33 protein-coding genes, 1 tRNA gene and 1 pseudogene (1 of these 35 running past the window's edge) are annotated in these 57,671 nt (G+C 68.6%); 22 read left to right on the forward strand and 13 right to left on the reverse strand.

Translation table 11 applies throughout. The features are described 5' to 3' along the window. From AAF481_14520 to AAF481_14560, 9 genes are all read left to right on the forward strand, one after another. On the forward strand, positions 1 to 2,471 hold a 2,471-nt coding region (locus AAF481_14520; GenBank protein MEM7482388.1), incomplete at its 5' end, for a condensation domain-containing protein. Further along, complete coding sequence (locus AAF481_14525; GenBank protein MEM7482389.1) at positions 2,468 to 3,508, forward strand: TauD/TfdA family dioxygenase; 1,041 nt, start codon at positions 2,468 to 2,470, stop codon at positions 3,506 to 3,508. The genes AAF481_14520 and AAF481_14525, both read left to right, overlap by 4 nt. Continuing rightward, positions 3,505 to 8,388, forward strand: coding sequence for an amino acid adenylation domain-containing protein (locus tag AAF481_14530; protein ID MEM7482390.1), 4,884 nt, complete (start codon positions 3,505 to 3,507; stop codon positions 8,386 to 8,388). Before AAF481_14525 ends, AAF481_14530 begins: the two co-directional genes overlap by 4 nt. Next, positions 8,385 to 12,419, forward strand: coding sequence for an amino acid adenylation domain-containing protein (locus AAF481_14535; GenBank protein ID MEM7482391.1), 4,035 nt, complete (start codon positions 8,385 to 8,387; stop codon positions 12,417 to 12,419). The genes AAF481_14530 and AAF481_14535 overlap by 4 nt, the downstream gene beginning before the upstream one ends. Continuing rightward, positions 12,416 to 14,905, forward strand: a complete 2,490-nt coding sequence (locus AAF481_14540; protein ID MEM7482392.1) for a penicillin acylase family protein — start codon at positions 12,416 to 12,418, stop codon at positions 14,903 to 14,905. The genes AAF481_14535 and AAF481_14540 overlap by 4 nt, the downstream gene beginning before the upstream one ends. 12 nt (positions 14,906 to 14,917) lie before the next feature. Further along, positions 14,918 to 17,263, forward strand: a complete 2,346-nt coding sequence (locus tag AAF481_14545; GenBank protein ID MEM7482393.1) for a TonB-dependent siderophore receptor — start codon at positions 14,918 to 14,920, stop codon at positions 17,261 to 17,263. A 5-nt stretch (positions 17,264 to 17,268) separates the two neighbouring features. Then, complete coding sequence (locus AAF481_14550; protein ID MEM7482394.1) at positions 17,269 to 18,537, forward strand: ABC transporter substrate-binding protein; 1,269 nt, start codon at positions 17,269 to 17,271, stop codon at positions 18,535 to 18,537. Beyond that, on the forward strand, positions 18,534 to 19,622 hold the full coding sequence (locus tag AAF481_14555) for an iron ABC transporter permease (protein ID MEM7482395.1): 1,089 nt from the start codon (positions 18,534 to 18,536) through the stop codon (positions 19,620 to 19,622). Before AAF481_14550 ends, AAF481_14555 begins: the two co-directional genes overlap by 4 nt. Continuing rightward, positions 19,619 to 20,671 carry an ABC transporter ATP-binding protein gene (locus AAF481_14560; protein MEM7482396.1) on the forward strand — a complete coding sequence of 351 codons (1,053 nt, stop codon included), beginning with the start codon at positions 19,619 to 19,621 and terminating at the stop codon, positions 20,669 to 20,671. The genes AAF481_14555 and AAF481_14560 overlap by 4 nt, the downstream gene beginning before the upstream one ends. Positions 20,672 to 20,706: 35 nt before the next feature. Here the strand turns inward: AAF481_14560 and AAF481_14565 are convergent, their stop codons facing one another. Further along, positions 20,707 to 21,522, reverse strand: coding sequence for a methyltransferase domain-containing protein (locus tag AAF481_14565; GenBank protein MEM7482397.1), 816 nt, complete (start codon positions 21,520 to 21,522; stop codon positions 20,707 to 20,709). A gap of 110 nt (positions 21,523 to 21,632) precedes the next feature. Here AAF481_14565 and AAF481_14570 point away from each other — a divergent pair, with 110 nt between their 5' ends. After that, positions 21,633 to 24,068, forward strand: a complete 2,436-nt coding sequence (locus tag AAF481_14570; protein ID MEM7482398.1) for an ABC transporter permease — start codon at positions 21,633 to 21,635, stop codon at positions 24,066 to 24,068. A 44-nt stretch (positions 24,069 to 24,112) separates the two neighbouring features. Next, positions 24,113 to 24,307: pseudogene (locus tag AAF481_14575) on the forward strand (MbtH family protein). Positions 24,308 to 24,316: 9 nt separating this feature from the next. Here AAF481_14575 and AAF481_14580 read toward each other — a convergent pair. From AAF481_14580 to AAF481_14590, 3 genes are all read right to left on the reverse strand, one after another. After that, complete coding sequence (locus AAF481_14580) at positions 24,317 to 25,069, reverse strand: peptidoglycan recognition family protein (protein ID MEM7482399.1); 753 nt, start codon at positions 25,067 to 25,069, stop codon at positions 24,317 to 24,319. Between the two features lie 232 nt (positions 25,070 to 25,301). Beyond that, entirely contained in the window at positions 25,302 to 26,669 is a 1,368-nt protein-coding gene (locus tag AAF481_14585; protein MEM7482400.1) for a hypothetical protein, read from the reverse strand. Further along, complete coding sequence (locus AAF481_14590; GenBank protein ID MEM7482401.1) at positions 26,659 to 30,084, reverse strand: glycosyltransferase; 3,426 nt, start codon at positions 30,082 to 30,084, stop codon at positions 26,659 to 26,661. The genes AAF481_14585 and AAF481_14590 overlap by 11 nt, the downstream gene beginning before the upstream one ends. 234 nt (positions 30,085 to 30,318) lie before the next feature. Here AAF481_14590 and AAF481_14595 point away from each other — a divergent pair, with 234 nt between their 5' ends. Next, the gene (locus tag AAF481_14595) at positions 30,319 to 32,148 is read left to right on the forward strand and encodes a sulfatase (protein MEM7482402.1); all 1,830 of its coding nucleotides are present in this window, start codon (positions 30,319 to 30,321) and stop codon (positions 32,146 to 32,148) included. A 37-nt stretch (positions 32,149 to 32,185) separates the two neighbouring features. On the opposite strand, the gene AAF481_14600 is transcribed toward AAF481_14595, so the two are convergent. Together AAF481_14600 and AAF481_14605 are read right to left on the reverse strand one after the other, a co-directional pair. Continuing rightward, on the reverse strand, positions 32,186 to 34,021 hold the full coding sequence (locus tag AAF481_14600; GenBank protein MEM7482403.1) for a class I SAM-dependent methyltransferase: 1,836 nt from the start codon (positions 34,019 to 34,021) through the stop codon (positions 32,186 to 32,188). 220 nt (positions 34,022 to 34,241) lie between these two features. Further along, positions 34,242 to 34,316: transfer RNA gene (locus AAF481_14605), tRNA-Glu, on the reverse strand. 246 nt (positions 34,317 to 34,562) lie between these two features. On the opposite strand from AAF481_14605, the gene AAF481_14610 reads away from it, so the two are divergent. Beyond that, positions 34,563 to 35,249 carry a methyltransferase domain-containing protein gene (locus AAF481_14610; GenBank protein MEM7482404.1) on the forward strand — a complete coding sequence of 229 codons (687 nt, stop codon included), beginning with the start codon at positions 34,563 to 34,565 and terminating at the stop codon, positions 35,247 to 35,249. A 14-nt stretch (positions 35,250 to 35,263) separates the two neighbouring features. On the opposite strand, the gene AAF481_14615 is transcribed toward AAF481_14610, so the two are convergent. Beyond that, complete coding sequence (locus tag AAF481_14615) at positions 35,264 to 36,697, reverse strand: RtcB family protein (GenBank protein MEM7482405.1); 1,434 nt, start codon at positions 36,695 to 36,697, stop codon at positions 35,264 to 35,266. Between the two features lie 166 nt (positions 36,698 to 36,863). Between AAF481_14615 and AAF481_14620 the strand changes: the two genes are divergently transcribed. Continuing rightward, positions 36,864 to 38,489, forward strand: a complete 1,626-nt coding sequence (locus tag AAF481_14620; GenBank protein MEM7482406.1) for a hypothetical protein — start codon at positions 36,864 to 36,866, stop codon at positions 38,487 to 38,489. Here AAF481_14620 and AAF481_14625 read toward each other — a convergent pair. Together AAF481_14625 and AAF481_14630 are read right to left on the reverse strand one after the other, a co-directional pair. Then, complete coding sequence (locus AAF481_14625; protein ID MEM7482407.1) at positions 38,486 to 41,128, reverse strand: serine/threonine-protein kinase; 2,643 nt, start codon at positions 41,126 to 41,128, stop codon at positions 38,486 to 38,488. The two genes, AAF481_14620 and AAF481_14625, sit on opposite strands and share 4 nt — an antisense overlap. Then, positions 41,125 to 41,763: a sigma-70 family RNA polymerase sigma factor gene (locus AAF481_14630; protein ID MEM7482408.1), complete on the reverse strand. Its 639-nt coding sequence runs from the start codon at positions 41,761 to 41,763 to the stop codon at positions 41,125 to 41,127. Before AAF481_14630 ends, AAF481_14625 begins: the two co-directional genes overlap by 4 nt. A 244-nt stretch (positions 41,764 to 42,007) precedes the next feature. Here AAF481_14630 and AAF481_14635 point away from each other — a divergent pair, with 244 nt between their 5' ends. The 3 genes from AAF481_14635 (at position 42,008) to AAF481_14645 (ending at position 46,823) form a co-directional block, all read left to right on the forward strand. Next, complete coding sequence (locus AAF481_14635) at positions 42,008 to 42,817, forward strand: hypothetical protein (protein ID MEM7482409.1); 810 nt, start codon at positions 42,008 to 42,010, stop codon at positions 42,815 to 42,817. After that, the gene (locus AAF481_14640) at positions 42,814 to 46,095 is read left to right on the forward strand and encodes an Ig-like domain-containing protein (protein MEM7482410.1); all 3,282 of its coding nucleotides are present in this window, start codon (positions 42,814 to 42,816) and stop codon (positions 46,093 to 46,095) included. Before AAF481_14635 ends, AAF481_14640 begins: the two co-directional genes overlap by 4 nt. Positions 46,096 to 46,241: 146 nt before the next feature. Beyond that, the gene (locus tag AAF481_14645) at positions 46,242 to 46,823 is read left to right on the forward strand and encodes a cysteine dioxygenase family protein (protein ID MEM7482411.1); all 582 of its coding nucleotides are present in this window, start codon (positions 46,242 to 46,244) and stop codon (positions 46,821 to 46,823) included. A gap of 356 nt (positions 46,824 to 47,179) precedes the next feature. On the opposite strand, the gene AAF481_14650 is transcribed toward AAF481_14645, so the two are convergent. Both AAF481_14650 and AAF481_14655 read right to left on the reverse strand, forming a co-directional pair. Further along, the gene (locus AAF481_14650) at positions 47,180 to 48,604 is read right to left on the reverse strand and encodes a tetratricopeptide repeat protein (protein MEM7482412.1); all 1,425 of its coding nucleotides are present in this window, start codon (positions 48,602 to 48,604) and stop codon (positions 47,180 to 47,182) included. 63 nt (positions 48,605 to 48,667) lie between these two features. Continuing rightward, complete coding sequence (locus tag AAF481_14655; protein ID MEM7482413.1) at positions 48,668 to 49,009, reverse strand: hypothetical protein; 342 nt, start codon at positions 49,007 to 49,009, stop codon at positions 48,668 to 48,670. Between the two features lie 241 nt (positions 49,010 to 49,250). Here AAF481_14655 and AAF481_14660 point away from each other — a divergent pair, with 241 nt between their 5' ends. The 5 genes from AAF481_14660 to AAF481_14680 are packed head-to-tail and all read left to right on the forward strand — an operon-like array spanning position 49,251 to position 56,821. Next, the gene (locus tag AAF481_14660; GenBank protein ID MEM7482414.1) at positions 49,251 to 50,615 is read left to right on the forward strand and encodes a hypothetical protein; all 1,365 of its coding nucleotides are present in this window, start codon (positions 49,251 to 49,253) and stop codon (positions 50,613 to 50,615) included. 26 nt (positions 50,616 to 50,641) lie between these two features. Next, positions 50,642 to 51,310, forward strand: a complete 669-nt coding sequence (locus AAF481_14665) for a hypothetical protein (protein MEM7482415.1) — start codon at positions 50,642 to 50,644, stop codon at positions 51,308 to 51,310. A gap of 37 nt (positions 51,311 to 51,347) precedes the next feature. Further along, positions 51,348 to 53,915: a protein kinase gene (locus tag AAF481_14670; protein ID MEM7482416.1), complete on the forward strand. Its 2,568-nt coding sequence runs from the start codon at positions 51,348 to 51,350 to the stop codon at positions 53,913 to 53,915. Positions 53,916 to 53,928: 13 nt separating this feature from the next. Then, the gene (locus AAF481_14675; protein ID MEM7482417.1) at positions 53,929 to 55,176 is read left to right on the forward strand and encodes an HD domain-containing phosphohydrolase; all 1,248 of its coding nucleotides are present in this window, start codon (positions 53,929 to 53,931) and stop codon (positions 55,174 to 55,176) included. Positions 55,177 to 55,180: 4 nt separating this feature from the next. Beyond that, positions 55,181 to 56,821: an adenylate/guanylate cyclase domain-containing protein gene (locus tag AAF481_14680; protein MEM7482418.1), complete on the forward strand. Its 1,641-nt coding sequence runs from the start codon at positions 55,181 to 55,183 to the stop codon at positions 56,819 to 56,821. On the opposite strand, the gene AAF481_14685 is transcribed toward AAF481_14680, so the two are convergent. Together AAF481_14685 and speB are read right to left on the reverse strand one after the other, a co-directional pair. Next, positions 56,748 to 57,230, reverse strand: coding sequence for a tRNA (cytidine(34)-2'-O)-methyltransferase (locus AAF481_14685; GenBank protein MEM7482419.1), 483 nt, complete (start codon positions 57,228 to 57,230; stop codon positions 56,748 to 56,750). The two genes, AAF481_14680 and AAF481_14685, sit on opposite strands and share 74 nt — an antisense overlap. Further along, a protein-coding gene (gene speB / locus AAF481_14690) for an agmatinase (GenBank protein MEM7482420.1) crosses the window boundary here: on the reverse strand, positions 57,230 to 57,671 show its final stretch. The gene runs 455 nt beyond the window's last position; 442 of the gene's 897 nt are visible here — the last part of the coding sequence; the start codon falls outside the window, past its right edge; the stop codon is at positions 57,230 to 57,232. The genes AAF481_14685 and speB overlap by 1 nt, the downstream gene beginning before the upstream one ends.

The following is a 57,671-nucleotide window of genomic DNA, read 5'->3' on the forward strand; positions in this document are numbered from 1 at the left end:
CGGCCCTCGGCGAGGCGCTCGAACGCTGGCGCGAGGTGGTGCCGCCGGAAGTTCGGCTGATCAATGTCTACGGCCCGACGGAGACCACGATCTCGGTCACCTCCGCCGATCTCTCGGGCGACTCCTCTGCGCCCGGCCGAGTCTCGATCGGTCGGCCGATGCCCGGTGTCCGGGTCTACGTCCTCGATCGCCGTGGCGAGCCGGCCTTGGTGGGTGCGGCGGGCGAGCTGGCGATCGGCGGCGGCACCCTGGCCCGTGGCTACCTCGACGCGCCCGGCGCCACCGCCGACGCCTTTCGTCCCGACCCCTTCTGCGGGCAACCCGGCGCCCGCCTCTACCGCAGCGGCGATCGGGCGCGCTTCGCTTCGAACGGGCAGCTCGAAGTGCTCGGCAGGCTCGATCGTCAGATCAAGCTGCGCGGGTTCCGCATCGAGCCCGGCGAGGTCGAGGCGGTGCTGGCGGCCTGCCCGGGGGTGCGTGCGGCGGTGGTCATGGCGCGGCAGACAGCCGCCGGTCCGGCGCTCGCTGCCTGGGTGGCGAGCGCGCGGCCGATCGAGGAGGTGGTCGCCGCCGCGGCGGAGCGATTGCCGAAACCGCTGCGCCCTTCCCTCTGGGCCGCCGTCGACCGCTTCGAGACGACGACCTCCGGCAAGGTCGATCTGCGCCAGCTGCCGTCGCCCGCACCGCTCGCCTCCACGACAGGCCGCGGCGGGGAGCGATCGGTCGAGGAGGAGACCCTGGCGGTCCTCTGGCAGCAGGTGCTGGGCGGCGAGGAGCCAGGACCCGACGACGACTTCTTCGCCCTCGGGGGGCACTCGCTGCTGGCGGCGCGACTGATCCCGCGGGTGCGCGAGGCCTTCGGGGTCGAAATGCCCCTGTCGGACCTGTTCGAAGCGCCGACGCTGCGAGCGCAAGCGATCCGGCTCACCGAACGGCTGCGACAGCCGCTCCGCCCATCGCCACCGCCGCTCGCTCCCGCCACCGACCGCCGCCGGCTGTCCGCCGGTCAGCGGGCGCTCTGGTTCGTCGACCGGCTCGATCCGGGAAGCCCCGCCTACGGCATCTCGTCGGCGATTCGGCTCGAGGGCGACCTCGACCCGCTCGCCCTGCGCACTGCCTGGAGTGCTCTCGCCGAGCGCCACGAGGTTTTGCGGACGCGCTTCCCGGAGGAGGACGGCGAGCCCGTGGCCCGGCCGCTGGCGCCGCCTTCCCCGGAAAGCTGGCCGCTGATCGACCTCGGTGCGCTGGCTTCGCCGGCGGCGGACCGGGAGGCGCGCCGCCTCGCCGGCGCCGAGTCGCGATTCCGCTTCGACCTCGCCGGCGCGGGACCGCTGCGGGTGCTCTTGCTGCGGCACGGGGACCGGCGCTGGGACCTGCTGGTCAATGTCCATCACATCGCGACGGACGGAACGTCGATGACGATCTTGTTCGCCGATCTGCAGCGCCTCTACGGTGATCTCGCCGCCGGCCGCCGGCCGACGCTCGAGCCGCTACCGCTCCAGTACGGCGACTACGCGGCCTGGGAAAAGCGCTGGCTCGACCGGCCGGACGTCGCCGGGCCGCTGCTCGAGAGCTGGCGCGCCCGCCTCGGGGGCGAGCTGCCGAAGCTCGCCTTACCGGTCGATCGTCCCGCCGGCAGCGATGCCACGCCGGGCGTTGCCGAATCGGGCGATACCGGCGCCTCCCGATCGCGCGGTGGGGTGGTGCCGCTGGCGGTCTCGCGGGAGCAGCTCTCGCCGGTGCTCGCCGCTGCGGCCGAACGCGGCGCAACGCCGTTCGTCGCTTTTCTCGCCGCCTGGAAACTCTACCTCGCTCAGCTCACCGGCGAGCGCGATCTGCGGGTCGGCACGCCGGTGTCGGTGCGTCCGGCGCGGGTCCTCGAGCAGGTGGTCGGGCTGTTCGCCAACACCTTGGTTCTGCGCACCTCCTTGGACGACGATCCGACCTTTCTCGCCGCTGTCGACCGCGTGCGAGGCACCGCGATCGCCGCCTGGGCCGCCCGCGAGCTGCCCTACGAGCGGCTGGTGGCGGCGCTGCGCCCGGACCGTGCCGCCGGCGCGGCGCCGCTCTATGAGGTCTGGTTCGTGCTTCAGGACGAGCCGCCGCGACTCGCCATTCCCGGGCTGTCGGCAGAGCTGCTGGTCACCGACGTGGCGCCGCCGGCGAAGTTCGACCTCGCCCTCAACCTGACCCTGCACGACGGCGCGCTGCGCGGTTTCGTCGAGCACGACCCGGCGCGAATCTCCGAGACCACCGCCCGCCGGTTGGCCGCCGGCTATGTCGACTTGCTGTCGGCCATCGCTGCCGACCCGGCCCGGCCGCTGTCCGAACTCGCCGCCCAGATCTCCGAGGAGGAGCGCTCTACCCGGGCGGCGCGCCGACGCGGTTTCGAAAGCGCGCTGCGCTCCGGCCTCGCCACGCGCCGCGCGGTCGTCATCACGAATTCCACTCCAGAGGAGCCCGAGTCATGACCAATCCCCGTTCCGTTCCACCTCCCACCCTGCCTGGCATCGGCGCCGTCCGTCGGCGCGCCGTGGCCTCCCCTTCCGCCGCCGTCACCTGCGAGCCCCTTGCCGGCGGTTCACCGGTGGTGGTCACCCCCGCCGCTGGTGCCGACCTCGACCTCGAAGCCTGGGCGGCGGGAGAACGGGAGAGCGTCGATCGCTGGTTCGCCGAGCACCGAGCCCTGCTCTTCCGCGGCTTTCGGGTGGACGGCCTGGAGGCCTTCCGCAGCTTCGCCGGGGCCACCGCCGACGGCGATCCGCTCGACTACCGTGACCGGTCGACGCCGCGGCCGGAGCTCGGCCGGGGCGTCTACGTCTCGACCGTCTACCCGCCGGCGCGCTCGATCGATCTCCACAACGAGGGCACCTACTGGGTTCGCTTCCCACTCAAGATCTACTTCGGATCGCTGATCGTCGCAGACGAAGGCGGCGAGACGCCGATTGCCGATGTCCGTCGGGTGCTCGCCCGCTTGCCCGAGACGGTGCGTGAGCGCTTTCGGCGTCTGGGCGTTCTCTACGTCCGCAACTACAACGACGGCTTCGGCCTGCCGTGGCAGGAGGTTTTCCAGACGGAAAGCCGCGAGGAGGTCGAGGACTACTGCCGCGGCAACGCGATCGAGCTCGAGTGGAAAGCGGGCGATCGCCTCCGGACTCGACAACATCGACCGGCGATACGCCGCCATCCGGTGACCGACGAAGAGATCTGGTTCAACCACGCCCTCTTCTTTCATACCTCGTCGCTCGATTCCGAGATGCGGCGGACCCTGCTCGCCGACCTGGGCGAGGAGGGGCTTCCCTACGCCACCTACTACGGCGACGGCTCGCCGATCGAGCCCGAGGTGACGGCGGCGATTCGACAAGCCTACGAGCAGGAAACCATCGCTTTCCCTTGGCAAACGGGCGACGTTCTGATGCTGGACAACCTCTGCTTCGCGCACGGCCGGCGGCCGTACCGCGGTGAGCGCCAGGTGGTGGTGGCGATGATGGAGCCGGTGGCCGGATGAGCGAAGCGGCTTTTCGTGCGTCGCCGCAGCAGCGCCGTGCCTGGACGTTGCGCCGCCACGGCGGTTCGTCGGCTCGGCCCTTCGGTGCTCACCTCGCCTTCTCCGCCGCGCCCGGATTGCCATCCGGAATCGAGGCGGCGCTGCGGCGGGCGGTGGTGGCGGCGACCGCTCGGCACGAAGTGCTGCGCACCCGGCTGGAGCAGCCGCCCGGGCACTCCGTACCGGTGCAGCGGATTGCGCCGCAGGCGGGAGCCCCGCCTGCGGTGGTCGATCTCTCTCATCTCGGAGAGCGGGCCTGGCGCGAGACCGCACACCGGTTGGCGGCCGGTGCGCCGCTCGGTTCCGACCTCGGCGCTTCCCCCTTCGGCGCCCTCCTGCTGCGCCTCCCCGGCGGCGAGTCGGCGGTTTTGCTCTCGCTGGCGAGCGCTGCCGGAGACGCCGCCTCGGTGGCCGCCTTGGCCGCCGAGATCGCCTCCGAAGCCAATGGCTCCGAGGCGCCGGAGCCCGCCCTGCAGTACCCGGACGCGGCCGAGTGGCAGCTCTCTCTGCTGGAAGGTGATGCAGCGGCCGAAGGGCGCGACTTCTGGCACCGCCGGCGGAACCGCGAGAGTGCAGGTGCTGGGGTCGATGAAGCCGTACCTCTGGCGACCGCGGGCGACGGTCCGTTTCGGCCGCAGGAGCTCCGTCGGTCGGTCTCGGCGGGCACACGGTCGGCGGTGGAGGCGATCGCCGCCGATGCCGGCTGCGATCCTTCCACGGTCTGGCTGGTCGCCTGGGCTTGGCTACTCGCCCGCCTCGCCGATCGTCCGCGGGTCACCGTCGGGGCTCTCGCCGACGGTCGCCGCCTCGACGAGCTGCGTTCCGCCCAAGGTCCGTTCGCCCGCTACTTGCCGCTGGTCTTGGAGCCCGACCCGCGACGTCCGCTGGTCGAGGCGGCTCGTCGCGTGGCCGAAGCGCTGGAAGAGGCGATGGGCTGGCAGGAGGCCCTGGCTCCCGACGAGATTCCGGCCCCCGAGCTGCTCTTCGAGTTGGCTCCGCCGGTCGTGCTCGACGAACCGTTCCGGGTGGTGGGTCGCCACGCGATGAGCGAGCCCTTCCTTCTCCGTCTGGCGCTCGACCACTTCGCCGTGGGGGAAGAGGGGGGCGAGGCCGGCGCGACGACGCTGATTCTCGGTCGCGACGCCTCGCGCATCGACTCCGCCGTGGCCGAAGAGTGGCTGGCAGCGTTGGTCGCACTGATCGAATCGGCCGCCGAGAATCTCGCTGCGCCGCTCGCTTCGCTGCCGTTGGCGATTCCGTCCGACGCGGTTCGATCTTCCGCCCCCGTGCCGGCGTCCGCAGGGCCCGCGACCCTGAGCGGCGAGGCCCCCGATGTGGTCGAGGTCATCGCTCGACGGGCCGCGGAGCAGCCCGAAGCGACCGCCGTCCTCGACGCCTCCGGCGCCGCGTCCTACGGCGAGATCGCTGCCGACGCGGCGCGCCTCGCCGACCGCCTCACGGCGCTGGGAATCGGCGCCGACGACGTGGTCGCCATCCACCTGCCGCGGGACCGCCGTTTCGTCGCGGCGGTGCTCGGCACGATGGCCTCCGGCGCCGCGTACCTGCCGCTCGATCCCGGCTACCCGCGGCCGCGGCTCCTCGGCGCCATCGCGGACGCCGGTGCCCGCATCCTGGTGACCGGCGAGCCCGAGGGAGAGGCGGAAACTCTCACCGAGGAGTTCGCCGAGGGCGGCGGCACGGTGCTCCGACCGGACACCCTCGATGGCGGGACGCCGTCGCTGATCCCGCGGCCGGTGTCGCCCGCGGTCGCCGCCTATGTGCTGTTCACCTCGGGCTCGACCGGCAGGCCCAAAGGGGTGGTGGTTTCACGGGGCGCTCTCGCCGCCTCGACCGCCGCCCGCGGCGTCCACTACCGCGAGCCCGTCGGCGTTTACCTTCTGCTGTCCTCGTTTTCCTTCGACAGCAGCGTTGCGGGGCTCTTCTGGGCCCTCGCCGACGGCGGCGCGCTGGCGCTGGCACCGGGCGGCTTCCAGTGGGACCTGCGGGGTCTGCTGGCTACCGCCGAAGGCTGGGGCGTGACCCATCTGCTGGCCCTACCCTCCCTGTGGTGGCTGCTGCTCGAAGAGAAGGCGGCTGCAGACCGGTTCCCCGAGCTCCGCTGCGTGATCGTTGCGGGAGAGGCGTGCCCGGCTTCCCTGGTCGAGCTCCACCGCCGGGTGACGCCGGAGGCCGAGCTGCACAACGAGTACGGTCCGACCGAGGGCACGGTGTGGGCGAGTGTCGCCGAGCTCCGCAGCGAGGCGCCGGGAGCAGCCGTGCCGATCGGGTGGGCCGCCCCCCACGCCCACCTGCACTTGCGCGACCGAAACTTCGGCGGCCCTCTCCCGGCCGGAGCGCCCGGCGAGCTGCTGATCGGCGGTGCCGGCGTGGCGCGCGGCTACATCGGACGGCCGGCAGAGACGGCGGCGCGCTTCGTGCCCGATCCCTGGTCTGGAGCCTCCGGCGCTCGCCTCTACCGCAGTGGCGACCGCGCCTGGCGGCGCGGTGATGGTGCGCTGGTGTTCCTCGGCCGCAGCGACCGCCAGGTGAAGGTGCGCGGGCATCGGATCGAACCGGCGGAGATCGAACGGCTGCTGGGCGAGCACCCGAAGGTGCGGGCTGCAGCGGTGGTCACCGCCGGTGCCGCGGAGGAGCTGCGCCTCGTCGCCTGGGTGGAGTCCGCCGAAGTCCCGAGCGGGCTGGTCGAGGAGCTACGAAGCTGGCTCGTCGCGCGCTTGCCGGAGGCGCTGGTGCCGTCGGTGATCACGGTCGCCGCCGCCCTGCCGCGGCTGCCCAACGGCAAGCTCGACCGCGCCGCGCTGGCGGAGCGCGAGCCGGAGCCGGCGCGGCCGCTCTATGTCGAGCCGGAGAGCGAGGCTGAGCGCGCTCTCGCCGCCATCTGGGGCGAGGTCCTCGGCGTCGAGGAGGTCGGTGCCGAGGACAACTTCTTCCGCCTCGGCGGCGACTCGATCTTGACCGTGCGGGTGCGCGCCGCGGCGGCGGCGCGCGGCCTCGAATTTTCGGTTCAGGAGGTCTTCAACCACCCGACGGTGCGGGAGCTGGCGGCGGTGGCCCGCCAAGAGTCGCCGGTGGCGGCCGCGGAGAGGCCGGTCGCGCAGGAGCGCTTCGCAGGTCTCTCGGACGTCGATCGGGCCCGGCTGCCGGCGGATGCCGAGGACGCCTTTCCGCTGCTCGCCCTCCAGGAGGGAATGCTGTTCGAGAACGCTCGCGACCCCGCGGCCGGGCACTACGTCGATGTCCTCTGCTTCGACCTCGCGATGCCCTTCGACGCGGCAGCCCTCCGGCGCGCCCTCGGCTGGCTCGCGGGCAGCCATCCGGTGCTGCGCACGTCGCTCCACCTGCACGGCTTCGAACAGCCCCTGCAGGTGGTCCACCGCTGGGCTGAGATTCCGCTCGAGGTCGGCACCGGGTCCGATCCCCCTTCGGCCGAGGCGCTGCTCGCAGCGGAGCGCGCCCGCGGCTTCGACCCCCAACAGGCCCCGCTGATTCGCCTCAAGGCGTACCGATTGGACGAGCGCCGAGTGCGCCTCGTCGTCTGTGAGCACCACGCCATTCTCGACGGCTGGAGCGCCGCTTCGTTCCTGACCGAGCTGCTGCGCCTCTACCACGACCTGGTTTCCGGTGCTCCGGCGAAGCCGCCCGAGGCACCGCCGGTGGGGATGCGGCGGGCGGTCGAGCTGGAGCGCGCGGCGCTGGCCGACACGGCGAGCGAGCAGTACTGGCAAGAGCGGCTCTCCGGCGCGCCGGCCGCGGCGCTGCCCCCAGCCTCCGCCGGATCGCCCGGCGGGCGGCGGGAGCTTCCGATCGAGCTGTCCGATTCGCTGGCCCGCGCGGTGCGCGAACTGGCGCGCGAGCTGGCGGTGCCGGTGCGCACGGTGCTGCTCACGGCTCACCTTCGCTGCCTCGCCGAGGCCGGCGGCGCAACCGAGGTGGTGACCGGGCTGGTGACCCACGGCCGGCCGGAGGAGGAGGGCGGCGAGCGGGCCCTCGGCCTGTTCCTCAACACGGTGCCCTTCCCCCTGCGCCTGCGCGCGGAGAGCTGGCGGGACCTGATAGCGCGCGTCCACGCCGCCGAGGGCGAGATGATCCCGCACCGGCGCTTCCCGCTCGCCGAGCTAGTCCGGCGGCGCGGCGGTCTGCTGTTCGACAACGCCTTCAACTTCGTTCACTTCCACGTTCAGCGCGAAGCCCGGGAAGTGGCCGGCTTCGAGGTGCTGGCGGTGGCGGGACAGGAGACCACCGAGCTGCCGCTGGTCGCGACCTTCCGCTCCCAGATCTCCGGCAGCGGGATTTCCGGTGAGCTGGCGGTCGACGGCAAGACGCTCGGTTCCCTCCAGGCAGAGACGCTGGCGGCGTTCTATCCACGGGTGCTGGCGGCGATGACCGACGACCCCGCCGGGCGTCACGACGGCTTCGAGAGCGGTACCGCACAGCTCTTCTCGGTTGGCGATGACTCGGTCGTTTCCTGGCGCGCTCGGCTCGACGCACCCGCCAGGGAGCGGTCCGAGGAGCCGGCGGTGGCGACGCGGCGGACTCCGCCGGCGAACGACAGCGAGCGTCGGGTGGCGGAGGTGTTCTCGGAGCTGTTGGGAGTAGCCGACGTTGCCGCCGAAGACGACTTCTTCCGGCTCGGCGGCCATTCGCTGCTCGCCGGCCGGGCGGCGGCGCTGCTGCGCGACCGGATGGGCGTGGACTTGACTCTGGGTGAGCTGCTTGCGAGCCCCACGGTCCGCGCCATCGCCCGCGCCGCTGACCGCCGCCGCGAGGAATCAGTGCCCGCCGGCGCCCAAGAAGAGGACTGGGAAGAGGTGGAAATTTGACCGCCGTCGAGCTGTTGGCGGAACTCGACCGGCTCGGTGCTCGGCTGCTCGCCGAGAACGGCCGTCTGCGCCTGCGGGCGCCGCGGGGCACGGTGAGCGCCGACCTGCGAGAACGCCTGCGGGTCGCTCGGGCCGACCTGTTGGCGGCGGTCGATCCGCCGGCCGGACCGGAGCCCGCGGCCCGCGGTTCCGATGCGCCCTTAACGGCGGCGCAACGCCGCCTCTGGCTCCACCAGCGGCGCGATCCGCAGTCGTCCGCTTACCACCTGGGTACCGCCCTACGAATTCGTGATGCAGCGCCGATCGAAGTGGTGGAGGCGGCGGTGGCGCTGGTGATCGCCCGCCACGAAGCGCTGCGCACGGTCTATCGCGAGGGCGAGGGCGGCCCGCGTCAGGTGGTGCTGCCGGTTCGTCGCCGGCGGTTGCCCTGCTGCGACCTCTCGGCGCTGTCGGCGGAAGCGGCCGAGGGCGAACAGCGGCGAGCGGCGTCCGCGGCGGTGGCGCGACCCTTCGATCTCGGAGCTCGTCCGCCGCTACGCCAAGTGCTGTTCCGCCGGCGCGGCGGCGACCCGGTGCTGGTGTGGACGCTCCACCACATCGCCGGCGATGGGCTTTCCCTCGATCGGCTGCTGGGCGAGCTCGAAGAGGCCCTGGCGGCCCTCGAGGGCGGGCAGCAGCCCGCGTTGCCCCCGGTGCCCTTGCAGTACGCGGACTTCGCGCTCTGGCAAGAGCGCCACGCGGCGAGCCCCGAGGTCGGCGAGCGGGTGCGGGCCTGGGTGCGTCAGCTCGCCGGCGCGCAGCCGCCGGAGCTTCCCTTTGACCGGCCGGCGACCGGTGACAGGGGCGCCGCTGCGGAAGTCACCTTGCCGCTGCCCGAAGGGCCGGCCCTGGCGGCCCTGGCGCGGCGCTCCGGGGCCACCCCCTTCGCCGCCGCTCTGGGGTTCATCTCGGTGCTGTTGGCGCGAGCCTCTGGCGCTGCCGAGGCGGTGATCGGAACGGCCGTCGCCGGCCGTCCCTTTCCTATCCTTGCCGGGGTGGTTGGAATGTTGGCCGATCTGGTGCCGTTGCGGGTGATCTTGGCGCCGGACCTCGACGCCGCCGGCGTGATCGCGGCGGCCCATCGGGCGACGGTAGCGGCCAACGCCCGAGCGGACCTGCCGGCGGACCTCTTGATCGAGGCGCTGAGGGACTCCGGAGAGTCGTCGCTGATCGGCGTGACCTTGAGCGAAGGCGGGAGCGACGGTGGCGGTCCCGAACCGAAGGTGACGAAGCGCCGGCTGGGCATCGAACCGATCACCGTCGTGGATCGGCGGGCTCGCTTCGATCTCGCGTTTGGCGCGGTTCTCGAGGGCGAGCGGCCGGAGATCTTCGTCGAGTTCGACCGGGCGCGCTTCGACGAAACCACCGTCCGGAGGCTGCTGCGCTCGCTCGGCGCCCTGGTCCGCGGGGCCCTCGCCGAACCCGGCCGCCGGTGGACGGACTGGGCGCTGCTGGTACCGGAGGAACGGCACGCCGTGCTCCACGAGTGGAGCGGGCGAGGGCGGTCCGACGAAGCCGAGTCGGTGGTGCAGCGCGCGCTCGTCGCCGCTCGTCGCAACCCGGAGACTCCGGCGGTCGTCGAGCCCGGTGGAACGGTCTGGACCTACGGCGAGCTGGCGGCCGCTGCCGGTGGTCTCGCCCATCGCCTGCGCATCGCCGGAATCGGGCCGGAGGCGCGGGTTGGAGTGATGCTCGGCCGCGGCGGTACGCAGGTCGCGGCGTGGCTCGGCGTGCTCCTCGCCGGCGGCGCCTGCTTGCCGCTCGATCCGGCGCACCCGCGGCGACGCACGGAGTCGTTGTTGCGCGACGGCGCAGCCCAGGCGTGGATCGCTTCCGCCGCCGTCGAGGGCGGGGAAGCGGCGGGCGGGGCTGTCCGCCTGGACCCACCGAGGCGGCGCAGCGCCGGGCCTTTGCCGGAAGCACCGTTCGATCCTCACCCGGCGGCGGCCGCCGCCCTGATCTACACCACGGGCTCGACCGGCCGGCCCAAAGGGGTGATCGTGACCCACGGCGGCCTCGCCGAGCTGGTCGACTGGCAGATCTCGGAGTGTCGCTTGGGCCCCGGGAGTCGGGTGACCTCGATCGCCGGGCTCACCTTCGACGCCATCGCTTGGGAGATCTGGACCGCCCTCGCCGCCGGAGCCACCGTGATCGTGCCGGCGGAGGAGGTCCGCACCGATCCACGCCGGCTGGCCGATTACTTGGCGAGCGAGAGACCGGCCTGGTGTTGGGTGCCGACCGCCCTCGCCGAAGAGCTGATGCGCGATGGTGGTCTGCCGCCCGACGGTCTCTGGACCGGCGGCGACCGGCTGCGCCTGCGGCCGGCGGCGACCGCGGCGCTGGTCAACTCCTACGGTCCGACGGAGGCGACGGTCACGGCCACCGCCGGCGCGGTGGCGCCGGAGCCGACGGTCGGGCAACTGGCGCCATCCCTGGGGCGGCCGGTCGCGAGTGTGCGGTCTTTCGTCCTCGATTGGCGGCTGTTCCCGCTGCCGCCCGGATTCGTCGGCGAGCTGTGCCTCGGCGGCCCGGGCCTCGCCCGTGGCTATCTCGGGCGTCCCGGAATGACGGCCGCCCGCTTCGTGCCGGATCCGGTGAGCGGCGTGCCCGGCGCTCGGCTGTACCGGACTGGGGACCGGGTTCGGCAGCTCGCCGACGGACGATTCCATTTCCTCGGTCGTTTCGACCACCAGATCGAGGTGCGCGGACACCGCATCGAACCCGGCGAGGTCGAGGCGGCGCTGCTGGCGCATGCGCAGGTGGGGCAGGCCGCCGTCGCCGCTCCGGAGATCGGCGGCGAGCCGGTGCTCACCGCCTATGTCACCGGAGACGCCGCTTCGGAGGAGCTCCGCTGCTGGCTAGGCGAGCGCCTGCCGCCGGCGCTGGTGCCGGCCGCCTGGGTCCATCTCGAGGCGCTGCCGTTCACTCCCAGCGGCAAGGTGGACCGCGGCCGTCTGCCGTCTCCGTCGATCTCCGCGAGCCCGGCGCGCGGTCTCGACGAGCAGGAGCTGGTGGCCCTGTGGAGTGACGTCCTCGGAGTCCGCGCCGGGCGCGATACGGACCTCTTCGCCGCCGGGGGTAGCTCACTGGTGGTGTTTCGGCTGGCGGCGCGGATTGCGGCGCTGCGCGGCCGGCGGGTGGAGGTGGAGACGGTGCTCTCGGCACCGACGCCGGCGGCGATGGTCGCGGAGCTCCGACGGGAGCCCGCAGCGGAGCCGCCCTGGATCGAACTGGCCGCAGGTGAGGGACCGCCTCTCTTGCTGGTACCGCCGCCCGGCGGTGGCGCGACGTCCTACCTGGAGGTGGCCGAGCGCCTGCGGGGCCGGCAGCCGGTGCGCGTCCTGAACCTGCCGCCGGCCGGCGGAGGCTCTGAGGCGACGGACTCGGTAGAGGGCTTGGTGGCCAAGGCGCGAGACGCCGCCGGTCAGGCGCCTTGCCTGCTGGGCGGCTGGTCAGCCGGCGGGCTGCTCGCCTTCGAGGTCGCGCGCCGGCTGAACGTGTCCGAGCCTAGGGTGATCGCGCTGGTGCTGCTCGACGCACCGCCGCCGGGGATCCTCCGTCGGCCGTCGCCGCGGGCCGCCCTCGAGGCCTTCGCCGATTTTCTGATCGAGAGCATCGGGGCGCCGGCGCCGGAGGGACGGCTCGCCGACTGGGACGAGCTGGTCGCGTGGGCGCAGGCGGTGGACCTGATCGGGGACCGCGGAACGGCGGAACTGCGGCGCTGGTTCGAGAGCTTTACGTCGACCGTCGCGGCGGCGGCGGCGGTGGAAGCGGAGCCGGCGGGGCCGCCGGCGATGCTGGTGGCCGCCCGCCGGGGTCCGATGGTCGCACGCGGTGGGATTGAAACCTGGCGCCGTTCGCTCGACGCCCTCGAGGTTTTCGATGTCGACGCCGATCACTACGGGGTCACCGGCGGTCCGGCTCTCGACGGTCTCGTGGCCGCCCTCGGCCGGATCGTTCCCGAGCCGCAGGAAGCAGGGCAGAGAGCATGAACGCGGCGCGCTCCAAAGATCCCCGCCGCCACAGCCGGTGGCGCTCCCTCGGCCGTTTCGCGGCGGCGATCCTTGTCCTTTTACTGCTTGCCTCGGTGGTTGCCGTGATCTGGGGTTCCCGAGCCTGGCGCTCCGGTCGCCCTCGGCTCGAAGGGGTCGTACCGGCGCCCGGTTTGCAGGGGCCTGCGACCATCGATCGGGACGTCATGGGGGTGCCCTCGATTCGCGCTGCGAGTCGCCTGGACGCCGCCTACGCCACCGGTTTCGTGCATGCCCAGGACCGCTTCTTCCAGATGGACTTGCTGCGCCGGCGGGCCGCCGGAGAGATCGCCGAGTTGATCGGGCCGCTGGCGGCGAAGGCCGATGTCGCGGTTCGACGGCACCGCTTCACTGCGCGGGTCGAGCGGCAGTGGGAGCGGGCGTCGATCGAGGAGCGCCGGCTGCTCAAAGCCTACGCCGCCGGTGTCGCCGCGGGTCTCGACGATCTCGGCAGCCCGCCCTTCGAACACGCGCTGCTCGGCGTCGAGCCGCGGCCCTGGCGGCCGGTGGACAGCTACCTGGTGGTGTTCGCGATGTACCTTGACCTGGACGATGCGGACGGCTGGCTCGACCGCGGCCGCGGCCGCATCCGCACCCTGCTCGCCGAGCCCCTCGCCGACTTCCTGCTCGCGCCAGGAGGGGTCGATTCGGCGGCCCTCGACGACAGCCTGCTGCCGGTGCCGCCGATTCCCGGCGCCGCGCCCTTCGAGGTCCGCCCGCAGGTTGAGCCGGAGGCAGCGGAGAGGGACCCCGAGGGCGCCCGGAGCGCGGCGAGCAATGCGATGGCCTTGGGCGGTGCGCACACCGCCGACGGGCGCGCCCTCGTCGCCGCCGACGTCCATCTCTCCCTGGGCCTACCCAATATCTGGTACCGCCTTGCGCTCCATTGGCCGGATGGGCCCGATGGAGAGCGGCGGCTGGTCGGGGCCACGCTGCCCGGCCTGCCGCTGGTGGTGTTGGGGAGCAACGGCCGCCTCGCCTGGGGCGTGACCAACGCCTATGCCGACACCACCGATGTGGTCCGCCTCGAACCGGGGTTCGAGCCCGGCAGCTATCTCACCGCTCGCGGTCTCGAGCGCTGGCGACGGGTGGTGGAGACGGTGCGTGTACGCGGCGGCCGCGACCGCGAGGTGGAGGTGCTCGAGACCTCCTGGGGACCGCTGCTCGATGGCGGTCCGGAGGGCGATCTGCTGGCGCTGCGCTGGGACGCTCACGCCCCCGGCGCCGCCGGTCTGGACTGGCGCCGGCTGGAGGAGGCCGGAGACGTGTCCACGGGTCTCGCGGCGGCGGCTGCCGCCGCCGGACCGGTGCTCAACGTGCTGCTGGCCGATGCCGCCGGGGCCGTCGGCTGGACCGTCTCGGGCCGATTGGAGAGCGGTGCCTCGGCGGAAGTGCCGGTCGACGGAGGGAAGCTCGCGCTGGCCGCCTGGGACCCTCTGCCGCCGCTGCGCAAACCGCGGTTCGCGCCCGGCCCGGAGGGCCGCCTGTGGAGCGCAAACCACCGCCACCTGGGCGGTGAAGGGCTCGAGCGCCTGGGCGACGGTGGCTACGCCTCGGGCACCCGAGCCGCGCAACTCCGCGACGGCCTACGGGCGCTGCCAGCGCCCGCCGCCGAGCAAGACCTCCTCGGACTGCTGCTCGACGATCGTGCCTGGCGCCTGGATCGCTGGCAGGCGCTGCTGGCGACCACCCTGGCCGCCTCTGGCGATCCGGTGCTCACCGCCGCCCACCGCCACGTCGCGGCCTGGGGAGGCCGCGCCGCGATCGACTCGGTCGGCTATCGGTTGGTACGGAACTTCCGGCGGCGCATCGCCATCGAGGTGCTCGACTCACTCCTCGGACCGGTCGTCGCCGAAGACCCGTACTTTCCGAGCGGCGGCGTCATTCCTCGCCACGAACAGCCCCTCTGGCGGGTCGTCTCCGAGCGCCCTGAGCACCTGGTACCCGTCGGCCGAGAGAGCTGGGAGGCGTACTTCGAGGGCGCTGCGAGAGCCACGGTCGACGAGCTGTCGCGCGGACCGCAGGGTCTCGACGGGGCCACCTGGGGTCGGCGCAATACGGTCCAGCTTCGTCATCCCCTGAGCGCGCTCTTGCCGCCGGCGCGGCGCTGGCTCGACTTGCCGCCGCGGCAGTTGCCCGGCGACAGCTTCGTGCCGCGCGTGCAGCACCCGACCTTCGGCTCCTCCCTGCGCATCGTGGTGGCACCCGGGCGCGAGGAGCGCGGCCTCTTCCACATGCCCGGTGGTGCCGGAGGCCACCCGGCGACGGCGTCCTACGGCGCCGGCCACGAGGCCTGGGAGCTGGGCCTGCCGACGCCCCTGCTGCCGGGGCCGGCGGTCCACCGAATCGAGCTGGTCCCTGATCCTGCGGAGTCCCCGCGGCCTGGCGCCGCGTCCGGCTCCGAGTCCAATCCGCCGGCGTCCGCCGGTGCTGTTTCCATCAACTGAGCGGAGATGTCCATGATGTCTAGAAGGAACCCTTCCCGTCTAATGACCTTCCTGTTGTTCTTCACCCTGATCGCTGGTCTCGGGCCAGCGGTCGTCGCCGAAGAGGCCATGCCCGTCGCCGGTAAGGTCGTCGATGCCACCGGTGGCGCCCTGCCCGGGGTTTGGGTGACCCTACGGCTCGCCGATGGCGGCGAGCGCACGGCGAGCACCGATCGGCGGGGCGCCTTCCGGTTCGACGCCGTGCCGAAGGGCGACCATCGCCTCGATTTCGAGCTCAGCGGCTTCTCGCCGACTGGGCAGGAGCTCCGTCACGGAGCGGAGGCCAGCGAGCTCGAGGTTGAGCTGTCGGTGACGGTGGCCGAGCAGATCACCGTTCGCGACGCGGTTCCCTATCGCTCTCTGCAAGCGGTCACCGCAACCCGCACTGAAACCCCCCTCCTCGAGGTTCCTCAGTCGATCGAGGTGCTGCCGATCGAAATTGGCGAAAGCCAGGGCGCCCTGACCGTCGGCGACATGCTGCGCAACGTCAGCGGCGCGGTGCCGGATACCGCTTTCCAGGGGACCCAGGACGGCTTCTTCCTGCGGGGTTTTTCGGTGCAGCCGGTGCTTCGTAACGGCTACCGTCGGACCAGTAACGTGGGACTGACCCCCCTCGCCAACGTCGATCGGTTGGAGGTGTTGAAGGGACCGGCGGCGGTGCTCTACGGCTCCGGCTCCTTGGGCGGGGTGATCAATGTGGTCACCGCCAAGCCCTTGCCGCAGGTGGCCCGCAGTGCCGCCCTCGAGATCGGCAGCTACGACCACTACGGCGCACGGGTGGATCTTAACGGGCCGTTCTCCGACGGCTCCGCCTGGCGCTATCGCCTCAATGCCTCCCACCAGGACTTCGAGAGCTGGCGAAGTCGGGTCGAGGGCGAGCGAACCTTGATCGCGCCGGTGGTGTCCTGGGAGCCGGACGAATCGACGCGCTTGATCATCGAAGGGGAGCAGTACGAGCAGTCGCTGCCGGTCTTCGCCACCGGCGTGTTGTTCACCGGTGACGGCCTGCTCGAGCTGCCGGTGGAGCGCAACCTGGCGGCGCCCTGGACCGAATTCGACCGCCGCAACCGCACCCTCGGCGTCCGCTTCGAACGCCTGCTCGGCAGCACCTTCGAGCTGCGGGCCGACCTTCAGACGGTGGACTACGAAGAATTCACCCTCGCTGATTACCTCACCGACCTCGGGCCGGACGGCCGCACAGCGGGGCGGGCGGTTTACTTGAACGACTTCGATGTCGTCGGCACGGACACCGGCCGCCTCGAGCTGCTGGCGGATACCGCCACCGGCTCGGTTCGCCATACGCTGCTGTTCGGGGTCGAGGTGGCGCGGGACAACTTCGGCGGCGACAGCTTCTTCAGCAGCGGCTCCGTGCCCCTCGACGTCCTCGACCCGACCTTCCCGGCGACGCCGCCGGATCAAGATGGCCCCTTCTTCTTCGAACAGGAGCAGGACTTCACCGGCGTCTACGTGCAGGATCAGATCGACTTCGGCCCGCGGGTCAAGGCCCTCGCCGGTGTGCGCTGGGACACCCTGGACACCAGCTTCCGGTTCGAGCGCAGCGCCGACTTCGATCCCGCCATGGAGGACGAGGCGGTGAGCCCGCGCTTCGGGCTGGTGGTGATGGCGCGGCCGGAGCTGTCGCTGTTCGCCGGCTACGCCCGGTCCTTCGAGCCCAATGGCCGCACCGATCTCCTCGGTAACTACCTCGACCCGGAACGCGGCGAGCAGATCGAGGCGGGCTTCAAGTGGCTGCCCAAGGACGGCCGCCTGTCGGTCAACGGCGCAGTGTTCGATCTGGTGCGCAGCGATGTCGCGACGCGCGATCCCTTCGATCCAAGGCTGCTGGTGGCGATCGGCGAGCAGAGCAGCCAGGGCGTCGAGATCGACCTCACCGGCCGGCTCAGCGACCGGCTGCGGGCGGTGGCCAGCGCCAGCTACCTGTGGGAGTCGGAGATCACCGAGGACGTTCTGCGTCCGGTCGGCTCGCGCTTCATCAACGTGCCGGAGGAAACGGCGAGCCTGTGGCTGAACTACGATCTACCGTCGGCGGCGTGGGGCGGCGTGAGCCTGGGAGGCGGTGCCTTCTACGTCGGCGACCGTCCCGGGGAGCTGGCGCTCGACCCCTTTTCCTTCGACGACTATCTGTTGGTGCATGCCGCCGTCGAGGTGCGGACCGAGATCGGCGGCCGCTCCTACGGGCTGGCGCTCAATGGCCGAAACCTTACCGATGAGCGCTATGTCGAGGCCGGCCAGGGGCCGTTCGCCAACTACTACGGAGCGCCGCGAACGGTGATGCTGACGCTGCGCGGCCGCTTTTAGTTGTGGTGGAAGGGTCTTGGGTCCGGGCCCTGTCGCTGGCCGCCGCGATTCCGATGGCGGCGGCCAGCGGCTGTGCCCCAGCCGTCCCCACTCCCCCTCATTCGGTCTGGCCGGCGGTACCTTTCGACGGCGTCGCCAACCTGGCCGGTGGCTGCGTCGACGATTTCGACCCGGCCGCCGACTACTTTCCGGACAAGGTCCGGTTCCGGCATTCGGAGCAGCTCGAGGTCGAGTACCGGGGCCACTACAAGGTGGTGACCCTGCGGCCCCGGACCGATCCGGAACGCCTCCTCCGGTGGGTGCTGGTGCAGTGCGGTACGCCGGCGCCGGAGGTTCCGCGGGGAACGGTCATCGAGGTGCCCGTCAAGCGCTTCGCGGTGACCCCTGTGGGGTGGGCCGGAGCGGTCGACGCGCTCGGTCTGGCGGACCACCTGGCGGCCCTCGGGACCGTTCAGCGTCTGACCACTCCGTCACTCATTGCCCGCGTCGCATCCGGGGAGCTGGTCGAGATCGGCCGCTACCACCACACCGACGTCGAGCGTCTGCTGGATCTCGAAGCCGGTCTGGTAGTCGATCACTTCACCGCCTACGCCGACTCCGAGATCGAGCATTTGCTCGCAGCGGTCGGAGCGCCGGTGGCTCTCGATGCCCAGCACCTCGAGGCGACGCCGCTCGCCGCCAGCGAGTGGGTCGCCTGGCTGGCACTCTTCTTCAACCGGGAGCGCGTAGCGAAGGAGCTCCTGGCCGGGATCGAAGAGCGTTACCAGCGACTCGCCGTCGTGGTCGAAGGCGTCCGAAACCGGCCGGTGGTGGTCACCGACTGGTTCGACAAAGACGCCTGGAACGTGTTCGGTGCCGACAACGCCTTCGCGCACCAGATCGCGGATGCCGGTGGCGACTACTTCTGGCAGGAGGACACGCCGCTCAACTGGTTCGAGGTGCCGCTGATCTCGGCCTTCGAGCGCGCCGCCGAGGCGGACCATTGGATTTGGGTGCCGCCCAACATCCGCAACCTCGACGACGCGCTGGCGCAGGAACAGCGACTCGCCGCTCTGCCGGTGGTCCAGCGGGGCGAGCTGTACAGTTTCGATGCCGGCTCTCCGGAGCCGGGACGGGCGCCGTTCTACGATCGCATGCTGATCGAGCCCGATGTCGTGCTCGCGGACATGATCCGCGTGTTTCATCCCGAGCGGCTGCCGGAGCACCGGCTGGTGTTCTTCCGGCGTCTCGGCGGTGCGCCTTCGCAGCTCGAGCCCAGGGGAGGTGAGGCGTGAGCGAGACGCTGACTGTGGACCGCGCTCCGGCGCGACGGACCAGCCGCCGCATCGGCTGGAACGCGGTCCTCTTCCTCGGCCTGGTCGTCGGACTGGTGGTGCTCTTCTTGCTGGAGGTCACCCTCGGCTCGGTGCGAATTCCCCTGGCCGATGTGGTGAGCATACTCGCCGGCGAGACGCCGGATCGCGCGAGCTGGGCTCAGATCGTATGGGAGTTTCGACTTCCGCGGGCGGTGACCGCGATCTTCGGCGGTGCCGGGCTCGCGGTGTGCGGGCTGCTGCTCCAGACCCTGTTCCGCAATCCCCTCGCCGGTCCCTGGGTCCTCGGCGTGCTCGATGGCGCCGCCGTCGGCGTGGCGCTGATCGTGTGGGCGGCGGCGTCCGCCGGGCTGGCGAGTTTCGGCCCGTTCCACGTCCTGGGTGACTTGTCCCTCGCCTTCGGCTCGACGGTGGGAGCATGCTCAATGCTCGGCCTGGTGGCGGTGGTGGCGAGGCGGGTGAGCACGGTGACGCTGCTGGTCGCCGGCATCATGATGGCGGCGATCGCCAAGAGCTTGCTCAGCCTGCTGTTTCACTTCATCGACGAGACCGACGCGCGGGTGATGCTCAACTGGCTTGACGGCAGCTTCGCGTCGGTGACCTGGGATCAGATCGGAGTGCTGGTTCCGGTATCCGCGGTCGGTCTATTGGCGGCGCTGGCGATGGTCAAGCCGCTCAACGCGCTGCTGCTCGGCGAGCGCTACGCCGCGAGTCTGGGCGTCGGGGTGGGGCGGGCGCGGCTGCTTTGCCTCGCCATGACGGCGGTGCTCACCGGCTCGGTGACGGCGTTTTGCGGCCCGATCGCTTTTCTCGGCCTGGCGGTGCCGCATCTGTGCCGGGGGTTGTTCAACACCTCCGACCACCGAGTGCTGATGCCGGCGGTGGTGCTGGTCGGGGCGACCCTCGCCCTCGGTGCCGACTTGGTGACCCACATGCCGTGGGCGCGGCAGTTCTTGCACCTCAACACGGTGACGTCGATGATCGGTGCGCCGGTCGTGCTGTGGCTGGTTCTTCGGCGGCGCCATCTCAGGAGCCTCGAGCTATGAGCGGATCGGACGTGACCCTCGTCGCCCGAGAGCTGACGGTCGGGTATCGAAGTCGTGGACGCCAATCGGCGGTCATCGCCGGACCGCTCGATCTCGATCTGCGGCGCGGTGAGCTGGTGTGCCTGCTCGGCCCCAACGGCGCCGGCAAGTCGACCTTGATGCGTTCGCTGACCGGCATGCAGTCCCCGCTCGCCGGAAGGGTGGAGCTGGAAGGGAAAGCCCTCGCCGATCTCCCTCCCTCCGTCCGGGCGCGCCGGCTCGCCGTGGTCCTCACCGACCGGGTGGCCGTTGGAGTGCTCACGGCGCGGGCGGTGGTCGAGCTCGGGCGCTATCCCTTCACCCCCTGGCACGGCCGCCTCTCGGCGCGCGACCACGCGGCCGTCGATCGCGCTATGCGCTCGGCGGGAGCCGAAGAGTTGGCCGACCGCAGCGTCGCCGAACTGTCGGACGGCGAGCGCCAGAAGGTGATGATCGCCCGGGCCTTGGCGCAGGAGCCGGCGGTGCTCGTGCTCGACGAGATCACCGCCTTTCTCGATTTGCCGCGGCGGGTCGAAGCCATGCGCCTCCTGCGCGAGCTGGCGCGCCGAGAAGGCACCGCAGTTCTGGTCTCCAGCCATGACCTGGAGCTTTCCCTGCGCACCGCCGACCGAGTCTGGCTCCTGGCCAAGGGCGGTGCCTTCGCCTCCGGTGTGCCGGAGGAGTTGGTGCTGACGGGCGCCTTCGCCACCACCTTCGCCAGCGAGGGACTGACCTTCGATCGGGCGAGCGGTAACTTCGAGCTCGACGCCGATCGCCGCGGCTCCATCGCCGTCGAAGGCGAGGAGGTGCTGGCGACCTGGACGGCGCGCGCCGTCGAGCGCCTTGGCTACCGGGCGAGCCCCGGTGGTGCCGCGGCCGACCTCCGTGTCGAGGTCGAGGGGGAAGGAGTCGTGCGCCGCTGGCGGCTGTCGGGCGCCGGAAAGAAACGTGAAGGCTCGACCCTTCCGGAGCTGGTGGCGGTGCTGGCGGCATTGGCTGCCGAAACGGACCGCGGGGGGGGAGTGCGTTGAGGGCCGAGGCCGAGTTCTCGGCCTATTCGAATAGGCTACCGGTCGGGCACGCGGCCGGACGCCGTCAGGCCGGTCAGCGACGCGAGCAAGGGGCCTCTCTGCTCTCGCCGGTCGAGGGCGCCCAGCCAGCGCGCCACGTCCTCCGGCGGCAGCCGGTCCGCGTCGAGCGCCCGCAGCGGTCCGCTCGCAACTCCGAACAGCGCATCGGCCGTGGCGTAGCCCTCGACCACCAGAGAGTGGGCTTCGATGGTCACGTCCTGGAGGCCAGCGTCGCGGCAGAGGCCGGGCAATCGGCGGCCGATCCAACCCTGCGGCACCAAATCGCAGGCCGCCGCGAGGACTTTTCGGGCCAGCGCCGCATCGTCGATATCGACGGCCAGAGTGCCCCAGTCCGGCTCGCTGACCACCACCCGGCGGCCGGGTCGGCACACGCGCATCAGCTCGGCGACGGCAGCGGCCGGATCGGTGACATGCTGCAGCACCCGCTCCGCCCGGCAGCCGTCGAAGGCCGCGTTGGCGAAGGGGAGCGCCAGGGCATTGCCCGCGGTGAAAACGGGCAGGCCTTCGCTACCGGACTTCCGCTGACGACGGGCAGCGGCGAGCAGATCGATGCTGAGGTCCGCGCCGACCGCCCTCAGACCGCTGGCGGCGAGGCGGGCACTTTCGGCGCCGGTGCCGCAGCCGACGTCGAGCACCCGATGGCCGGCGGGCAAATCGAGAGCCTGTTCCATCCGCTCGCGGTACGCGCGCACCGCCGGCAGCTCATTGACCAGCTCGAGATAGGCGGCGAGGCCCTGCGGCCGCGCTGCGGCATCGACTCGTTCGAAACCGATGGCGGGAGAGCGGCCCATCAGGTGGATTCTCCAGTCTGCGTTGGCCCGGCTGCGGCGGGTATGGGATGGAATGGTTTAGCCATGGTAGTGATGCAAGTTTATCAACTTCAATGCATGGGGGAGGAGCGATGATCACCCGGGGTTTTAGCTGGCTTGGACGGTGTATTCGGCCCTATCGGCGGCGTCCCGCCGCGGCGGTTTTGATCGTATTGACCCTTGCCCTCGGCGTCGGCGCCAACGCCGCGGTGTTCAGTGCCATCGACGGAATCCTTCTGCGTCCGTTGCCGTTCGCCGATCCGGACCGGCTGATGGTGGTGGAGGCGGTGCGCGGCGACGAGCCGGGGCCTCTTTCGATGCGCGAGGTCGCGGACCTCGAGGAGCAGCCGGGGCTGTTCAGCGAGGTGGCGGCCTTCCTGCCGGATAGCGCCTACACCCTTTCCGGACAGGGCGAGGCCGAGAAACTCCCGGCCATCCTCGTGACCCACGACCTCGTCTCGCTGCTCGGCGTCGATCTCCTGCACGGGGGAGCGTGGCCGGAGAGCTTCGACCGCGAGCGCAATTTCGGCATCCTCCTCGGCCATCGCGTTTGGCAGCGCAAGTTCGGGAGCCGCCCGGATGTCGTCGGCACCACCGTCGCCCTCGATGCCTCGCCGACCCATTCGCCTTCCTACACCATCTACGGGGTGCTGCCGGAAGGCTTCGAGTTCCCGGACGACACGGCGATCTACCGGTCCATCTACATCAGTCGCTATTTTCCGAACATCGAGGACCGCAATGCGCGGCAGGTCGTGGCCGTCGCTCGGCTGGCCCCGGGTGTTCGCACCGAAGAGGCCGGCCAGAGGATCGCGGCCCTTGGACGACGGTTGGCGGAGCAGTATCCGGAGACCAACCGCGAAGTCGGACTGCGCCTCAATCCGCTACGTGAACGCTACCTGGGACCGGTGCGGCCGTACGTTTTGCTGCTGTTCGGGGCCACCGTTGCGGTGCTGTTGATCGCCTGTGTGAACGTCGCCAACCTGCTCCTCGGAGTGGCGCTCGCACGGGACCGGGAGATGGCCGTTCGCGCCGCCTTGGGCGCCGGCCGTCTGCGGCTGGCCGCGCAAGTGCTGGGCGAAGGGTTAGTGCTCGCTGCGGTGGGGGGACTCCTCGGCATCGCCGCCGCCGTGCCGGCGCTCCATCTGCTGCGGCTGGCGTTGGCTGAGCGACTGCCCTTGTGGATGGATCTCTCGCTCGACGGGCGCGCCCTCACCGCCGCCCTTGTCTTGAGCCTCATTGCGGGCGTCGGGGCCTCGCTGGTGCCGGCGCTGAGGATTTCGGCAGCGCGTCTTCACCAGGCTCTCAAGGAAGGCGGGCGCGGCGGCGGGGCGGGGCGGCGGCAAGCCTTGGCTCGTCGCGGTCTGGTGGTTTCGGAAGTGGCCCTGTGCTTGGTGCTGCTGGTGGCGGCGGGCCTGGTGGTGAGGACCTTCCGCGCCTTGATGGCGGTGGATCCCGGCGTCCGCGCCGAGGGCGTGGCGACCTTCCAGGTGGCGCTTCCGTGGACCTACGCGCAGGAGGATGTCGAGAGGTTTCAGCGGGAAGTGCTCGCAGGATTGGTCAACCTGCCCGGGGTTTCCGGCTCGGCCTTCAACTCGAATCCGCCGCTGACCGGTATCGAACGGGTGGACCGCTCGCTGGTGCGGGCCGAGGGACAAGACGATGTCGAGGTGCAAAACAACCCCTACGCCTTCAACCAGGTGATCAGTGACGACTACTTCGAGGTGGCGGGCGTGCCGCTGCTCGCCGGCCGCGCCTTCGACCGGCGCGACCACGCGGACGCACCGGCGGTGGCGATCGTCAGCCAGCGCTTCGCGGAGCGGCTCTGGCCGGGGGAGTCGGCGGTGGGCAAGCGCTTTCGGGTAACGGAAGACACACCGCAAGAGGCGTCCTGGCGCGAGGTGGTGGGAGTGGTGGGCGACGTTCGCCGCGAGGGGCCCGGTGCGGCTCCGGGTTTCGATCTCTACTGGCCGTTGCAGCAACGTCGGGCGGCTTGGGGACACTATTTCGCCCGCACCACCACCCCGCCCGCGGCGCTGCGTGAACCGGCGCGAAGGGTGGTGGCCGCGGTCGACTCCGGCCAGCCGGTGGTGGATTTTCGGACGCTCGAACAGCGCATCCTCGACAGCGTCTGGAGAGAGCGCCTGACCGGCACGGTATTCGGGATCTTTTCGGTCCTCGCGCTGGTGCTCGCCGCAACCGGAGTCTACGGGGTGATGTCCTATCTGGTCCGGCAGCGCCGGCGGGAAACCGGAGTGCGGATGGCGCTCGGCGCCCGCCGCCGGGATGTCCTCGCAGGCGTTCTGCGGGAAGCGCTCGTCCTGGTGGCGATCGGTGTGGCGAGCGGAGCGGTGGTCGCGCTGATCGCCGCCCAGGGGCTCCGCGGCGTCCTCTTCGGCGTGGCGCCGTGGGACCCCGGCGCCTTCGCCGTCGGTGCGGGCACCCTGGCCGTCGTCGGGCTGCTGGCAGCCCTCGGGCCGGCGCTGCGCGCCATCGGCACGGATCCGGCCGAGGTACTCCAGGCGGAGTGAACGGGAGCCGTTCGGCTTAGAAAGCAATCATGGAGGACGAGGACATGTCGTGGAACGAAGAAGACGATCGGACAACCTATGCCGTGGTGGTCAACCACGAAGAGCAGTACTCGATCTGGCCCGCCGACCGCGAGCTACCGCTGGGCTGGAACAAGGTCGGCAAAGAAGGCAGCAAGCAAGCGTGTCTCGGCCACATCGAAGAGATCTGGACCGACATGCGGCCGCTCAGCCTGCGCAAGCCTTCGGGCCTATCCGGGCTGGCAAGAGCGCACCGACGACCTACCCTTCGAAACCCGCACGGAGGACGGCGAGGAGGTCAGGCCGAGGTGAGATCTCGATTCGGAAGAGCGGCGCTCGGTCCGCCAGCCGCAGAGGTAGAGAAGAAGCGCGAAATTGGCGCCGGCCCAGATCGAATGGAAGAAAGCCGGAGTCAGTCGGACACTGTCGAGCGCCTTACGGTGCTGTGCTCGGATCGCTTGTGGCGCCTGCGAACCAAGGCGAGCCCAGGCAGTCAGTCGCGCAGAGTCGATGTTACGTCCGGGGCAGGCGGTGGGACTGCAGTCCCGGTGTAGGTAGATCCGGTCAGCGGTGATCCCGTGTCGCTTCTGAAGCTCCTGAATCGCATGGCCGAGGGCGACTTGAAGGGGTGCTGGAACCGGCGACGTCTCGAAGTTGCCGGCCACACAAAGGTGGATAGCTGTGAGGTTATGGCGTGGGCTGCGGGTCGCCACGCTCCACAGTCCAAGTCGATACCGGCGAGTCGGCTGTAAGTGGCCAAAAGGAATGTCGGTGCTGCCGTTGGAAAGCACCAGATGATAAGCGCTCTCGAACCAGCCACGAGTTCGGTGCGCCTCGCGGATGGTGTAGAAGTCCGAGACGTTCGCTGCGCTGTGATGGATGACGAGTGCCCGATAGGAAGCGCGTGGGATCAGCAAGAAGGCGGCGTTGACCAGCATGAACCACAGGAATGCGACGAGGGCGCGTTTTCTTCGCTTTGCCATCGAGTGCCAAGGTACTCGTCGTTTGGGGCGACAGGGTGGCACCGACAAGGCATCGGCGGCCCTCCCTAGCGCCCGGAACAGGGTGCACACGCTGGAGGTGGCGACTCACCGCTGAGTCCTTCCGCCTGGGAGAGGTCGGGATCCTCTTCCGGAAGAGAAGTCCAAGAATCAGCGACGGAGCGTTGCGACGCCAGCACACGGTCGAACTCTTCCTTGGCGTCGGCTTCGACTGCTAGGTGCCTACGGGCTCGGCGAGCAGCTCTCGGGCGGCTTCGGCGAGGGCCGGGCGCAGCTCCGACTCCTCGATCAGGCGGCAGCAGGCGGTGGCCACCTGCCAGTGGTTGCTGGCCGAGAGATAGTGGATGCCGGGCTCTCCGCGCCGTTCTCCGAGGGCGAGGTCGGCCGAGATGATCGGCACGCCGCGCTCGATGGCCTCGGTCACGCCGCCGCCGGAGGGCAGGGCGAGCAGCGCGGTGGCGTGGTCGAGCCGCTCCTGGGGCGCTTCGCCGTCCTTGGCGACGAGCACGTTGCCCTGGCAGTGGAGTTCGCGCACGGGCCCCGGGATCGAGTGGCCGAAGACCAGAAAACGCGAGCGACTGTGGCGCTGAAGGACCAGGGGAAGAACCTCCTCGCACAGCCCGCGGGACAGCTCGCCGTCCTCCGCACCGATCATCAGGACGAAGGTCGGGGCCTCGACCCGCGATCCGACGGCGCCCAGGGGACGCCGCGGCGTGGCCGAGTCCATCTGCATCCAGCCGAGCCACTGCCAGGCCTGACCGGCGCTGCTCCCGAGGAGATCGCAGGCTTCGATGCCGCCGGCCTTGCGGATTGCGCGGTAGTCGAAGCAGGGCACCCCGAGGGCGTGCAGGCGCGCCGACAGCAGGTGCTCGCGGAGGATCGCCATCACCTTGTCGCGAAAGCGTTCGAAGGTCTCCGGAGCGAGGTAGAAGCGCGAGTGCCAGGTCTCCTCGAGCTGGCTCTCCGCGATCACGTTGTGGGTCAGCCATTCGAGCAGGAGCTTCTGCAGATTGGCCGAGATCGGCGCGTCGGGCAAGAAAGGCTGCGCGAATCCGCTGCCGAAGAACTGTTCGTGGCGCAACGGCCAGGCCAGGGGGCGCACCTTGTGCAGCACCGGCTGAGGGACGAACACCAGGCTGGTGCGAATCCAGGAGTCGTAGGAAAAATCCAGAATCCGGCACGGCTCCATGAAGCTATCGATCCAGCCGATGCAGGCGCCGAGCTGATGGCTGGCTTCCAGTACCTCGCCATCCACCAGGGCGAGGAAGTCCTCGCCGTAGGCGAGCAGGGCGTCCGTCGCGAAGAGGTAGACATCGGCCTGCTTATTCTGACCGTCGAGCCACTCGAGGCCGCGCTCGAAGGCGGAGAACTCCCAGGCGCCGTTGTCGCCGCCGATGTGGAACAGATTGTTCGAGACCGCGTGGCTCCAGTCGCCGGCGTTCAGGTTGTCGACCACCACGATGGTGGTCTCGAGGGTCGGGATCTCGCCCAGCACTCCGAGCAGCCGGAGCAGGGAGCGCGGGTACTTGTCGCGATCGTGCTGGGCGAAAACGACGGCTAGGCGACAGCCTTCAGCGTTCATCTCGGGGGGCTCCGGCGGTCAGTCCAAAATCGTGGCACAAGGACTCGATGGCGCGTCGAGCGGCCCGCGGGGAGAAGTCTTCCTTGATCCGCTCCAGGCCGGCCTGGGACAGGCGCTGCCAGAGGGCCGCATCGCGGTAGACCGCGATGATGGCTTGGGCGAAGGAGTCGGCGTCGTCGGCGATCATGGCGTCCTCGCCGTGGCTCAGGCCGATGCCTTCGGCGGCCACCGAGGTCATCACGCAGGGCAAGCCGTGGCTCAGGCTCTGGGTGACCTTTCCCTTGATGCCGGCGCCGTAGCGCAGCGGCGCCACCGACAGGCGGCAGCCGTCGAGGTAAGGGTCCATGTCCTCAACGAAGCCCACGATCTCGGTGTGCTCGTCGGCGATGACGCGCAGCTCGGCGGGAGCCTTGCTGCCGATCAGCAGGAAGCGCACCGTCGGAAGCTCCTGCCGCACCCGCGGCAGAATCTCGCTGACGAACCAGCGGGCGGCGTCGATGTTCGGGGGGTGCTCGTAGCCGCCCACGAAGTAAAAGTCGCGGCGCTCCTCGAAGCCCTGCGACGGGGCCGCCGTCGAGTGGATCAGCGACAGCAGGCGGACGTCGAGGTCGGGGGCTTCGCGTCCCAGGATCTCGGCCTCACTGCGGCTCACCACCAGGGTGGCGTCGGCCTTGCGGGCGAGCTGGAGCTCCGACTCCCGCAGGCGATGGGCTTCTTCCTCGAGCTCGACGTCCTGCTCGAGGGCTGCCCGGCGCTCGAGACGCAGGAACTGCAGGTCGACGGTGTCGAAGACCAGGCGAGCGTCGGGACAGAGCCGGCGCACCAGATCGAGGCAACCGGAAGCGATGTGGAAGCGCGACACCAGCACCAGGTCGAAGGCCTCGCCGTGGCGCTCGAGATAGGCCTCGAGGGAAGTGTACTGGGGGGTGACGATGAGCTCTGCCTTCTGCTGCCTCAAGGCCTGGCCATAGGGGGCCATCTCGTAGAGGTTTTCCGGCAGGAAGGTGACCTGGAAGTGGCTCTCCCGGAAAGCGTCGACGAGGGCCGTCATGCGCACCGAGCCGGCATCCTGGTCCGGGGTCGGCACGCGATGATCGATGATCAAGGCGCGGCGCCGGCGGCCGGGCTCGCGATGCCGGTCGAGATCTTCGCTGACCGCCCCTTGGTGGCTGAGGGACTCGCTCCAACGTTGGCGCAGCTCGCGGCGTGGCACCGCCGGGCTCGTCGCCAGCGCGCGCGCCGAGCGTACCGTGATGGCCGGCTGATAGAGGCATCCCAGGGCGCGGCGCCGAAGCTCCAGAGCGAGCTCGATGGCGGCCTCCTCGTCCCGCGACGAGACCTCGAGCTCGGCGGCCTCGGCGGTGCGCAGGGCGAGGAACTGGGAGCGACCGAAGTCGACCCAGCGAGGAAACGAGATCTCCGCCGCATCGCTTTCGAGGCCGGCACCATAGGGTGTGCTCGAGCCGTCTCGCCAGAGCACCGAGCCGGCCTCCGCGACCTTGCCCTGCGGGTCGAGGATCTTGCCGACCAGCAATCCTGCCTGGGGCTCCGCCTCGAAGGTCTCCAGCAGGCGATCAAAGGCGTCCGTCTCGAGGGCGACGTCGCCCGAAAAGAGGACCACAAACGGCGCGCTGGCGCTGCGAGCCGCCGCCAGCAGGGCTGCGATCGGCTCCTCGGCGGCGATCGGGCTGAGATTGCCGAGGGCGGCCACCACATCGGCGCCGGGACCGGCGACGTGAGCTCGTACGGGGTGTTGGCGTGAGGCCTCCGCCACCGCCGGGAGGCAGGCGAGGGGGCTCGACTCGGGGACGTAAACCACCACCTCGAGGGTAGCGTCAGGGGCCTGGGTCACCTCCGGCAGGCCCGCCAGGGCGGACGCCGGCGGGGGCTCCTGCAGGGCCCGCGGCGCCTCCGGGAGACGGCTCGGGGCGCCCGCCGGGGGCTTGCGCCGGCCGCCGAGGGAAAGGGAGCGGCGCAGCGCCGCAAATACCTTCCAGGAGCGGCTACCCCACAGCACGTCGATGAGCTGCTGGGCGGTCTTGGCGGCGGTTTCGACCTCCCGCGCCCGGCGGGTGAGGGTTTGTAGCTCAATCTCGTGGCGGGCCACCCGACGGGTTGCGTCGCGCGCCTGGCGGGTGCCGCGGGACAGCTCGTCGCGCTGGCTCTCGAGTTCCTGACGCTGACGCAGCAGGCTTTCGTGGTGCCAGCGCAGGGACTGCTCGAGCTCGTTCTCGCCGTGCTCGAAGCGGGCCTCGAGGCTGGCCAGGCGCTGGATCAATCGCTCCTCGGTACCCTCGAAGGGGGCCAGGCGGTCACTGACCGACGCTTCGATGGCCTGCAGCCGATCGGCGACCTTGTCCTCCAGGCCGTCGAGGCGCTGCACCGACTCGCCGACGATCTCGAGCTCGCGCTGCAGCTCGAGGACCCGGCGTCCGCTCTCCTCGTGTTCTTTCTCGATCTGGGTCGCCCAGCGCATGCGCTCTTCGAGTTCCGTCTGCAGCTCGAGAATGCGCCGCGCCCGTCCCTCGGACTCTTGCTGCAGTCCCTTGGCCCAGCGGGTGCGCTCCTCGAGCTCGTCCTGCAGCTCGAGAATGCGCTGCCCCCGGCGCGCCGACTCGTCTTCCAGTCCCTTGGCCCAGCGGGTGCGCTCTTCGAGCTCACCTTGGAGCTGCAGGACACGTTCCGTGCGGTTGCGCAGGGCATTGCTTTCGGCGACGTGGAAATAGCTCGCCGCGGGGGCCAGCTCGGCATCGCTGCACACCGCGATCAGGTAGTCGGCCTGGGGCTCGTGACGCTGGCGTCGCGGCCGCTGAAGGCGGGCTTCCGGCGTTCCCCGGTGGGAAGCCGGTGAAAAGAACACCCCCTCGGTTTGGCTCTGGCCGACAACCTGGACGGTGGAAAAGAGCGGTTCGAGCTCATCGAGCAGCTCGCCGAGCTCGAACTCGTGAAGGTGGAACGGGTTCGGTGCCGTCCCCGGCTCGCTGCGGTAGGTCTCCTTGTTGGGCGTCGACAAGATGAACAGCCCTTGCGGCGCGAGGAGCCGACGGACCTCGCCCAGAAAGCTGCGATAGGAGCGCAGGTGCTCGATGATCTCGAAGGCGACGATCAGGTCGAAGGCGCCGTCGGGAAGGGCGGCTTGCTCGCAGTCGGTGACGAAGAAATGCAGGCCCGGGAGACGGTAGCGGCTGCGGGCGAAGGCGATCGCGTCGGCAGCCAGATCGCAGCCGATGGTCGATCGGGCCCCGGCCTTCTGCAGGATGGCGGCGCCATAGCCAGCGCCACAGCCGAAGTCGAGCAGCCGCCGGCCGCGCGCCACCTGGGCGGCGAAGTGGTACCGTGAAACGTGTTCGAGCTGCAGCTCCGGCTCCACCTTACCGGGGACCATACGCTCGCCCGTGAATTCAAGATCGAACATAGCTCCGTTCCTCCCGAAGGCCGTTCCCGGGGGGATCCGACGGAGCCGCCGGAACGGCTCCTCGGGGGATCCCTATGAGGCTTGGAGAGAATGTTGCATTTATCTCTGCAATATGCTCTAGAGTCAGTGATTTAGCGCAATCATGAGGGGCCGTGGTAGCCTCTCGCCGTCGCCATCGTACGCACTATGGAAGAACCTAGCACGAGAGTCCGTTGGGCCGCCCTGGGATGGCTGATGATCTTCCTCGCCGGGTGTGCGCCGTCGGCCGAAATGGCGCCGTCGGCGCCGGTGGAGAAGCCCTTCGGCGAGATCCCGGGCGTCGTCCTGATTCTGATCGACACGCTGCGCGCCGATCACCTCGGCGGCTATGGCTCGAGGCGCGAACTGACGCCTCATCTCGATCGCCTGGCCGAGGAAGGGATCGTGTTCGAGAATGCGATCGCTCCGTCCGCCTGGACGCGGTCGTCGGTGGCCGCGATGTTCACCTCCCGGTATCCGTCCTCGATCGGCGTTCTCGGGCGGGAGGACGCCATCGCGCCGGAGGCGGTCACGCTGGCCGAGGCTCTGCGCGACCGTGGGGGCTTCCAGACCATTGCCGTCAGCACCAACAAGAACGCCGGCCGGCCCTTCGGCTTCGCCCAGGGCTTCGACCGCTTCGAGGTGCCGGATCTCTATGCCGGATATCCCGGGGATTACGAGATCCACACCGCCGAAGGGGTGACCCTCAAGGCCCTGCAGATGGTCGACGAGCTGCGACCCGGCCAACCGTTTTTTCTCTTCCTGCACTATGTCGATCCCCACGACCCCTACCTGCCGCACCCGGGGCTGCTGGCGGAACCGGAGCCGCCGGGTCGCTTCAACGGTTCGCGGGCCGATCTGCAGCGCCTCGATCGCTTGCCGGCCAGCGAGCGCACCGCCGACGATCTGGCTCGCATTCGTCATCTCTATGCCGGCGAGGTGAAGTACTGCGACCATTGGTTCGGACGGTTGCGTGAAGGGATGGCGGCGCGTGGCCTCGACGACAAGGTGCTGTGGCTGGTGACCTCGGACCACGGCGAAGGGCTGTGGGATCACGGTTTGCGGGGGCACGGCTACGACCTCTACGAAGAGATGATTCACGTGCCGTTGATTCTCAAGGCCCCGACCGCTTCCGGTCCGCCGTCGCGGCCGCGAGTGACCGAGCCGGTCAGCCTGATCGACGTTGCACCGACCGTGCTGCGCGTCGTCGGCCTGCCGCCGCCGGCGGACTTTCGCGGCGCCGACCTGCTGGCGGTGGAGAACCGCAGCCGACGGCAGGAGCTGGTCTATTCCGAGGTCGAACTCGACGGCCTCAATTACGAGGCCCTGCGGCAGCGCTCCCTCAAACTGATTCGCAATCGCAGCCGGGTGGCGAAGATCGATGCCCTCGAGCTCTACGATCTCGAGCAGGATCCCAGCGAGCGCACCAACCTCCACCGCCAGCGCAATCGTGAGCGCTCGGAGCTGACGCGGCTGCTCGGAGGCCTCGCCAAGGAGCTCCAGGAAGACGTCATCGGCAGTGGTCGGATCGGCCTCGACGAGCTCGACGACGAGACCCGTAAAGGGCTGCAGGCGCTGGGTTACTTGGGGTCCGACGGACGAGTCGAGGGGCGGTCCCGCCGACCCTCCGCGGCGGGACCCGATCAACCGCTGCCGGTGCTCGACTTCACCCGTGAGGACCATCCCAGCGATCAGGTCCTCGAGGGCTACTACGCGCCCGAGCGGGGATGCCGGTGGATGGCCGGTCGATCGTCGGCACTGCTGGGCCGGGTCACCGAACGGCAGTGGCGGATCAAGGGCTGGGTCGATCTTGCCGCCCACGGTCGAGATGAGCTCACCCTAACCCTGCAGTTCGATGGCGAGGGCGGGGAAGTCCGAACGGTGAGGGAATCGGGATGGTTTCGTCTCGAAGGCGGCTTGCCGCCGTGGGTTCTGGGACGTGACCGGGTGCGTCTCGACATCGAGTGCGACAACGATTTCGCTCCCCCCGGCGGGGACCGCCGCTCTCTCTGCGCCGTGATCGAATCGATCGGTTTCTACGAGTGACCAGCTCCCGGCGGGCGGGCACCCTGGCGCCTTCGGGTCATGACGCCACGACCATCACCCGCTGACCTCGAGCGAGCTGCTCATAGGCGTCCGGCGGCGGCTCGAGGACCTCGACCTCGGAAAAGCCAACGGCCGACAGCAGCCACGACAAGCCGCTGAGGGAGGGCACCACCGAGAGGCCCCGCAGGCTCGACTCGCCGTGTTCCGGGCGCTCGCTGTCGCGGCGCTCATCGACCAGGGAGAGGGCGCCGACGATCGGCTGCCGTTGATCGACGGAGCCCCACTCGAGGCTGCCGGAGAGCTCGGGCCCGATCTGGGTCTCGATCACACAGAGATCGCGGCTGACAGCGCGCGCCAGCCGCAGAACGCTGATCAGATCCTCGAGGTGGTAGAGGACGCCAAAGAGCAAGGTGAGGTCGTAGCGGCCGAGCGCCTCGGGTCGGATCTGCTGCAGGTCGGCGGTGAGAAACGAGGCGTTGTCGAGGCCCAGCGCGCGCGACATCTGGCGGGCGTCTTCGACGTGGCGGCGGCGGCCGTCGACGCCCAGCACATGCTGCGCTCCGCGCTGCGCCAGAGCGGTGGCGAAGTAGCCCTGGTGGCAGGCGAGATCGAGGCAGCGCAGCGTCGGCCAGGCGGAGGTCTCCAGCCGCCGCTCGAGTTCGGCAAACAACATTGTCTCGCGGCTGCAATGGATTTCACGCACCTTGGCCGGCGCATAGCTGCGGGTGCGGCGACCGCTGGGCAGAGTGAACTCGTAGAACCAATCGCGCGCCAGGATCGACTCTTCCTCGTCCGCCGGGGCGCTTGCCGTCGCCGGGGGCGGGACTTCGGCCGGCATCACCTCCTGCCGCGCCTCGGGAGCCCGGTTTGGCCAGCGAACACAGAAGTCCGGCGTCCAGTCACGGTAGATCCGGGTCGCCGCTACCGGCCGGGCGCGCATCGCCGCCAGTAAGTGGGTCGGCTTGAGCTCGCCGCCGTCGATCTTGGCCTCGTCGAGCTCGGCGATGCGCTCGATGAAGGCCAGATCCTCGGCCTTCTCGGGATCAAAGTTGTGGCCGAAGGACCGGTCGACGAAGATGTCGACCAGGTTGCCGAAGGCGACGCAGCTCTCGAAGGCGAAGGTCTCGACCAGCAGCGGCATGATGTCCTGGGCTCGAATCCCCTCGTTGCCCTCGACGGAGCAGTCCCAGTTCTCGTACTCCTCCTCCCAGCGTGACAGCTGGTGGTTGTACTTGTAGCGCTGCGGCATCTCGGACCAGATGTCGTCCACCAGGGTGAGGGCTTCGGGCCAGCGCATGTGACCGTTGCGCCCGATCATGTCGTTGGTGAGGAACACACCCTCTTGGCCTATGGCGCGGTGGATCTTCGCGAACAGGCTCTCGAGGTCGACGATGTGGTGCAGGGAGTGGTTGGCGAGGCACACCGACACCGGCTCGCTGGGCTGCCAGTCGTCGATGTCGAGGACATCGAAGCGGAAATGCTCCTCGACCCCGGCCTGCTTCGCCAGCTCGCGGCCGCGCTCGATCATGAAGGGATTGAGCTCGAGGCAGCGGAAGCGGAAGTTGGTGACGCCGTCGGCGCGGAGCTGCTCGGCGAGACGCACCTCAAGGTCGCAGTTGCCGGCTCCGATGCTGATCACCCCATGGGTCTTGGCGCGGTCCCCACTTCGGCATTGGGTGGCGATATGCGAGCTGAAGAAGTGGTCGACACCTTCGTAGCCGCAGGCCTGGAGCTTCGGCAAGACCCAGCGGTGGCTCCAGAAATGGTAGATGGCGGGAAGGTCGTGGACGTTCACGCAATCGCGGTAGCGGGCGATCTCTTGCTCGAGACGGCGGCGCTCGGCGTCGTCGGCATGGGAGAGGGGATTTGCCATGGGGGAGATTCTATTGCTTTGTGGCGACCTTTCGGGCACCGCCTGGCAGAGTCCGGCCTGGAGCGTAAGACGGGCGGTTGTTGTGGCCGAAGGCGGACCACCGCCCGCTCATCGAGGCTGGACCTCGCGATGCTGGAGTGGCTCCAGATCCTCCTCTTCGAATCGCCGTACCCCCAACCTGAATCAGATACTTCCGGTGAAAAAGGGTTGCCAGAAAAGGTGGTGTCCCCAACGGGATTCGAACCCGTGTTGCCGCCTTGAAAGGGCGGTGTCCTAACCCCTAGACGATGGGGACCCTAGGTTGCTGCTGAGCCCTGGCGGGCTGGTCGGCCCGAGCGGGCTTGGTGACGATAAGCTAACACAGGAACAGGCCGGAGGCCATGTCTTCGAGGGCGATTTTGTGCCGGCGATGGCCCGCTCGCGGCCGGCGAGCCGCCGACGAATTCGTTCCTCGAGACCGAACGGCTGGTGAGATGAATCGAGGAGTTGGTCCCTGTCCGAGCAGAGCTTCTACGACGACGACCTGGCCTATGTGCACCAGGTGGGTTTCGGCGATTTTGCCGAGGGCGCCGGGCGGGCGCTGCTCGGGATTTTGGAGACTCGGGGTCTGCGGGACGGCCTGGTCTACGATCTCGGGTGCGGCGATGGCCGCTGGGCGCGTCGGCTGGTGGAGGCAGGATACGACGTGGTGGGAGCCGATCTCTCCGCAGCGATGATCCGGCGCGCCCGGGAAGCGGTGGCGGAGGGTGACTTCCGGCTGGCCTCGCTGTGGGAGATTGCGCTAGATGCTTGCCAGGCGGTGACGATTCTGGGTGAAGGCTTGGGCTACGCCGCCGCCGGCGACCCCTCGGAGACCCGTTTGAAGGGATTTTTTCAGCGGCTCTTCGACAAGCTGCAGCCGGCCGGCCTGCTGGCCTTCGATGTGATCGTCGCCGGTCCAGATCACCCGATGCAGTACCGCGACTGGCGAGCCGGTGACGATTGGGCGATCCTCACGGAGGTGAACGAGGATCCGGCCCGTCATCGGTTGACCCGCAGCATGACCATCTTCCGCCGCATCGGCGAGAGCTACCGGCGCTCGCAGGAGCGTCACGCGGTGAGTGTGCTGGAGGAAGAGAAGTTGGTTCGCCTGCTGGAAGAGACCGGATTCGAGGTCGAAGTCGCCTCACGCTATGGCGACTTCGACCTCGCACCGCGGCGCAGGGCCTTTCTGGCGACCAAGAGCTGATCTCCGATTTGGCCTCAAGACCTGCCTCGATCCTTGGCCTTTTTGCGAAAACGCCGCTTGCGCCGCTCCGCCGGTGCCATCTTGACCAGGCGAGGGTGGAACTCTCCCAATACCTCTACGAGATCGGCCTGCTCGGCCATCACCTGGCGGATCGCCTTGTAGGCCATCGGGGCTTCGTCGAGGCCCGCCGACAGTAGCTCCACCTTGGCTTCCTTCAGCCGGTCGCGGGTTTGCTGCCAGGTGAAGCGGCGGTGGGCCTCGGTGCGGCTCATGCGGCGGCCGGCGCCATGGGAGGCGGAGCGCAGGGACGATTCGTCTCCCTTGCCGCGCACGATGAAAGCCGGATCCGCCATGGTGCCGGGGATCACCCCCAGGTCGCCTTCGCCGGCAGGGGTGGCGCCCTTGCGATGCACGACCAACTGCTCGCCGTCATGCTCCTCGAGCCAGGCGAAGTTGTGGTGATTCTCCACCCGCCACAGCACCTGGGCGCCGAGTCGTTCGGTGATGTGGTGGTGGATGCGGTCGTGATTCGCCGAGGCGTAGCGACCCATCAGGTTCATCGCCTGCCAGTACTCGGCACCGGCCTCGCTGTCGAGTTGCAGCCAGGCTAGGTGTCGCATCTCCTTGGGTAGGTCCGGATGGCGCTTGGCGGCCAGCTTCGAGTAGTGGGCGGCCACCGTGGCGCCGGGCCCTCGGCTACCGCTGTGGGAGAGCAGCGCGAGATAGCGGCCGGCGGGTAGCTCGGGCATGTCGTCCGCCAAGATCAGCTCGCCGAATTCGACGAAGTGGTTGCCACCGCCGGAGCTGCCGAGCTGCGAGCGAGCCTTGTCCTTTAGGCGGCGAGTCACCGGGTTGGCACTCCAGTCCTCGTCCAGCACGTCGTGCTGGCGTGGGGTGGAGAAGGCGGCGCCGGTGCCGAAGGCGGTTTCCCCTTCGAGAGCCGCGCGCAGCCGCTCGCCTTTCTTAGCCGCCTTGGGACCGTCAAAAGGCAGTGGCAGGTCGAGCACCGACAAGCACATGCGGCAGGCGATGTCCACCCCGACGGCGTAGGGAATGACCGCCCCGCGCACCGCCAGCACGCCACCGATGGGCAGGCCGTAGCCCTGGTGGGCGTCGGGCATCAAGGCGCCGCGGGCGGCCACCGGCAGTTCGCAGGCGACCTCCATCTGGCGCACCGCGCCGTCTTCGATTTGCGACCCCCACCGACGGTAGGAGGCGGCCTCAGTGCGCGGCGTGAAGGCCGTGGCGCGGGCCTCGATCAAGGCTTTGGCCAGGGGGCCGGCGGCGATATCGCCCAGGTGATCCTCCGGCCGGTTTCGCAGGGCTTCCAAGCGAGTTTGAATCGTCGCCAGTCCCGCCCCCGACTCGGCGAGAGCCTTGATGAGCAGAAAGGCGTGCCGATGGGTGGAGCGGGGGAGGCCGAGGGCGATGAGGTCTTGGGTCTTCATAACGGTCAGCGGTGGTGTTTTAAAAGAGCTGAGGACTCTAGTGGAGACGGCCCTTCACCGCAAGGTCCCGGCGGATGGCTGGTGGAAGTTCAGAGTCTGAAGGCTTCCCTAGATGAGAATGCGATATCGTTAAACGGACGGATCGGATTCGAGATTCATCGCCGCCATGACCACTTCCTGGATTCTCCTCGCTGGCCTTCTGCCCCTGGTTTTCGGCCCCCTGTTGGCCCGCTGGGTTCAAGGTCAGCCGGCGGCCCGCGGTGCTCTGGACGCTTTTGTCGCCGTGGCGTTGGGGGGCATCGTCCTATTGCATCTGTGGCCGCACGCTTTCGTGGCGGCGGGTCTCTGGGCAGTTGCCGGTGGGGTGGCGGGGCTGGTGGTGCCGTTTCTCTTTCACGGACTTCTCCATGCGCGCGAGGATCGGGCCTTCGCTGGGCTGATCGGGATCGCCTTTCTGGGCCTGGCGGTCCACGCCGTGCTCGACGGCGTCGCCCTCCACCCGTCGGAGGTGGAGCACGGCGTGGAGGTGCCGGCGGCCGGCCATGGAGAAGGAACGACGGACGGCCGCGGTGAGCACGGCGGGCACCGACATGGCGAAGGAGAGGACGGCCCGAGCCTGCTGGCCCTGGCGGTATTGCTACATCGCTTGCCGATGGCGCTGGCGATTTGGTGGCTGGTGGTTCCGGCCCTTGGGCGACGGCTGGCGATCTTGATCTTGCTCACCCTAGGCGCCGGTACTTTGCTCGGATACGGGGCGGCGGGCCGATTCTTGGTCGACCTGTCGTCGCCCGCCTCGGCAGTGTTCGAGGCGACCGTCGGCGGCATGCTGCTGCATGTGCTCTTCGGCCATGACCGCGGAGCCCGGGCCAGCGCCGAGAACGCTCCCGGGCGGCTTCTCTCGGCGGCGAGCGCCCTCGCCGGAGTCGCGCTGGTCTGGACGCTGGTGCGCCTCCATCCGCTCGAGGGCTCGCAGGGCACCGAGAGTGCCGGAGAGGTGTTCGTGCATCTCGCCTCGACCATGGCGCCGGCTCTACTGCTGGGACTGGTGGTCGTCGCCTGGCTTCGCTGGCGCGGTAGTCGTTGGGGGCGGCTTCTCGGCAGCGGTGCTCTCGGCGCCTGGTTGGCGGCGGGGCTTTTGCTGGGCTGGACCTGGGCCGGGATGTTGCTCGCCTGGGGTGTGCTGCGGGGCTTCTTAGCGCGGCCGAAGGGCGAGGACCACTCGGGGACCGGCGACGCGGACGAGGCCACGTCCTTTGTCGCCGCCTTCGAGCAGGTGACCGCCGGAGCGCTTCCGTGGTGGTTCCTAGGCCTGGCGGTGGCGAGTATTGCCACACCCCTTCTGAGACTCGATTTTCCCTCGCTGGCGACCTACGGCGCTGCCCTCGTCATCGGTCTCGTCGCGCTTCCGTCGCCGCTGGTGGCGGTACCTGTTGCCTGGCTCTTGCTCGCCAAGGGTTGGTCCCTGGCGGCGGTGGTCCTCATGCTGCTGGTGGCCGGCCCGGCGCGCGAGTCGCGGCGATGGTGGGATCGGCCGCCGGTAGAGCGGGCCAAGGAGCTGGGATGGGTACTGGGTGGCGCCGCGATAGCTCTGCTCTTGGCCTGGTCAGAATCTCAGCTCGGGGCCTCGTCTGGCGGCGTGACCGATGGCTCCCTCTGGGGTCATGGATCGGCCTTGCTGTTGTTCGCCGTGGGCCTGGTGGCCCTCTTTCGCCGCGGGTTTCGCGGCTTCGTGGAGCCGCTGTTCGCAGGGCGAAAAGCTCACCATCACGGGGCGCATCACGAATCTCCCTAGGTCTTTGTGCCGCGCTCTCGACCGGTGCCTTCGAAGTGCTTGGCGACCAAGGCGCGGGCCTGTGCGAGGCGCGGGCGATTGGGTTGCCGACCCTCGGTGAGGGTTTCGAGGCCTTTCACCAACAGCGGCTCCGCTTCGCGGTGGCGACCCTGTTCGCTCAGTATCGCTCCGCGGACCATTCCGGCCCAGGCGACGTTCGGGTGGTCGGGCGGTAGGGCGGCGCTCATCCCGTCGAGGGCTTGGCGGGACAGGGCGTCCGCTTCGCTAGCGCGATCCTGCAGCAGCAGGAGATGGGCAAGATCGGTGCGGGTGAGATGAGTGGTGGTACTTCCCTCACCGAGCTGCGCTAGGGCGATCTCCAAGGCATCCCGCAGGAGTTTCTCGGCGCCGGGGAGGTCGCCCTGCACGGTGCGGACGGTGGCCAGGGTGTGGAGGCTCTTGGGGACCTTGGGATGGTTGCGGCCAAGGCTTTCCAGCCGAATCTCGAGTGCTTCCACGACCACCCGCTCGGCCTCCACGGTCCGGCCGATAACGAGCAGCAACGATCCGAGATTGTTCAAGCCGGTGGCAAGATCCGGGTGGCGGTCGCCGAGCACCTTGCGGCGCATCGCAACGGATTCCCGCAGTAGAGCTTCCGCCTGCCGAAGTTCCCCCCGGTCGAGCAGTAGTAGGCCCAAGTCGCTCAGATCGAAGGCGATGTCCGGATGGTCGGAACCGTGCCGTAGGCGGCTCATCGTCAGGGCTTCGCGGTACAGCGGTTCGGCTCCCTCCAGATCGCCGCGACTGTGCAACAGGCCGGCCAGGTTGCCGATGCCCCGGGCCAGGTTCGGATGCTCCTCCGGAAGTTTGCGCGCCATGTCGATCGCCTGGCGATAGAAGCCTTCGGCTTCGTCGAGCTGGCTGCGGGTGTGGAGCAGGACGGCAAGGGAGTTGAGGGAGGTGACCACCTCCTCGTGGCCTGCCGGGTATAGCTGGCGACGAAGGTCCAGGACTTGACGTTGCAGGGACTCGGCAGCCAGGAGATCGCCTTGGTAGTAGCGTAGGGCAGAGAGCGAGTCGAGATCCTGGACCACTTTTGGATGGAGGGCTCCGTGGGCTTCCCGGCGCCGGCGGTAGGCCCTTTGGAGCAGTGGGGCGGCTTGGTCGTAGAGGCCGAGCTCTCGATAGGCGGTGCCCAGGGTCGAGAGGTGAGCTGCTTGCTGTGCCGGATCTCCCGAGAGTTGGTCGATGTGAGCCGCGCCGCGGTCGAGCACTTGGCGAACGGTTAGCTCTTCGCCGCGCGACCGTCCCGGTTGGGAACTCTCGAACAGGCTCTGCAAGAAGGCGGCGCTCTGTTCTGCCCGCAGCTTCTCGGATCGCGCCATGTCGCGTTCGGCCTTCAAGCGGCGCGCCTGCACTGTGGTGACGATCGAGAACACCACCAAGGAGACCAACAGGGTGCCGGAGACGAGGGTGACGAGGCGATTTCGCCGGAGCCATTTTGCGCCGCGATAGGCGAGGGTGTCCGGCCGGGCCCGTACCGGCAGGTCGGCGAGGTGACGTCGCAGGTCGTCCGCCAGCTCACGGGCAGAGCCGTAGCGCCGACCGGGCTCTTTGCGCAGCGCCTTGAGAACGATGTTGTCGAGATCGCCGAGCAGCCTGCGGCGCAGCGCCGAGGAGGAGCTTCGCCGAGCTGCAAGGTCCGCCGGGGAGGTGTCGCCGGCGGCGTCGCTCGGTCGTGCCGGCGGCGTTTGGACGATCGCCCGGTGTAGTTCCACCGGGGTCGGTTCCGTTGTTCCGTAGGGCGAAGCGCCGGTGAGCAAGCGGTAGAAAATCACCCCGAGGGCATAGGTGTCTGTGACGGTGGTGATGGCCGTTCCCTGGACCTGTTCAGGACTGGCGTAGCGCGGGGTCATGGGGCCGTCGAGGGTCTGGGTGGCGTCTCCCCCCGTATCGAGCAGCTTGGCGATGCCGAAGTCGAGGAGCTTGGGGTTTCCCTCGGCGGTGACCAGGATATTCGACGGCTTGAGGTCGCGATGGACGACAAGACAACGGTGGGCGTAGTCCACCGCATCGCACACCCGGCAGAACAGCTCGATGCGCTCCCGAATCTCCAGCCGGTGCCGGTCGCAGTAGGTGTCCAGTGGCAGGCCGTCTACCCGTTCCATGACGAAGTAAAGCGAGCCGTCTTCGGACGTGCCGCCATCGTAAAGACGGGCGATGGACGGATGTTCGAGGGCGGCGAGTACCTGGCGTTCGCGCCGGAAGCGGTCCGCCAGATCGGGCCGATGGCGGTGGATGATCTTGATCGCCACCCGTTGCTGGAAGCCTTCGTCGACCCGCTCGCCTTCGTAGACGGTGCCCATGCCGCCCCGACCGAGAACACCGCACAAGCGAAAGGCTCCGACCCGCAGACCGATGAGGTGTTTCCGGTCCTTGGGATCGTCCGGGGGAAGGCGCGCCACGGGACGATCGAGAAAGCCATCCGCCTGCTCGTCCGCCGCCAGCAGGTCGAGGGCGCCCTGGGCCAGATCCGGCTCGTCTTCGAGTTCGCGCCGAAGGAAACCCGGGCGGTCGCCCGGAGGCAGATCGAGAGCTTCGGCGACCTTCTGGTGGATCCGGCGCCAAGCTTCCGGCGTGGACGGGAATGGATGATTCACCCGCCGGGACCTCCGGGGCTGGGAGCGGCGAAGGCGTCGCGCGTGGCGGAATCGAGCTGGCGGAAAAGGTAGGCCTTCGCCAGGCGCCATTGGCGGGCGGCAGTACGCGGTGAAACGGTGAGAATTTCGGCCGTCTCGTCCACCGTCAAGCCGCCGAAGAAACGCAACTCGACCACCATCGCCTGGCGAGGATCGAGGCGAGCGAGGTCGGAGAGTGCATCGTCCAAGGCGATCCAGTCGGCCGGCCGGGGGAGCCGTCGGGCCTCGCCATCGAGGGCCACTTTGTGCAGGTGACCGCCCCGCCGCTGAATCGCGCGGTCGCGGCTGTGGTCGATCAAAGCCCGTCGCATCATGCAGGCGGCGAGGCGATAGAAGTGGTGCCGGTCCCTCCACTGGAGGGAGCCCTCTTCGCGCATTCTCAGATAGATCTCATGAACCAGCGCGGTGGATTGCAGCGTGTGATCCACCCGCTCTCGGCGGAATAAGCGGTGAGCGATACGCCGCAACTCTTCGTAGACGCGAGGGATCAGTTCCTCCGCCGCCTGGCGGTCGCCTTGGCTCCAGCGGCCGAGAAGGTGGGTGAGGGTAGCGGAAGGATCCGGCTGGGATGGTGGGGATAGAGACTTCTGGAGCATGGATCAATTCCTCGTCAGCAGTGAGTCCAGCTCCAAGCTTATCGAGAGTAGGTATTCCTAGGTAAGAGCGAGCGCAAACCTTGGATGAAATCTGTGCAAGGGTTCTACGATCCTTCCGCGGCAGCGATTCCATCGTCGATGGCAGGATCCACTCCTCGGATCCCGCATTCAGTGATCAGGAGCGAACGCGGTGAACCAAGTTCACCCAGAACTTCACCCCGATCAAGGAATGGAGGAAACCCGAATGGGATCGACAACCCGAACTCTCAACCCTCGATGTCTCGCCAGGATGGTGCTGCTCGGCCTTCTCCTGGCGGTCACCGGACCTGCGGCTGGCAACTGGTGGGAAGACCCCTCCCACGATGCCGAAAGTTCCTTCTGGTGGACCCTCACGGACCGATTCACGCCGGACGACCTGCGCGCCCAACTTCTCGACCCGGCCGGCGATCGGGCACGGTGGGAAGCGGCCTACGGCCGGCAGGCGCCGCCACCGGCCTCATCCTCCGAGCGGATGGTGTTTCTCGACGGTTCGCGCACTCCGGAACTGATGCCGATGTGGCAGGCGTTCAATTCTTTCTCCCATCGCCGGGAGTCCTCGGCGTGGAGGGAGTGGAGCGACGGCGCGGCCTACCGGCTGAAGGCCTACGGCTTTTCGGATGCAGCAGCTCTGCTGATTCTCGACGGCGCGGACCGCGTCCTGATGAACGAGCTTCAGCTCGACGCCGACAAACAACCCACTCGCGATGCCTACCAAATTTTCTTTCGGCAAGTAGAGAAGGCGCTGGGTTCGGAGGAGACCCGGCGGGCGGTCCTCGAGCGTGATCTCGATCGCCTCTCCGCCGCTTCCCGCCGGCCGAGCGGAGAGATCTCTAGTCTTCTCGATGCGGTGGCTCGCGGTGTTCGGCCGTCCGCGTCGCTGCCGGTGATCGAGGACCTGCGGACGAGGTTGGACCCTTCGGAGTGGCAGCTCTTGCGGTCGTATCTGCTGCGCGAAGTGGCGCCGGGAATTCGTATCCAAAGCCTCAAGGCCGGGAACCTGGGAGGTGAAGCATGAGGCGCTCCGGTGCGTCGTTCTCTCTCCGGTCTTGGGTCATGGCGGCCGCTGCGGTGCTCGCTCTCTGGGTCGCCGCCGCCGCTCAGGGCGGAACCATCGTGATCGAGAATCTGCGCTATGAAACCCTGCCTCCCGGGGTGGAAACCACTCAGGTCACGGTGTACGCCGATGTGGTCTACCAAGGGAACTTCACCCACCAGGGACGCCTCTGGATCTCGTCCTGCTTCATGAACGACGGCATCGGCGGGAATCTCGCGCCGACCCAACCGCCGGACTACGGCACCATCGACAGCTCGAACTATCGGGAAATCGAGGGCGAGGGCGATGTCCTGGAGTGTGAGCCGGCCTTGGGCTATATCCCGAACTGCCAGGACGGTCAGGGTGTGCAGTACCTCGGCTGGGCGACGGCGGCGATCTACCTCGGCCTCAACGGCATCGAGACACCGGACGAACCCGCCATCCTCGACGTGGCTTCGACGGAGTGCATCCCGCACTACACGGTCCGGGGCACCACCAGCGGCCTGCCGGCGGACGGCGGAGTGGAGCTGACCTTGGCGATTTATCAGGGGCAGCAGCTTCTACGAACCCAAAAGCTGGATCGCACGGTCAACGGCGGTTTTCGATTCCAGCCGCCATCGATTCCCGAGGGCGGGCGCTTCAATGTGTTGATCACCGCCTTGGCCGAGAACACCATCTGTAGTCTTTCCGGAGAGGAGGGGACGATTCAGGGACGGGATTGGCTGGGTCTCCGGGTGAATTGCCAGTGCTCCGTCGGCGAGGACTGTGACGGCCAGGCGCCGACCTTTGAACTCGGTTTTGATGTGATCGTCAACGAGGTCAGCGACGGTGACCTGTTGCTGGTTCCCGATCCGTTGGCTGCGGCGGCGAGCAGCCTTGCTCCGGCGAATGAGACGCGAACGCCCGCGGAAGTCCCCGGTGATGACCACTCGACGACCGAAGGTCACGTCAGTTTCTCTGCTTTGCTGGAAGTTACCCCGCCGGACGGCACACCGCTTCCGGTCCAGGTGGTGCCGGTCAGCGGGTCGGGGTTCTTCACCTTCCAAGATCCACTCGCGGACGGTTCCGACTACCAGGTCACCATCAGCGACGTGGATCCCCCCGGCGCGCTCTGCGACGTCGCCAACGGCAGCGGCACGGTCAACGGTTCGGATATCAGCGATGTCAGCGTCGAGTGCGAAGTGTACGTCGCACCGGACGACTGGTGCGTGGTCGTGCCGGAGATGTGCCGGATCGACGATCCGGACTGCCAGTACTATTTCCGCTATACCGGTCGCACAGTCGTTTACACCACCGACAGCAGCGGCAATCTCCTCTCCGGCCGGGTGACGAACGTCTACGAACTGCAGGCGGACTGCACCGGCAAGTCCTTCGCCGAACCCGTTAAGTGGCGGTCGATGGAGCGAGTGGTCTCGCAGGCGGGAAGTGGACCGTCTTCCGATACGGGGCCGAGGGTCTACATGCGAACGGCGCCGGACGAGGTGGTGTCCGGGACGATCGAGATGGCCGGCGTGGCGCGTCGTGACAGCGGTGGGGTGAGTGTGGTGCGGACCTACTTGAACGGGCAGCCCATCCAGCTCGATAATTTCAGCTTCAATTTGCCGGATTCTCATACCTGCGGCGAGTTTCCCGCCGGCAACTGCGACTCGACCAGTCGCTTCTTCGGCCAACTGGACACGACCACCCTGACGAACGGTCTCCACACCTTTCTCTTCGAGGCCGTTGGGGCCGATGGCCTATCCCTGCGAGGGGTGGCGGAACACCGCATCGTGGTGGACAACAGCATCACCTGCGGTGACGTCACGCTGACCTCGCCGCAGAGCGGTACGACGGTGAGTGATTTCACTACCCTCGCCGCATCGGTCAGCGCGTCCGTTGAAGAGGTGCAGTTTCTGTTGGGTGGTTCGGCGGTGGCGGTGGATCCCGCCTTCCCCTACAGCGTCTCCTGGGACTCCAACTCCGTCCAGGACGGTCCCTATCCAGTCCAGGCCCGGGCGATCGGCAACGGTTGTACTGCTCTCAGCGCGTCGGTGCCGATCGAGGTGGACAATTCGCCCTGGACCGACGATCACTCGCCCCCCCAGGGTTCCATCATCGCACCCGCCGCCGGTTCCGTGGTGAATCCGAACGCGAGCGGGCGAGTGACCCTGGCGGTGGCAGCGACAGACGACCTGGCGGTGGATGTCGTTCAGTTCCACATTGACGATCAGCTCGTCTGGACCGACCAAAGTGCACCCTATGCCCACAACTGGCTCGCCCCATGGGGTGGACACACCCTGACGGCTCGGATCGTCGATGAGTGCGGCAACGCCACCTGGACGAACCCGGTGACCTTTTCCGTGGCGGAGCCGGATCCGTGCGACGACGATACGGTACATCCCACGGTCGCGATCACTCACCCGGCGGCGGGTTCCTCGGTGAGCCCCAATGACCATGGCAGGGTGACGCTAGGGGCCTACGCTGCCGACGCGGGGGGAGTGGCACGGGTGGAGTTCTTGGTGGACAACACCTTGGTCTGGACCGACAGCATGTCGCCCTATGGGCACAATTGGCCGGCGTTGCCGGGTCTTCATTCGGTGAAAGCGAGGGCTGTCGACACCTGCGGCAACGCCACCACCTCGTCCGCCGTCCCTTTCACGGTGGCGGATCCGGATCCCTGTAGCGGGGACTCGACGCCGCCGGCCATTGGGTTGACCCAACCGGCCCATGGCTCAACGGTGACTCCCAACGCCAACGGTCGGGTGACCCTGGGCGTTGCGGCTTCCGACGGCAGCGGAGTGGACCGGGTGGAATTCTTCATCGACGGCGCCCATGTGTGGAGTGACGAAACGCCCCCCTACGCCCACAACTGGCTGGCCACAGCGGGCTCCCACACGTTCAAGGCGCGAGCCGTCGACACCTGCGGCAACGCCCGCTGGTCGAACGAGATCACCTTCACCGTCGCCGGCGGAGGGGGTGGGGGCTGCGGTAGCGACTCCGTCAAACCGACGGTCGGCGTGACGCAGCCCACGGCGGGGTCTACGGTGACTCCGAACGCCAACGGCAGGGTGACATTGCGCGCCAGCGCCAGCGACGCCAGCGGCATCGATCAGGTGGAATTCCACGTCGACGGTAGTTCCTATGTCTGGACGGACGATACGGTCCCCTTCGTCCACAACTGGCCGGCGACGGCGGGTTCTCACGCGGTGAGGGCCAAAGCCTTCGACGAGTGCGGCAACTTCAAGTGGTCGACGGAGATTCCCTTCTCCGTCGCCCCCTAGGCCTTCCTTCGCTCGCCATCCGGGCCCCGGTCGGCACGCCCGATCGGAGCCCGCCTTTGTGCCGCGAGCAGACGCCTCGACGCTCGAATCGCCCTCCCATAGAATGTCCTGGAACAATGCCGGGCAGCCGGCGGGAGGGAGTGGACATGACGGCAACTACGATGGCGGCGAGCGGAGTGGAAGAACTGATCGAGCTGATCGATCACGCGGTAAGTGAAACCAAGGTGGAGGACATCACCCAGCGGGTACAGCAGGGGCTGACCCGCCTGATCCGTCAAGGGTCGCTCCGCCTGCCGGAAGATCTCTGCCGGGTGACGCCGGGCCACTATGCCCGTCGCCTCGTCCATCGCAGCGAAGAGCATGGCTGGGTGATGGTGGCGATGACCTGGGGGCCGGAGCAGTCGACCCCGCTCCACGACCACGCCGGTACCTGGTGCGTGGAGGGAGTGATCGACGGAGCGATTGAAGTCGCTCAATTCCATTTGCTCGAGGACGACGGTGAACTGTGCCACTTCGTGCCGATGGGTACTCTCTGTACCGGCGTCGGCTCCGCCGGCGCCCTCATCCCGCCCTACGAGTACCACATCATCGCCAACCCCGACGCCACCAGCTCCGCGGTGACGCTCCACATCTACGGCGAAGAGATGACCGAGTGCACCAGCTTCGAACCAGCCGGATCCGAGTGCAAATACCGCCGCACCCGACGCCAGCTTCGGTACGACGCCTAGTAAAAAAAATGCCGACGCGGCGGAACACGTCGGCAAAAAAGCTTGCGGCGGAGCGAAACCTGGTCCGAGGTTTCGAGCCCTGAGGTGGGAAGTCTCTGAAGGACTCCCGCGGTGGGCTCTCCGGGTTTCAGGCTCGTTCCTGCCTCGACGGAGCGAGGCATGTGGTCCAGGTCGTTGACCCACCGTGACTCCGGCTTCGGGGGCGACGAATCCGGCGGCTTACGGGCGGCTGACCCTTTCCACAAGAGGGTAGGTGCGTGACTCGCGGAAAGTGTGACAGTTGGTTCGAAAGAATTTTTCGCGAATCGGGGCCGGCCGACCGATCGGATCGGTCCTCAGGGGGGCGAGGGGGTCCTTCAGGATGGGGTTTCCGGCTGGGTGGGGGGAGCGAACTGCCGCTTGCGGAGGGTCGTCTGGAGGTCGCGAACCCAGGCCTCCGTCGCCGATTCGAGTTCGAGCGCCTGACACAGCAACACGATCGCGGCAACGGCGAATTGCTGCGCCCCCGTGGCCTGCAGAATCGGAACGGATTCCTGCGCCAACTGGCGAGCTTCAGCCGCCCGTCCCTGGCCGAGGTAACGGGCCACCAGATCCACCGAAACGAGGGCGACATCGTAGCCCTGCCCCTGCTCGACATACTGATCCCGGACTTCGATCAGGATCCGCTGGCCGCGGCCCGCATCGCCCGTTTCGAGGGCGGTCTGAGCCTCTAGCCAGCGCGCCCTCAATTGATCGCCGGGGCCGCCAAACCGCTTGACCAATCGCTTGATCTTGGGTAGGAGCACCACCACTTCTTCGACCCGACCCACGTAGACCAGATCGCAGGCAAGGTTTTGGTAGGCCACCCACTGCAGTCGAGGCTCACGCTGCGTGTCGATCTGCTGCAGAGCCCGGCGAGCCATCGGGATGGCTCCTTCCGGGTCGCCGGTGTAGGAGAGGATCAGGGCGACACTCAACAAGCAGCGGCCTTCGAGATGTAGATCGCCCATCCAGCGATGGATGGCGACCGCCTGTTCCAGCAGTCGGCGGGCCTCTCCAAAGCGGTCTTGCATGCGGAGGAGGGAGGCCTTGAGTTCGTTGATATCGGCCTGCTCGCGGGGATCGAGACTGCCCCGGGCCATCGCTTCGTCGGCCCGTTGGTAGGCCTCGGCGGCCCGGTTCACCCGGCCGAGAATGCGGCAGACGCTGCCCTCGTAGGCCCAGGCCCGAGCCTCGAAGTCCGCCAGGCGAGCGCGCCCGTAGTTCGCGGGGTCGAGACGGGCGAGGAGACGCCGGGCCTTGCGCACCTGCCGTAGGGATGCATGCGGGTCGAAGGACCATCCTGCGCGAACCGCGTCGAGCAAGGCTTCGACGTTCCCGAGGGTGCGGTGGCGCGGATCGTCTTCCAGATGGGGGACCGGTACCTCGACATCGCTGTTCTGGAAACTCAGGCGTTCCATCAACGCGCCGGCGCTTCGGCGCTCGCGGGTCATTCGCTCGCGATGGTCGGTGAACCAAGAGACGGCGGCATCCAGCACCGGTCCGTAGTCCAGGGATTTGCCCACCGCGTAGAGCCTCGCCGACAACCGGCGGCATCCTTCCTCGAGGATCCGCAGCCAGCGCCCGCTGGCTCCGATCACCAAGCCGCGCGGACAATGAACCTCGAGAAGCGCCTCCCGCACGAAGCGAGAGGCGGTCTCCAGAGGCACATGGTGCTGAGCCAGGATCTCGTCGGCAGCCCGCCGAGTCGCGGCGACCAGCTCCTCGACGGAGGCGGGAGCATGGGCTTTGCCCTTTAGCATAGTCGTATTATTCACATTCGCATCTAATGAAACAAGGCCCTGGGCGGAGATTTTCTGGAAGTCCTAGCCACCGGTCGGATCGACGGTCGGTCGCGGATCGTCCTCGTCGTGATCGGTGGGCTCGTTCTGCGATTCACTTCCGAAGTCCGTCGGGGGACAGCTCGTGGGACAAGCCGGCGGGAGCCAGCCGGCGACCGTGGGCCGTCCGCTTGGCGTGACCGGCCCAGCCAGCCGGGAGAGGAAGCGGATCAGGCGGTCAGCCCAGGCCGGGTAGGGGTTCTCCTCTCCAGCGCCGGGCGCAGCGGCGTCGGTTGGATCGGCACTCGCGGCCACCGTCGGCAGCGAGACGATGGCGACGAGGCAAAGGGTCACCAGCACAGTGCAGGTTTGCTTTCGAGGCTTCATGACATCACTCCTTTCAGATGTGCCGAGCAACTCGCCCGGCACTGGAGGTCGATGCGAAGCCGACCGGAAAGGCTGAGTGGCCTTTCGACAAAATATTTATGAAATGACTACGAAGAGGTGAGGAACATAGATTTGGAGAAAATGTGCGGAAAGAGGTCCCATGGGGCGAAGGGTCACTGGGGAAGGGGTATAATTTGCCGGCGTCTGTAGGGCCGTCTAATGTCCGGAGGGGAGCGATGCATTGAAACTACCGGTGTGGGTTGCCGGCGCAGTGTTCTTCTGCACCGGTTCGGGGAGCAGTGTGCTCATCGCGCAGCCCGACCCGAATGCGCCTCTCGAGCGGCGCCTCGACATCTCCGTCGAGGTCAAGACGAACTACAGAAATAGCGCTGATGTTGCCCTTCAACTGCCGCTGCTGATCCTGCCGGACGGTTCGCCGTTGCTGCCGGAAGGTCCGGTTTTGCGCACCGTCGATCCCGGGTCTCATCTCGAAATCTCGACGGCGACCTTGTTCGTGGACGCGGCTTGGGGAGACGCCCTCGCGGCCCATCTGAAACTGGACGTGATCGATCTCTACGATCGCAATCCGACCTCGACGGATCAGGACGTGGATCTCGACGAGGCGTGGATTCGCCTCGGCCGAGAGTCCGAGCCGGCGATTCTCCCGGAGGTGACCGGCGGCTACTTGAAGATCGGCAAGTTCCCGCACTTCGAGCGCCAGGACGACCGCCACCTGGAGAGCTACGGTGTGGTCTCCACCGCCTTCAACCGCTTTGAAGATCTCGGTTTGGAAGGCGGCTTCGATCTGGGGCGGCACCTCTATGCCAAGCTCTCCGCCACCCAAGGCAATCCGCTTTTTATGCGAGATCCGAACGCGCTGGCCGGCGACAATGGTACCCGCATCGAGGTGATCGACGGCCGCGCGCCGCGGCTGGGCAGCGGCATCGTCATCGCCTACGACGCCGAGGTCGAGGACCTCAACAGCGAGACGGACCTGGAGATCGGCGCTGGGCTCGGTTTTCGCCTCGGCGACGACCTGGGAGAAGACGGCATGGACCTGCTGGTGTGGGGCTACCGCCGCAAGCTCGCCGACACGGTGGTGCTGGAGGGCACCGAATACGGCGGCGACCTCGATCTCCTGGGCGGCCCCCTCAATCTCTTCCCGTTGCCGACGACCGGCGACGAGAAGGAAGAGTTCGGAGTCAACTACTGGTTCTATCGGCGTGGGTTCAGCCTCTTCTTGCAGGCGGTCGACCAGGACCTCGCGGGTTTGGAGCGGACCGGTCTCGAAGCGGAAGCCGCGTGGCGCTTCGACCTGCCGGTGCGGTGGGCGGTGGGAGGGCGCCAGCTCTTCACTCACATCGCTCCGGCGGTACGTTTCTCGTCCCTCGATCCAGACTTTGGCAACCCGAGAATGGGGCCACTGGCCAGCTTCACCTGGCAGTGGCAGAAAATCGACGCGGGGGTTCGGATCGGCATCGTGCCGGGAGCCGAATTGACCATCGAACACGCCGCGAACGAATTCGAACTGGCCTCCGGGCGAACCGTGTCGAACGATGAAACCCTGGTCACCATGCGCTGGAGGTTTGGAGGAGACCTCGGTTGAGGCGGCGTATGGGCTGTAGCCGAAGGGTGACTCTCCCGATGTTGCTGATGGCCTTATGCGGCCTCCCCGGGCCGGCCTTCGCCGTGGATCTCACCGGCCAGATCCGGCTGTTGACGGAGAGCGGTCGGGGATCGGCGCGCGGGGCGGGAGAGAGCCCGATCGTGGTGTTCTACGAACCGGATCGCGGCGGGGAAGCACCGAAGCCCCAGCAGTTGGTGGTGGAGACTCGCCGCAAGCAATTCCAGCCGCGGGTGATCGTGGTGACCCAGGGGAGTTCGATTCGCTTTCCCAACCGCGACCCCATTCTCCACAACGTCTTTTCGGTGACCCGGGGCAACACCTTTGATCTCGGCCTCTACCGTCGCAGTGCCGGGGAAACGGTGACCTTCGACACACCCGGGCTGGTGCGGGTGTACTGCAACATTCACCAGGAAATGGTGTCGTTCGTGTGGGTGGTCTCGACGCCCTATTTCGCTCTGGCCGACGCCGACGGTGAGTTTCGGTTGTCCAGCCTGCCCGCGGGACCGGGGACCCTGACCCTCTGGCACGAGCGCAGCGACCTGAAAACCCTTCGCGTAGAGCGTCCGGGCGGCGGCCCGATACACTCGGACCTGACCTTGAGCAAACCGCGAGCGGTCAAGCACCTCAACAAGTTTGGACGATCCTACAGGCGTTCAAGGCGTGATCGATACTGAGAGACTTTCCGGAGAAAGGGCCGATTGGAGCCCGGGTTTGGGTACCCGGCTGTTCCTGGTCTCCGCCCTGTCGATCACCCTGGCGGTGATCGCGGCGGTGGCCTATTCCTCGTACCAGGCCCGCCGCATCGCCCGGGAAGCGGTGTCCGGTGATCTCGCCCAGAGTTCCGAGGTACAGGCGGAACTGCGGGAAATTCGCATCGAACGGCAGGACTTCGACGCCCGCCTGGTGTCGAACGATCCCTTCGTGGCGGCGCTCTTCGCCGAGGCCTTGGAGTCCGGCGACAGTCTGTCGATTCGCGACCAACTGGAGGAGCGGCAGGCGGACATCGGTTACGACTTCGCCGTCCTGGTCGATCTCGACGGACGGGTCGCCGCCTGGACCGGCCGGCCCGATGCGGCGGGCCGGGATGTCTCCGGCTGGTCGCTGGTCGGTGCAGCCTTGGAGGGTGGCTTCGCGGACGGATTCTGGGTTGAGGAGCAGGTGCTGTACGACACCGTGGCGGTGCCCGTGGGACGAGGCTTCGAGCTGATCGGCTATCTGATCACCGGTGTCGAAGCCTCCCAGGGGCTCGGCGAGATCGCCGGACTGAGCAACACGGAACTGGTCTACCTGACGCCCAATGGAACTTCCCTCGCCCGCCACGGTGCGACCCTCGAGGGCGAGCAGGTGCTCGATCTGGTGACCGCCCTGGAGGATCGACCGGAGGTCCTCGATCGCGTCCTCACCGCCGGTGAGCGGGTGGGAGAGCTCGATCTTCTACTCGGCTCGGAGCCTTGGCTGGTGCAGGTCATTGCGCTGCGCGACGCGGCCGGCGAGCCGGTAGCCGCGGCGGTGACCCTGGCATCCGTCGACCAGGAGATGGCGCCCTTCCAGGCCATTGGCCGTGCCTTGCTCTGGTCCGGCGCCGGCGCACTGTTGCTCGCCCTCGCCCTCGCCTTCGCCTTCGGGCGCAACGCCCTGCGACCGATTCAGAAATTGGCCGCGGCGGCCACCGCCGCCCGCGGCGGCGACTACGACCAGGAGATCCAAGTCGAGCGCGGCGACGAGGTGGGAGATCTGGCTCGCTCTTTCGATCAACTGCTGTCGGACCTACGCGAGAAACGCGACATGGAGAGCTACCTGTCGGAACTCTCGCGCAGCCTGCCGGACGGTGGCATCGGCGCCGGCTCGCTGGCCGCCGGCGCTTCGGCCCTGCGCAGCCTCGATGGGGTGTTCCTGGGTTGCGACATCCGCTCCCTCGCCCGGGTGCCACCGGAAGCTTCCAAGGCGGTGCGGGAACTGGAGGCAGCCAGCCGCGCTGCCGAAACCGCCGTCGCCCGGCGTGGCGGGCGCCTCGACGCGGTCGCCGGCCATCGGCTATGGGCGCGTTTCGAAGGAGCCGATCAGGGCCCCCGGGCGCTGGCCGCCGCCGCCGAGATCGCCAGCGCCTTCGACGAAGACAGCGCTCCGGCCCTCGCCCTGGCGAAGGGCCGCGCCACAGTGGGTACTGCCTCCGGCGGATCTTCGGTGCGGCCGGTGTTGATGGGACCGGCGGTGCAGCAATTGGAGAGCCTGCTGCGAGAGGCTTCGCCGGGCGAGATTGTCTTCCCGCGTAATGTGGCCGAGGAATTGGCGCCACACCTCGCTTCTTCGGGTTTCGAACTGTCCGAACGCCGCGGCGTGCTCAGCCCGCAGCCACTCTTCATCCTCACCGGCCGCCTGGCGTCGCGAATGACCGCGTCGGTGCCGGTGGGCCAGGTGGCCGAGAAGGATTCCACCTCCCGGGCCACCCTCTCCGATATTCGGCCCGGCCAATTGATCGGCAGCCGCTTCGAGATCATGGAGGTGATCGGCTCCGGCGGCATGGGGGTGGTCTACAAGGCGCGGGACCGGGAACTGGACGATCTGGTAGCCCTCAAGATGCTGCGGGTCGATCGCATGGGAGATCCACTGCAGGTGGACCGCCTGAAGGCGGAGATCAAGCTGGCGCGCAAGATCACCCATCCGAACGTCCTGCGCACCTTCGACCTCGACGAGATCGACGGCATGCCATTCCTGTCGATGGAGTACATCCGCGGCATCACCTTGCGTTTCCTCCTGGACCGCACCGACCGCTTGCCCTATTCCGCCGGTCTGCGCCTGGCGCGGCAGCTCTGCCTCGGTCTCGACGCGGCCCACCGGGGAGGTGTTCTGCATCGCGACATCAAGCCCGAGAATTTGATTTTGGAGCCCTCTGGTAACGCCAAGCTGATGGATTTCGGCATCGCCCGCCGCATCGAACGGGCGGTGGCCGGCGACACGGCGGAAGGGGCGGTGATGGGCACTCCGCTCTATCTGGCACCGGAAGTGCTCGAAGGCAGGGAGGCCGATGCCCGCTCCGACCTGTATGCTGTAGGGGTTGTCCTGTACGAGATCTTCACCGGCGAGGTGCCCTTCAGCGGCATCGCCGTCGAGGTGATGGCGGCAACCCTGAGGCAGGATCCGCCGGCACCGAGAGACCACTGGGCGGAGATCCCGGCGGCGCTGGAGCGGATCATTCTCGACTGTCTGCAGAAGGAGCCTGAAGACCGGCCCGACTCGACCGCCGCCTTGCTTCACCGTCTCGACCAGTTGAGGGCCTGACGAGCACGAACCGATGCCCGATCGATTGGAAGCACGTCCTGCGAGCGCCTACGACCTCACCGCCGGTCTGCCGGTGGAGGGCGAAGCGATGGTGCTCCGGCGCCGGCTGGCGGATGTCGAAAAGCTGTTGACGATCAGCGGCGAGATCGCCCAGACCCTAGACCTCGATCGCCTGCTCGACCTCGCGCTGGTGCGCGCCGAGGAAGTGTGCCGGGCGGAAACCAGCTCTATCTGGGAACTCGACGAGGATCGTCAAGAACTGTTCTTCCGGGTCGTCCGCGGGCGTGCGGCGCCGGGCATTCGCGGTCTGCGGGTGCCCCTGGGGGAGGGCCTGGTCGGTGACATCGCCGCCACCGGTCGGCCGGAAATCGTCAATCGCGTGGAGTCCGACCCGCGCTGGCGCGGCGAGCCGATGGAGGGGTTCATCACCCGCTCCATCCTCACCGTTCCGCTGCAGGTCCACGGCCGCACCGTCGGCGTGATGCAGCTTCTCAATCCGGTGGATGATCCGGCCGACGAGTCCTCGTCGGAGGACAGCGGTTTGCGCGCCGAATCGGGCTTCACTACGGAGGATCTCTGGCGCATGCGGCTGTTTGCCGGGCCCCTCGCCCAGGCGATCGAGAATGCCCGCCTCTATGCCGCTCGGCGCCGCCAGTTTTACGACACCGTCGCCACCCTGGCGGAGGCCACGGAACGGCGCGATCCCTACACCGGCGGGCACGCCAGCCGGGTGGTGGCCTACTCCCTGCTGCTGGGACGCGAGATGGCGCTGAGCGATTCGCAGCTCGAGGAGCTGATGCTCACGGCGACGCTGCACGATGTGGGCAAGCTCTCGACCCCCGACGCGATCCTGCGCAAGCCGGCGCCGCTAACCGACGAGGAGCGGGTGATCATGCGCCGCCATCCGGACGACGGCGCCGAGATGCTGTCGCGCATTCACGACCTCCGGCACGTTGTGCCGGCGGTGCGGGCGCACCACGAGTGGGTCGACGGCAGCGGCTACCCGCGCGGCTTGTGCGGCGACGAGATTCCCCGCTCGGCGCGCATCGTGGCGGTGGCCGACGCCTTCGACGCGATGACCACGCACCGGCCGTACCGCCAGGGCTGCGACGGCGACACGGCGGCCCGGCACATCATCGCCGGAGCCGGCAGTCAGTTCTGCTCTTCGGTGGTCGCCGCCTTCGAACGCCTTTACGACGGCAACCGCTGGCTTCTCGCCCATGGACGCCTGTTGGCCCAGGGCGTCGTCGGTTCACCCTGAGCCGGTGCGCCTGCGAGTCCTTTCCGAGGACGAACCCCGAGTTTTCGAACTCGGTCCCGGCAAATCCGCTATCGGCCGCGGGGCGGAGAACCACGTCTCCTTGCGGGACCCGTCCGTTTCGCGCCGCCACTGCGAAGTACGGCCGCTTGCCGGTGGCGGCTGGGAGGTGGTCGACCTCGGCAGTACCAACGGTCTGCTACTGGACGGTACGTCGGTGGGCCGCGGCCGGCTGGTAGAGGGAGCGATCCTCACTCTCGGCATCTTCCAGCTCCAGGTGGAAGGACTGCCGCCGGAGGTCGACTCCGGTGCCGTCGGGCCGCCCACCACCGAGCGCATGGGGCCACCGCCGCAAGAGCTGGCGCAGGAGGCGCAAGTTCTGCTGCGCCTGGACGATATCGGCTCGGTGCTGGGTGAACGGGTACAGGAGGATCGCGTCCTCGAAGCGCTCGTCGAGCTGGGCCGCCGGCTGCTCCAGGCGGAAGACGTGGAGAGCGTCGCCGAGCGGGTGATGGACGCTGCCTTCACGGCCCTGGCAGTGGATCGCGGTTTCCTTTTCCTTTGCGAGCGGTCGGGGCTGTACTGCTACCTGGCGCGCCACGGTGAGCGGGTGGAGCGGCGGCCGGAGGGGGTGGTGCCGGTATCTACCACCATCCTGCGGCAGGTGGTGGAGCAGCAGGTGGCGCTGGTCACCGCCGACGCCCGCGCCGACGGCCGCTTCAGCGGCGGGGAATCCATCCGACTCCACCAGATCCGTGCCGCCCTGTGCGTGCCGCTTTGGTCCGACGAGCGGGTGATCGGGGTGATGCACCTGGACTCGCCGATGCGCTCCGAGGTGTTCGACGAACGCGACCTCGAACTGGCGACCGCCCTCGCCTCCTACGCTGCGATGGCCATCGAAGGGCGGCGGAACGCCGCCGACCTGGAGGTGGAGCGGCGCTCTCGGGAGCGCCTGGAGCGCTATCACTCGCCGGCGGTGGTGGAAGAAATCCTGCGGCTGGAGGGGATTGAGCGCCACGCCCTTCGGCCAGTGGAGGCGACGGTGATGTTCGCCGACCTGGTGGGGTTTACGGCGATGTCCGAAAAAGCTTCTCCGGGCGCCGTGGCGACCCTCCTGAGCGACTACTTCGACCGCGCCGTGGCGGCGGTTTTCGAGCACGGCGGCACCCTCGACAAGTTCATCGGGGATTGCGTGATGGCGTTCTTCGGTGCACCGGCGCCGCAGCCGAACCACGCCGAACGCGGCGTCCGGGCGGCCCTTGCCCTGCAGGCGGCGACGGATTCCTGGAACCTCCAGCGCCGAGCCGAAGGTCGAGAGCCGGTGTCGGTGCGCATCGCCTTGAACAGCGGTCCGGTGGTGGTGGGGGAAGTGGGCTCCGAGCAGCGGGTGGAGTACACCGTCCTCGGCGACACGGTGAACGTCGCAGCGCGCCTGGAAGACGTCGTGACGGCGCCGGGCGAGGTGGTGGTGGGGGAGGCGACGCACCAGCGCTTGGCGGAGACGTTCCTGTTCGAGAGCCTCGGCGACCACCGCCTCCAGGGCCTAGAGCGCCCGATCCGGGCCTATCGGGTGCTCAGTCCTGCCGGCGGTGGCGGTGTTGGCGCAGCACCTCGTACAGCGCCAGTGCCGCCGAGGTCGACAGATTGAGCGAGCGAAGCGCCGGATCGGCCATCGGCAGGGCGACCCTTCGGTGCGTGTACTTCTCGAGTACCGACGCCGGTAGACCGACGCTCTCCCGGCCGAAGACCAGCACCGTGCGGCGTGGGAAGTCGACGCTCCAGAAGTCCCGCGGAGCGGCCGGATCCAGCAAGAAAGGTTCCCCCAGGGCGTCGAGGCCGCCTTCGAACGCCTTCCAGGACGGCCACACCCGGGGATTCACCCGCGGCCAGTAGTCCAGCCCGGCCCGGCGCACCTGCCGGTCGTCCAGCTCGAAGCCCAACGGTTCCACCAGGTGGAGCTGCGCGCCGGCCGCCAGGCAGGTGCGTCCGACGTTGCCGGTGTTCCAGTGGATCTCCGGCTCCACCAGCACCGCGTGGAGATTCGCCGCGGGCCGCATCACCGCCGGCCGGCTTCCCGCAACTGGAGGTAGCCCAGGCACTTGTAGATCAGCTTCGCCGCCAGGAAATCCGGCGCGTGAAATCCGCCGATGGGGGCCAGCTCCACTACGTCCATGGCGAGAACCCGCTTGCGCTCAAACAGCCGGCGGAGCAAGGCGAGGGTGGGGTACCAGGTACCGCCACCGGGTTCCGGCGTGCCGGTGGACGGCATCAAGGAGGGATCGAGAAAGTCCACGTCGAAGGTCAGGTACACCGCTTCCGGCAGGGTGTCGAGCAGGTCGGTGAAGCGTTTGAGGGCCCGGTCGGAGGCCTCGAGTTCGTGGCCCCACAGCACCGGGAGTTGTCGCTCTTCGATCAGCGCCGCTTCCGGCGTCGAAAGAGAGCGGAGGCCGACGGCGAGGCTTGGGAATCCGTCGTCGACCAAGCGCCGCATCACCGAG

It is taken from the genome of Acidobacteriota bacterium (assembly GCA_039030395.1).
Lineage (GTDB): Bacteria > Acidobacteriota > Thermoanaerobaculia > Multivoradales > JBCCEF01 > JBCCEF01.

Bases quoted from the DNA above. Each gene is read 5' to 3' on its own strand.
- AAF481_14525 (MEM7482389.1), top strand. From the start codon at position 2,468: ATGACCAATCCCCGTTCCGTTCCACCTCCCACCCTGCCTGGCATCGGC.
- AAF481_14530 (MEM7482390.1), top strand. From the start codon at position 3,505: ATGAGCGAAGCGGCTTTTCGTGCGTCGCCGCAGCAGCGCCGTGCCTGG.
- AAF481_14540 (MEM7482392.1), top strand. From the start codon at position 12,416: ATGAACGCGGCGCGCTCCAAAGATCCCCGCCGCCACAGCCGGTGGCGC.
- AAF481_14545 (MEM7482393.1), top strand. From the start codon at position 14,918: ATGATGTCTAGAAGGAACCCTTCCCGTCTAATGACCTTCCTGTTGTTC.
- AAF481_14560 (MEM7482396.1), top strand. From the start codon at position 19,619: ATGAGCGGATCGGACGTGACCCTCGTCGCCCGAGAGCTGACGGTCGGG.
- AAF481_14565 (MEM7482397.1), bottom strand. From the start codon at position 21,522: ATGGGCCGCTCTCCCGCCATCGGTTTCGAACGAGTCGATGCCGCAGCG.
- AAF481_14570 (MEM7482398.1), top strand. From the start codon at position 21,633: ATGATCACCCGGGGTTTTAGCTGGCTTGGACGGTGTATTCGGCCCTAT.
- AAF481_14580 (MEM7482399.1), bottom strand. From the start codon at position 25,069: ATGGCAAAGCGAAGAAAACGCGCCCTCGTCGCATTCCTGTGGTTCATG.
- AAF481_14585 (MEM7482400.1), bottom strand. From the start codon at position 26,669: ATGAACGCTGAAGGCTGTCGCCTAGCCGTCGTTTTCGCCCAGCACGAT.
- AAF481_14590 (MEM7482401.1), bottom strand. From the start codon at position 30,084: ATGTTCGATCTTGAATTCACGGGCGAGCGTATGGTCCCCGGTAAGGTG.
- AAF481_14595 (MEM7482402.1), top strand. From the start codon at position 30,319: ATGATCTTCCTCGCCGGGTGTGCGCCGTCGGCCGAAATGGCGCCGTCG.
- AAF481_14600 (MEM7482403.1), bottom strand. From the start codon at position 34,021: ATGGCAAATCCCCTCTCCCATGCCGACGACGCCGAGCGCCGCCGTCTC.
- AAF481_14615 (MEM7482405.1), bottom strand. From the start codon at position 36,697: ATGAAGACCCAAGACCTCATCGCCCTCGGCCTCCCCCGCTCCACCCAT.
- AAF481_14620 (MEM7482406.1), top strand. From the start codon at position 36,864: ATGACCACTTCCTGGATTCTCCTCGCTGGCCTTCTGCCCCTGGTTTTC.
- AAF481_14630 (MEM7482408.1), bottom strand. From the start codon at position 41,763: ATGCTCCAGAAGTCTCTATCCCCACCATCCCAGCCGGATCCTTCCGCT.
- AAF481_14635 (MEM7482409.1), top strand. From the start codon at position 42,008: ATGGGATCGACAACCCGAACTCTCAACCCTCGATGTCTCGCCAGGATG.
- AAF481_14640 (MEM7482410.1), top strand. From the start codon at position 42,814: ATGAGGCGCTCCGGTGCGTCGTTCTCTCTCCGGTCTTGGGTCATGGCG.
- AAF481_14645 (MEM7482411.1), top strand. From the start codon at position 46,242: ATGACGGCAACTACGATGGCGGCGAGCGGAGTGGAAGAACTGATCGAG.
- AAF481_14650 (MEM7482412.1), bottom strand. From the start codon at position 48,604: ATGCTAAAGGGCAAAGCCCATGCTCCCGCCTCCGTCGAGGAGCTGGTC.
- AAF481_14655 (MEM7482413.1), bottom strand. From the start codon at position 49,009: ATGAAGCCTCGAAAGCAAACCTGCACTGTGCTGGTGACCCTTTGCCTC.
- AAF481_14675 (MEM7482417.1), top strand. From the start codon at position 53,929: ATGCCCGATCGATTGGAAGCACGTCCTGCGAGCGCCTACGACCTCACC.
- AAF481_14685 (MEM7482419.1), bottom strand. From the start codon at position 57,230: ATGCGGCCCGCGGCGAATCTCCACGCGGTGCTGGTGGAGCCGGAGATC.